41 protein-coding genes (1 of these 41 running past the window's edge) are annotated in these 57,671 nt (G+C 72.3%); 25 read left to right on the top strand and 16 right to left on the bottom strand.

Annotated elements, in window-relative coordinates:
* The 8 genes from IE255_RS00205 to IE255_RS00170 all read left to right on the top strand — a co-directional run.
* A protein-coding gene (locus IE255_RS00205; protein WP_190048034.1) for an ABC transporter substrate-binding protein crosses the window boundary here: on the top strand, nucleotides 1-803 show its 3' portion. 610 nt of this gene lie to the left of the window's left edge; the window shows 803 of its 1,413 coding nt (coding positions 611-1,413); its start codon lies beyond the left edge, outside the window; the stop codon is at nucleotides 801-803.
* A 4-nt stretch (nucleotides 804-807) separates the two neighbouring features.
* A complete protein-coding gene (locus IE255_RS00200; RefSeq protein WP_372487559.1) occupies nucleotides 808-2,154 on the top strand; it encodes a carbohydrate ABC transporter permease in 1,347 nt (448 codons plus the stop codon).
* Nucleotides 2,151-3,065: a carbohydrate ABC transporter permease gene (locus IE255_RS00195; RefSeq protein ID WP_190048033.1), complete on the top strand. Its 915-nt coding sequence runs from the start codon at nucleotides 2,151-2,153 to the stop codon at nucleotides 3,063-3,065. The genes IE255_RS00200 and IE255_RS00195 overlap by 4 nt, the downstream gene beginning before the upstream one ends.
* Nucleotides 3,066-3,207: 142 nt before the next feature.
* Entirely contained in the window at nucleotides 3,208-5,469 is a 2,262-nt protein-coding gene (locus tag IE255_RS00190) for a bifunctional glycosyltransferase/CDP-glycerol:glycerophosphate glycerophosphotransferase (RefSeq protein ID WP_190048032.1), read from the top strand.
* Between the two features lie 157 nt (nucleotides 5,470-5,626).
* Entirely contained in the window at nucleotides 5,627-7,828 is a 2,202-nt protein-coding gene (locus IE255_RS00185) for a CDP-glycerol glycerophosphotransferase family protein (protein WP_190048031.1), read from the top strand.
* 8 nt (nucleotides 7,829-7,836) lie between these two features.
* On the top strand, nucleotides 7,837-10,077 hold the full coding sequence (locus tag IE255_RS00180; protein ID WP_190048030.1) for a bifunctional glycosyltransferase/CDP-glycerol:glycerophosphate glycerophosphotransferase: 2,241 nt from the start codon (nucleotides 7,837-7,839) through the stop codon (nucleotides 10,075-10,077).
* A complete protein-coding gene (locus tag IE255_RS00175) occupies nucleotides 10,074-11,879 on the top strand; it encodes an arabinofuranosyltransferase AftB family protein (RefSeq protein WP_190048029.1) in 1,806 nt (601 codons plus the stop codon). Before IE255_RS00180 ends, IE255_RS00175 begins: the two co-directional genes overlap by 4 nt.
* A 114-nt stretch (nucleotides 11,880-11,993) precedes the next feature.
* Nucleotides 11,994-13,553, top strand: a complete 1,560-nt coding sequence (locus IE255_RS00170; RefSeq protein WP_190048028.1) for a hypothetical protein — start codon at nucleotides 11,994-11,996, stop codon at nucleotides 13,551-13,553.
* A gap of 13 nt (nucleotides 13,554-13,566) precedes the next feature.
* On the opposite strand, the gene IE255_RS00165 is transcribed toward IE255_RS00170, so the two are convergent.
* A complete protein-coding gene (locus tag IE255_RS00165) occupies nucleotides 13,567-13,980 on the bottom strand; it encodes an organic hydroperoxide resistance protein (protein ID WP_190048027.1) in 414 nt (137 codons plus the stop codon).
* A gap of 122 nt (nucleotides 13,981-14,102) precedes the next feature.
* Here IE255_RS00165 and IE255_RS00160 point away from each other — a divergent pair, with 122 nt between their 5' ends.
* Nucleotides 14,103-14,591: a MarR family winged helix-turn-helix transcriptional regulator gene (locus IE255_RS00160; protein ID WP_229906225.1), complete on the top strand. Its 489-nt coding sequence runs from the start codon at nucleotides 14,103-14,105 to the stop codon at nucleotides 14,589-14,591.
* Here the strand turns inward: IE255_RS00160 and IE255_RS00155 are convergent.
* A complete protein-coding gene (locus IE255_RS00155; RefSeq protein ID WP_372487558.1) occupies nucleotides 14,521-16,110 on the bottom strand; it encodes a glycosyltransferase family 39 protein in 1,590 nt (529 codons plus the stop codon). The two genes, IE255_RS00160 and IE255_RS00155, sit on opposite strands and share 71 nt — an antisense overlap.
* Nucleotides 16,111-16,201: 91 nt before the next feature.
* On the opposite strand from IE255_RS00155, the gene IE255_RS00150 reads away from it, so the two are divergent.
* Nucleotides 16,202-17,818 carry a glycosyltransferase family A protein gene (locus tag IE255_RS00150; protein WP_229906224.1) on the top strand — a complete coding sequence of 539 codons (1,617 nt, stop codon included), beginning with the start codon at nucleotides 16,202-16,204 and terminating at the stop codon, nucleotides 17,816-17,818.
* A gap of 74 nt (nucleotides 17,819-17,892) precedes the next feature.
* The gene (gene galE, locus IE255_RS00145) at nucleotides 17,893-18,873 is read left to right on the top strand and encodes a UDP-glucose 4-epimerase GalE (protein WP_190048025.1); all 981 of its coding nucleotides are present in this window, start codon (nucleotides 17,893-17,895) and stop codon (nucleotides 18,871-18,873) included.
* 240 nt (nucleotides 18,874-19,113) lie between these two features.
* Here the strand turns inward: galE and IE255_RS00140 are convergent, their stop codons facing one another.
* Nucleotides 19,114-19,740, bottom strand: coding sequence for a TetR/AcrR family transcriptional regulator (locus tag IE255_RS00140; protein WP_190048024.1), 627 nt, complete (start codon nucleotides 19,738-19,740; stop codon nucleotides 19,114-19,116).
* Nucleotides 19,741-19,922: 182 nt separating this feature from the next.
* Here IE255_RS00140 and IE255_RS00135 point away from each other — a divergent pair, with 182 nt between their 5' ends.
* The 6 genes from IE255_RS00135 (at nucleotide 19,923) to IE255_RS00110 (ending at nucleotide 27,604) form a co-directional block, all read left to right on the top strand.
* Nucleotides 19,923-20,849, top strand: coding sequence for an ABC transporter permease (locus IE255_RS00135; protein WP_190048023.1), 927 nt, complete (start codon nucleotides 19,923-19,925; stop codon nucleotides 20,847-20,849).
* Nucleotides 20,842-21,672, top strand: coding sequence for an ABC transporter ATP-binding protein (locus IE255_RS00130; protein WP_190048022.1), 831 nt, complete (start codon nucleotides 20,842-20,844; stop codon nucleotides 21,670-21,672). The genes IE255_RS00135 and IE255_RS00130 overlap by 8 nt, the downstream gene beginning before the upstream one ends.
* A gap of 80 nt (nucleotides 21,673-21,752) precedes the next feature.
* Entirely contained in the window at nucleotides 21,753-23,948 is a 2,196-nt protein-coding gene (locus IE255_RS00125; protein ID WP_190048021.1) for a CDP-glycerol glycerophosphotransferase family protein, read from the top strand.
* The gene (locus IE255_RS00120) at nucleotides 23,945-25,591 is read left to right on the top strand and encodes a glycosyltransferase family 2 protein (protein WP_190048020.1); all 1,647 of its coding nucleotides are present in this window, start codon (nucleotides 23,945-23,947) and stop codon (nucleotides 25,589-25,591) included. Before IE255_RS00125 ends, IE255_RS00120 begins: the two co-directional genes overlap by 4 nt.
* Before the next feature lie 102 nt (nucleotides 25,592-25,693).
* Nucleotides 25,694-26,923 carry a GNAT family N-acetyltransferase gene (locus IE255_RS00115; RefSeq protein WP_190048019.1) on the top strand — a complete coding sequence of 410 codons (1,230 nt, stop codon included), beginning with the start codon at nucleotides 25,694-25,696 and terminating at the stop codon, nucleotides 26,921-26,923.
* Nucleotides 26,924-27,079: 156 nt separating this feature from the next.
* Nucleotides 27,080-27,604: a hypothetical protein gene (locus tag IE255_RS00110; protein WP_190049288.1), complete on the top strand. Its 525-nt coding sequence runs from the start codon at nucleotides 27,080-27,082 to the stop codon at nucleotides 27,602-27,604.
* Here the strand turns inward: IE255_RS00110 and IE255_RS00105 are convergent.
* The 5 genes from IE255_RS00105 to IE255_RS00085 all read right to left on the bottom strand — a co-directional run bounded on the left by IE255_RS00105 (nucleotide 27,586) and on the right by IE255_RS00085 (nucleotide 36,385).
* Nucleotides 27,586-29,052 carry a putative glycosyltransferase family protein gene (locus IE255_RS00105; protein WP_190048018.1) on the bottom strand — a complete coding sequence of 489 codons (1,467 nt, stop codon included), beginning with the start codon at nucleotides 29,050-29,052 and terminating at the stop codon, nucleotides 27,586-27,588. The genes IE255_RS00110 and IE255_RS00105 overlap by 19 nt on opposite strands.
* A complete protein-coding gene (locus IE255_RS00100) occupies nucleotides 29,036-29,494 on the bottom strand; it encodes a GtrA family protein (RefSeq protein ID WP_229906222.1) in 459 nt (152 codons plus the stop codon). Before IE255_RS00100 ends, IE255_RS00105 begins: the two co-directional genes overlap by 17 nt.
* A gap of 113 nt (nucleotides 29,495-29,607) precedes the next feature.
* Complete coding sequence (locus IE255_RS00095; protein ID WP_190048017.1) at nucleotides 29,608-34,569, bottom strand: NAD-glutamate dehydrogenase; 4,962 nt, start codon at nucleotides 34,567-34,569, stop codon at nucleotides 29,608-29,610.
* A 560-nt stretch (nucleotides 34,570-35,129) separates the two neighbouring features.
* On the bottom strand, nucleotides 35,130-35,795 hold the full coding sequence (locus IE255_RS00090) for an HAD family hydrolase (protein WP_190048016.1): 666 nt from the start codon (nucleotides 35,793-35,795) through the stop codon (nucleotides 35,130-35,132).
* A 74-nt stretch (nucleotides 35,796-35,869) separates the two neighbouring features.
* Nucleotides 35,870-36,385, bottom strand: coding sequence for a DUF6912 family protein (locus IE255_RS00085; RefSeq protein WP_190048015.1), 516 nt, complete (start codon nucleotides 36,383-36,385; stop codon nucleotides 35,870-35,872).
* A 923-nt stretch (nucleotides 36,386-37,308) separates the two neighbouring features.
* Between IE255_RS00085 and IE255_RS40275 the strand changes: the two genes are divergently transcribed.
* Entirely contained in the window at nucleotides 37,309-37,578 is a 270-nt protein-coding gene (locus IE255_RS40275) for an Rv3235 family protein (RefSeq protein ID WP_031113042.1), read from the top strand.
* Nucleotides 37,579-37,689: 111 nt separating this feature from the next.
* Here IE255_RS40275 and secA read toward each other — a convergent pair whose 3' ends face one another.
* Nucleotides 37,690-40,536 carry a preprotein translocase subunit SecA gene (gene secA / locus IE255_RS00075; RefSeq protein WP_190048013.1) on the bottom strand — a complete coding sequence of 949 codons (2,847 nt, stop codon included), beginning with the start codon at nucleotides 40,534-40,536 and terminating at the stop codon, nucleotides 37,690-37,692.
* Nucleotides 40,537-40,816: 280 nt separating this feature from the next.
* Between secA and IE255_RS00070 the strand changes: the two genes are divergently transcribed.
* Nucleotides 40,817-41,383, top strand: coding sequence for a GNAT family N-acetyltransferase (locus tag IE255_RS00070; RefSeq protein ID WP_190048012.1), 567 nt, complete (start codon nucleotides 40,817-40,819; stop codon nucleotides 41,381-41,383).
* A 97-nt stretch (nucleotides 41,384-41,480) separates the two neighbouring features.
* Nucleotides 41,481-42,653, top strand: a complete 1,173-nt coding sequence (locus IE255_RS00065) for a winged helix-turn-helix domain-containing protein (protein ID WP_190048011.1) — start codon at nucleotides 41,481-41,483, stop codon at nucleotides 42,651-42,653.
* Between the two features lie 3 nt (nucleotides 42,654-42,656).
* Here IE255_RS00065 and IE255_RS00060 read toward each other — a convergent pair whose 3' ends face one another.
* The 7 genes from IE255_RS00060 to mtnA all read right to left on the bottom strand — a co-directional run bounded on the left by IE255_RS00060 (nucleotide 42,657) and on the right by mtnA (nucleotide 51,756).
* A complete protein-coding gene (locus IE255_RS00060) occupies nucleotides 42,657-43,403 on the bottom strand; it encodes a response regulator (RefSeq protein ID WP_031113037.1) in 747 nt (248 codons plus the stop codon).
* A gap of 205 nt (nucleotides 43,404-43,608) precedes the next feature.
* The gene (hpf, locus tag IE255_RS00055; protein WP_229906221.1) at nucleotides 43,609-44,304 is read right to left on the bottom strand and encodes a ribosome hibernation-promoting factor, HPF/YfiA family; all 696 of its coding nucleotides are present in this window, start codon (nucleotides 44,302-44,304) and stop codon (nucleotides 43,609-43,611) included.
* 312 nt (nucleotides 44,305-44,616) lie between these two features.
* Nucleotides 44,617-45,507 (bottom strand): ComF family protein, encoded by an 891-nt coding sequence (locus tag IE255_RS00050; RefSeq protein WP_190048009.1) that lies wholly within the window; start codon nucleotides 45,505-45,507, stop codon nucleotides 44,617-44,619.
* Between the two features lie 194 nt (nucleotides 45,508-45,701).
* Entirely contained in the window at nucleotides 45,702-47,534 is a 1,833-nt protein-coding gene (locus IE255_RS00045) for an LpqB family beta-propeller domain-containing protein (RefSeq protein ID WP_190048008.1), read from the bottom strand.
* Nucleotides 47,524-49,728 (bottom strand): MtrAB system histidine kinase MtrB, encoded by a 2,205-nt coding sequence (gene mtrB / locus IE255_RS00040; protein ID WP_229906220.1) that lies wholly within the window; start codon nucleotides 49,726-49,728, stop codon nucleotides 47,524-47,526. Before mtrB ends, IE255_RS00045 begins: the two co-directional genes overlap by 11 nt.
* A gap of 1 nt (nucleotide 49,729) precedes the next feature.
* Nucleotides 49,730-50,419, bottom strand: a complete 690-nt coding sequence (mtrA, locus tag IE255_RS00035) for a two-component system response regulator MtrA (RefSeq protein ID WP_003990656.1) — start codon at nucleotides 50,417-50,419, stop codon at nucleotides 49,730-49,732.
* Between the two features lie 188 nt (nucleotides 50,420-50,607).
* Nucleotides 50,608-51,756: an S-methyl-5-thioribose-1-phosphate isomerase gene (gene mtnA / locus IE255_RS00030; RefSeq protein ID WP_190048007.1), complete on the bottom strand. Its 1,149-nt coding sequence runs from the start codon at nucleotides 51,754-51,756 to the stop codon at nucleotides 50,608-50,610.
* A gap of 140 nt (nucleotides 51,757-51,896) precedes the next feature.
* Here mtnA and IE255_RS00025 point away from each other — a divergent pair, with 140 nt between their 5' ends.
* The 5 genes from IE255_RS00025 to IE255_RS00005 are packed head-to-tail and all read left to right on the top strand — an operon-like array spanning nucleotide 51,897 to nucleotide 57,537.
* Complete coding sequence (locus IE255_RS00025) at nucleotides 51,897-53,273, top strand: DUF7847 domain-containing protein (RefSeq protein ID WP_190048006.1); 1,377 nt, start codon at nucleotides 51,897-51,899, stop codon at nucleotides 53,271-53,273.
* A 4-nt stretch (nucleotides 53,274-53,277) separates the two neighbouring features.
* A complete protein-coding gene (locus tag IE255_RS00020) occupies nucleotides 53,278-54,045 on the top strand; it encodes a DUF4129 domain-containing protein (protein ID WP_190048005.1) in 768 nt (255 codons plus the stop codon).
* Nucleotides 54,042-55,238 (top strand): DUF4350 domain-containing protein, encoded by a 1,197-nt coding sequence (locus tag IE255_RS00015; RefSeq protein WP_190048004.1) that lies wholly within the window; start codon nucleotides 54,042-54,044, stop codon nucleotides 55,236-55,238. Before IE255_RS00020 ends, IE255_RS00015 begins: the two co-directional genes overlap by 4 nt.
* A complete protein-coding gene (locus IE255_RS00010) occupies nucleotides 55,235-56,227 on the top strand; it encodes an AAA family ATPase (RefSeq protein ID WP_372487557.1) in 993 nt (330 codons plus the stop codon). Before IE255_RS00015 ends, IE255_RS00010 begins: the two co-directional genes overlap by 4 nt.
* Entirely contained in the window at nucleotides 56,227-57,537 is a 1,311-nt protein-coding gene (locus tag IE255_RS00005) for a DUF58 domain-containing protein (protein ID WP_190048002.1), read from the top strand. The genes IE255_RS00010 and IE255_RS00005 overlap by 1 nt, the downstream gene beginning before the upstream one ends.
* Nucleotides 57,538-57,671: the final 134 nt, after the last annotated feature.

Here is a 57,671-nt window from a genome sequence, read left to right as displayed (position 1 = left end):
AGCCCGAGACCTGGCCGGATCTGCTGAAGACGGCACAGACGGTCTACGACTCCGGCGTCACCCCGTTCTCCGTCGGCGGCGCCGAGGGCTGGACGCTGACCGACTGGTTCGAGAACGTGTACCTCTCCCAGGCCGGGCCGGAGAAGTACGACCAGCTGGCCAGGCACGAGATCAAGTGGACGGACCCGTCCGTGAAGGACGCGCTGACCACGCTCGCGCAGGTCTGGGGCAAGGCGGACTACGTCGCTGGCGGGGCGAACGGGGCGTTGCAGACCGACTTCCCGGCCTCCGTCACGCAGGTCTTCACCGGCGGGGACCAGCCCAAGGCGGCCATGGTCGCCGCGGGCGACTTCGCGCAGGTCAACATCCCCGAGAACATGAAGGTCGGAACGGACGCGAAGGTGTTCCCGTTCCCCGCGGTCGGTGACAACGGCCCGGTGGTCTCGGGCGGTGACGCGGCCGTGATCCTGGAGGACTCGAAGGGGGCGCAGGCCCTGGCCACCTGGCTCGCCTCGCCCGACGCGGCGACGATCCAGGCCAAGCTGGGCGGCTACCTCTCGCCGAACAAGAACGTGGAGAACTCCGCGTATCCGAACGCGGTGCAGCAGCGGATCGCCAAGGCGCTCATCGACGCCGGTGACGACTTCCGCTTCGACATGTCCGACCAGGCCCCGCAGGCCTTCGGCGGCACGCCCGGCAAGGGCGAGTGGAAGATCCTCCAGGACTTCCTGAAGAACCCGAAGGACATCGCGGGTACGCAGGCGAAGCTGGAGGCCGAAGCGGCCGCGGCCTACGGAGGCTGACGGCATGACGTCGGCCACGGCGGCAGGGGGCGTCACGCCCCCTGCCGCTCCCAAGTCGCGCAAGAGTGTGACCGGCACCCGCAGGATGGTCGCGGCGCTGTTCCTGCTGCCCGCGCTCGTCCTGCTCGGCGCGCTCGTGGTGTACCCGATCGGGTACTCGGTGGTCCGCAGCTTCTACGACCAGTCCGGCGACGGCTTCGCCGGAATAGACAACTACAAGGCCCTCTTCACCGACGAGGGCATCCGCACCGCGCTGAAGAACAACATCTTCTGGGTGGTGTTCGCGCCGACGGTCGCGACGGCCCTCGGCCTGATCTTCGCGGTGCTGACCGAACGGGTGCGCTGGGGTACGGCGTTCAAGCTGGTCGTCTTCATGCCGATGGCGATCTCGATGCTGGCGGCGGGCATCATCTTCCGCCTGGTGTACGACCAGGACCCGGACAAGGGCGTGGCGAACGCGGTGTGGGTGGGCGTGCACGACACCTTCGCCCAGGCCTCGGCGTTCCCGAAGGCCCACCCGGGCCGGGAGTCGCCGCTGGAGGCGGCCGGCGGGGGCGCGTTCATCACCAAGTCGCCCGTCCGCGTCGGCGAGACCGTCTCGCTGCCGATGGTGGGCGTCGCGCCGGACCTGATGCCGGACGGCGCGGAGCCGGCCGCTGCGCCGAAGCCCGAGCCGGACAAGGTCACCGGCACGACCTGGCAGGACTTCACCCGCGGCGAGGGCGTCGGGACGCTCAACAGGGTCGACGCGTCCGAACTGGGCTACGCGGGGATGCGCATCGAGGCCGTGAAGGACGGCAAGGTGGTGGCCTCCACCACGGCCGGCGACGATGGCACCTTCACGCTGCCCGCCTCGGCCGATGGTGCTCAACTACGGCTGCCGGACAGCAACTTCAAGGAGCCCTACAACGGCCTGGACTGGCTCGGCCCGTCCCTGGTCACCCCGGCCATCATCGGCGCGTACATCTGGATGTGGGCGGGCTTCGCGATGGTGCTGATCGCGGCCGGGCTCGCGGGCGTGCCCCGGGAGCTGCTGGAGGCCGCCCGGGTCGACGGCGCGACCGAGTGGCAGGTGTTCAGACGGGTCACGGTGCCGCTGCTGGCGCCGGTCCTCGCGGTCGTCACCGTCACCCTGATGATCAACGTGCTGAAGATCTTCGACCTGGTCTTCATCATCGCCCCCGGCTCCGCCCAGGACGACGCGAACGTGCTCGCCCTGGAGCTGTACCGCAAGGGCTTCTCCGAGGACCAGCCGGGCATCGCCAGCGCCATCTCGGTGTTCCTGCTGCTCCTCGTGATCCCGGTGATGTGGTTCAACGTACGGCGGCTGAGGCGGGAGGTCAGGCGATGACCGCGGACGCGGGCGTTCAGCCCGGCAGGGCGGCGCGGCCCACCGGCTCGGTGAAGGCGAAGCACTCGCTGGCGTCCCGGCTGGTCGAGGGGGTCAGCGGCGGGCTGGTGCGGGTGTTCCTCATCGTGGTCGGCCTGTTCTGGCTGGTGCCGACGATCGGTCTGCTGCTGGCCAGTCTCCGCTCGCCGGAGAACATCGCGGCGAGCGGCTGGTGGAAGGTGTTCACCGAGCCGTCGCAGATCACCTTCGACAGCTACGCCAAGCTGCTGGAGAACGACGACATCACCAGCAGCCTGCTCAACACGGTGTGGATCACCGTCCCGGCGACCCTGCTGGTCGTGATCATCGGCTCGCTGGCGGGCTACGCCTTCGCCTGGATGGAGTTCCCGGGGCGCGACTGGTGGTTCCTGGGCGTGGTCGGCCTGTTGGTCGTCCCCGTGCAGGTCGCGCTGATCCCGATCGCCGAACTCTTCGGCAACATCGGCATCTTCGGCTCGGTGACCGGCGTGGTGCTCTTCCACGTCGGCTTCGGCCTGCCGTTCGCGGTGTTCCTGCTGCGGAACTTCTTCGCGGAGATCCCGAGGGAGCTGCTGGAGGCGGCGCGGCTGGACGGGGCGGGCGAACTGCGCCTGTTCTTCCGTGTCGTGATGCCGCTGGGCGCTCCGGCGATCGCCTCGCTGGGCATCTTCCAGTTCCTGTGGGTGTGGAACGACATGCTGGTCGCGCTGATCTTCTCGGACTCCGGGAGCCAGCCGATCACGGTCGCACTCCAGACGCAGGTACGGCAGTTCGGCAACAACATCGACGTGCTGGCGCCCGGCGCGTTCATCTCGATGGTGGTCCCGCTGGCCGTCTTCTTCGCGTTCCAGCGGCAGTTCGTGTCCGGCGTGATGGCGGGCGCGGTGAAGTAGCCCTCAGGACAAGGGAGTTGGAGGGGCGGGCCGGGAGCGGTCCGTCCCTTCGGCGTTCCCCCGGATGCCGTAGCCGCCGTAACCAACTCACCCCACCGGCCGTTCCCGGGCCGAACGCCCGCGCCGACCGATGGATGGCCTCTTGCCCAGGTTCAGTGTCATTGTCCCCGCGTACCAGGTTCAGGCGTACCTGCACGAGTGCCTCGAATCGGTGCTCTCCCAGTCCTGTCCCGATCTGGAACTGATCGTCGTCGACGACCGCTCGCCGGACGCGTGCGGCGCGATCATCGACGAGTTCGCCGCCCGCGACGCGCGCGTCCACCCCGTCCACCTGCCGCAGAACGTCGGCCTGGGCCGCGCCCGCAACGCCGGCGTGGCCCACGCGAGCGGCGACTACCTGCTGTTCCTCGACGGCGACGACACCCTCACGCCGGACGCGCTGCGCTCGATCGCCGACCGGCTGAAGGAGACGGGCGATCCGGACGTCCTGGTCTTCGACTACGCGCGCACCTACTGGACCGGCGAGGCGGTCCGCAACCAGGCGGCCCTGCAGCTCACCGAGCAGGGCCCGGCCCCGTTCCGCCTGGAGGACCGCCCGGGGCTGCTGCGGCTGCTGATGGTCGCCTGGAACAAGGCGTACCGGCGGGAGTTCATCGAGGAGAAGGGCTTCGCCTTCCCGCCCGGCTGGTACGAGGACACGCCCTGGACGTACCCGGTGCTGATGACCGCGGAGTCCATCGCGACCCTGGACCGGGTCTGCGTGCACTACCGGCAGCGGCGGCAGGGCAGCATCCTGCGCACCACCAGCGAGCGGCACTTCGACGTCTTCGAGCAGTACGACCGGGTCTTCGCGTTCCTGGACGAGCGCCCCGAACTGGCGCAGTGGCGGCCGGTGTTGTTCCGCCGCATGGTGCACCACCTGGCGATCGTGTACTCCCGGCGGGACCGGCTGCCCCGGGGCTCGCGCGCGGACTTCCTGCGCCGGGCCCGCGCCCACTACCGCCGCTACCGCACCCCCGGCGCCCCCGGTCCCCTGCGCGCCCGGGTGCACCACACCCTGATCCGCTTCGGCCTGCACCGCACCTACCGCGCCCTCCAGCTGGCGTCGGCCCTGCACCGCGGCGTCGCCAGGACCACCGGGAGGCTCGGGCGGGGCCTGCGGGCCGCCGCGCTCAGGGCCCACTACCGCGTGCAGCGCTGTCTCCCGCTGCGCGCCGACCGCGCCGTGTTCACCGCCTACGACGGCCGCGGCCACAGCTGCAACCCAGGCGCGCTGGAGAGCGCGTTCCGCGACCTCGCGCCGCACATCCGCACGGCGTGGGTCGCCCGCCCCGAGCACCACCACACGATCCCGCCCGGCCCGCGCCGCCTCGTCCCGGGCACGGCCGCCTACTGGACGGCGCTCGCCCGCTCCCGGTACCTGGTGAGCAACACCGACTTCGACGACCGCCTGCTCAAGCGCCGGGGCCAGATCCTGATCCAGACCGGGCACGGCACCCCGCTGGGGCACCTCGGGCTCGACCTCCAGGAGCGCCCGGCGGCCGCCCGCGGCCGGGACTTCGCCCGGCTCCTCAAGGGCGTCGACCAGTGGGACTACGTGCTGTCCGCCAACCGCCACACCACCCTGACCCACGAGCGCGTCCACCCCGGCCGCTACACCACGCTGGAGTACGGCTACCCCCGCAACGACGTGTTCCGCACGGCGACCGCGGCGGACGTGACCCGGCTGCGCGCCTCGCTCGGCATCCCCGAGGGCGCGGTGGCGATCCTGTACGCGCCGACCCGGCGCGACTACCGCCGCTCCCCGCGGCACCCTCTCGACCTCCAGCGGATCGTGCGCCGCCTGGGCCCGCGCTTCGTCGTCCTGGCCCGCGCCCACCACGCCTACGACACGCCGCTGACCACCACCTGCGGCCGGGTCGTCGACGTCAGCGACCACCCCAGCGTGGAGTCGCTCTGCCTGGCCTCGGACGTCCTGGTCACGGACTACTCGTCGCTGATGTTCGACTACGCCAACCTGGACCGGCCGATCGTGATCCACGCCGACGACTGGGAGGCGTACGAGGCGGCCCGCGGCACCTACTTCGACCTGCGCTCCTTCCCGCCGGGCGCGGTCGCGCGAGGCGAGGACGAGCTGATCGACATCTTCGCCACCGGGCACTGGCGCGGCTCCCGGTCGGCGCAGTTGCGGGCGGCGTTCCGCGAGCGGTTCTGCACCTACGACGACGGCCGGGCCGCCGAGCGGGTCGTGCGCCGGGTGGTCCTCGGGGAGTCGGACCTGCCGCCGGTCGTCCCGCTGGACGAGCGCCGCCCGGTGCCGTCGGCGGCGGCCTCGCTGGCGCGCGAGCCGCTCGTCACGGTGCCGCAGCCGGCCGGTCCCGCGGCCGTCACCGACCGCCTCTGACCACGGTTCTCACTCCGGGGAGTTCCCATGCCCTCCAGCCCGTCGCGGCCGACACCCAGCCGGCCGCCGTCCTGGCGTCCGTCCGGGCGTCCGGGCCGCCCGCGTGCGGCCTGAGGCGGCCCGCAGTCCTCCGAAGACCCTCGACAGAAAGAGCAGAATGCCCCGCTTCAGCATCGTCGTCCCGTCCCATGGGGTCGCGGGCCGGCTGTCCCAGGCGCTGGACTCGGTCCTCGCCCAGTCGTTCGGCGACTTCGAGCTGATCCCGGTGTGCGACGCACCCGACGCACCGGCGGCGGACGTCGTCGCCGGGTACGCCGAGCGGGACTGCCGGGTGACGCCGGTGCACTCCCCGCCGTCGGCCGGTCTGGCCGGGGCGCGCAACACCGGGCTGCGGTCGGCGGTCGGCGGCCACGTGCTGTTCCTCGACGGCGACGACGTCCTGGTCCCGGGAGCGCTGGCAGCCCTGGACGCCCGGCTGCGCGCGACCGGCGACGTGGACGTCCTGTACTTCGAGCACGAACGCACCCCGTGGTGGGAGGGCGAGCCGACCAACCCGGCGGCCCCCCTGCTGGCCAGGACGCCGGACGGGGCCTTCTCCCCCGGCCGCGCCCCGGAGCTGACGGGCGTGGCGCTCCCGGCGTGGAGCGCGCTGTACCGCCGGGCCTTCCTCACCGAGCGGGACATCGCCTTCCCCGGGGACCACTTCACCGACGTCGGGTTCGGCGGACTTGTCGCCCTGCGGGCGGAGCGGGTGGCGGCCCTGCGCGCGGTCGTCGTCCTGCATCTGCTGCGCCGGCAGGGCAACCGCCTCCACCTGCCCGGGGAGCACCACGCCGAGCTGCTCGACCAGACGGAGCTGGTGCTGACCCGGGCCGTGGAGCACGGGCTGCCGCCGGAGCGGCTGAAGCCGCTGTTCGAGCAGCTCTTCGCCGTCGTACTGAAGACGGCCGCCCACCCAAGGCGGCTCCCGGCCGGGCGGCGTGCCTTCTTCCGCCGGGCGAGCGCGCTCTACCGGCGGCACCGCCCCGCCGGTCACCAGGCGCCCGGCGGCAGCCTCGGCGTCCAGCACCGGCTGCTGGCGTCCGGGTCGTACGCGGCGTTCCGCGCCCTGCGCGCCGCCAACCGGGGGGCGCTGCGGGCCGCCGCGCTGCTCCCCCGCCCCCGGGGGCTGGGCGCCCGTCTGCGCTACGCGGCGGGCCTGCGCCTGCCCCTCGACAGGAACCTCGTCGTGTACTGCGCGTACTGGGGCCGCGGCTACGTCTGCAACCCGGCCGCGATCCACGCCAAGGCCCGCGAACTCGCCCCGCATCTGCGCGCGGTGTTCCTGGTGGAGCCGGAGGCGGTGGCCGACATGCCGCCGGACGTGGAGTACGCGGTGATCGGCAGCCGGAAGTACTGGCGGGTGCTGGCCCGCGCCAAGTACCTCGTGAACAACGCCAACTTCGCGGACGCCGTCGTCAAGCGCCCCGGCAGCGTGCACCTCCAGACGCAGCACGGCACCCCGCTGAAGACGATGGGCGCCGACCAGGCGACCTACCCGGTGGTGGCCGCGGCGACCGGCAGCTTCGCCAAGCTGCTGGCCCGCGTGGACCGCTGGGACTACAACCTCACCTCCAACCGGCACTCGACCCAGATGTGGGAGCGGGCCTTCCCCAGCTCGCACGAGACGCTGGAGTACGGCTATCCGCGCAACGACGTCTACTGCACGGCGTCCGCCGAGGACGTCGCCCGCGTCCGCAAGGAACTGGGCGTCCCGGACGGCAAGAAGGCCCTGCTGTACGCCCCCACGCACCGCGACTACGCCACCGGCTTCGAGTCGGGCCTGGACCTGGCCGAGTTCTGCGAGGCGATCGGCGACGACTACGTCGTGCTGCTGCGCGCCCACTACTTCTACGACCAGGGCTCTTCGCGCGGCGGCGGCCGGATCATCGACGTCACCGGGCACCGCTCGTCGGAGGACGTGTGCCTGGCGGCGGACGCGCTGATCACCGACTACTCGTCGATCATGTTCGACTACGCCAACCTGGACCGGCCGATCGTCGTGTACGCCGACGACTGGGAGGTCTACCGGGAGACCCGGGGCGTCTACTTCGACCTGATGGAGTCCCCGCCCGGCCGGGTCTGCCGTACGCCCGAGGAACTGGCGTCCGTCTTCCGCGACGGCGGTTACGCCGACGAGTCCGCGACGGTCCTGCGGGCCGCGTTCCGGGAGCGCTTCTGCCAGTTCGACGACGGGCGGGCCGCCGAGCGCGTCGTGCGCCGGGTGCTGCTGGGGGAGCCGCCCGAGTCGATCCCGCCCGTGCTCCCGCTCGCGGAGCGCGTCCCGGCCCCCGCGGCCGCCACCCTCGTGAGGAGCTGACCGAAGAAGTGCCCCGCTTCAGCATCATCGTCCCCGTCTACAACGTGCAGGGTTTCCTGCGCGAGTGCCTCGACTCGGTGCTCGGGCAGTCGTACGGCGACTTCGAGGTGATCGCCGTGGACGACCGCTCGCCGGACGGCAGCGGCGCGATCCTCGACGAGTACGCCGCCCGCGACGCCCGGGTGCGGGTGCTGCACCTGTCCGAGAACGTCGGTCTGGGCCGGGCCCGCAACGCCGGTCTGGAGCGGGCGGCCGGCGACTACGTCCTGTTCCTCGACAGCGACGACCACTACACGCCGGGCCTGCTGGCGGCCGTCGCCGCGCGCCTGGAGACGACCGCTGACCCCGACATCCTGGTCTTCGACCATGTGCGCACCTACTGGTGGGGCCGGGGCGGGCGCAGCGAGGCGGCGGACCTGCTGGCCGCGGCGGGCCTGGAGACGTTCTCCGTCCGGGAGAGCCCGCAGTACCTGAACCTGTTCCTGGTCGCCTGGAACAAGGCGTACCGGAGGTCGTTCTTCCAGGAGCACGGCCTGCGCTACGCGCCAGGCCTGTACGAGGACGCGCCGGTCACCTACCGGTCGATGGTGCTGGCCGAGCGGATCGCCTGCCTGGACCGGATCGGCGTGGAGTACCGGCAGCGCCGCCAGGGCGCGATCACGAAGACGCCGGGGCGCCGGCACTTCGAGATCTTCCCGCAGTACGAGGGCCTGTTCGCGTTCCTGGAGCAGCGCCCCGACCTCGACTGGGCGCGGCCGCTGCTGCTGGAGCGGGCCCTGGACCACATGCTGTTCGTGCTGGCGCGCGAGGACCGGGTGCGGCCGGCCGACCGGGGCGACTTCTACCGCGAGATCCGCTCCTTCCACCGCCGTCACCTCCCCGAGGGCGGCTTCCCGGAGCCGGACGGCTGGCGCGGGGTCGAGATGCGGCTGCTGGCGTCGGCGCCCTACGCGTCGTACGCGGTGGCCCGGGGCCTGCGGGAGGTGCGCGCGGCGGCCCTGGGCGGGCGACGGCGGGTGGCGCGGAAGGCGTCGGAGACCGCCCTGCGCGGCTGGTACGGGGCCCAGTCGAAGCGCCCGCTCGATCCGCACCTCGCCGTCTACTCGGCGACCCACCACCGGGGCGTGACCGGCGACCCGGCCGCGATCTACGAGAAGGCGCGCGAGATCGCCCCGCACATCCGGGGCGTGTGGGTCGTCGAGGAGGACGCGGTGGACGCGCTGCCGCCCGGCATCGACCATGTGACGCCGGGCTCGCGCCGCTACCACGAGGTCATGGCCCGGGCCACGTACTGGGTGAACAACGTCAACTGGCCCGGCACCCTGGCCAAGCGGCCCGGCAGCGTCCACATCCACACCCACCAGGGCACCCCGCTCAAGTACATGGGCGCCGACCTGCTGACCAAGCCGGGCGCCCGGCACGGCTTCGACGTGCCGCAGATGCTGCGCCGCGCCGACCGCTGGGACTACAGCCTGGTCGCGGGGCGGCACGCGGAGCGGGCCTGGGAGCGGGCGTACCCGTGCCACTTCACCTCGCTGCGGACCGGCAGTCCGCGCAACGACGTGCTGGTCGGGGCGGGTCCGGAGCGGGGCCGGGCGGTGCGCGAGCGGCTCGGTATCCCGGCCGGTCACACGGTCGTGCTGTACGCGCCGACCCGCCGTGACTACCGGCGGGGCGGTCATGTCGACCGGTTCGACCTGGCCCGGTTCGCCGAGGACCTCGGCCCGGGCCACACCCTCGTCGTCCGGCTGCACCCGTCGCTGGCCGGGGGCGTGGCGCGCGGTCTCGGCCTGTCCGACCTGCACCGGCGGGGCGTGGTGGTGGACGCGACCGACGAGCCGCACGTCGAGGACGTGCTGCTCGCCTCCGACGCGCTGGTCACCGACTACTCCGCCCTGATGTTCGACTACGTGCTGCTGGACCGGCCGGTCGTGGTGCACGCCGACGACTGGGGCGCGTTCGCGGCCAGCCGGGGCGCCTACTTCGACATCACGTCCGACGCGCCCGGCCATGTGTCGCGCTCGTACCGGGAGCTGGCCTGGCTGTTCGCGTCCGGCACCTGGCGGGACGAGGAGGCGGCGCGGCTGCGGTCCGGTTTCCGGGAGCGGTACTGCGAGTTCGAGGACGGGCGGGCCGCCGAGCGGGTGGTCCGCCTGCTGATGCTGGGCGAGCGGGGCGGTGCGCTGCTGCCCGCGGCCCGCCGGACCGACGGCGTCCGTGCCCGGTCCGGGGCGCTGGTCGAGCGATGAGAACCCCTGCCGGCCCCGAGGCCGTCCCCTCCCTGCCGGGCCAGCGGACCGCCCAGGCCCGGCCGCCGGCCGTCGCCGAGCGGCTGGAGCCGGTGCGCTGGTGGCACGCGGCGCTGGTCGCCGTGCCCACCGCGGCCCTGTTCGTGCTGGGCTACCGGCGCCGCTGGATCTGCGACGACGGGCTGATCTACCTGCGCCCCGTCCGGCAGATCCTGGCGGGCAACGGGCCGGTGTTCAACGTCGGGGAGCGGGCGGAGAGTTCGACCGGGACCCTGTGGCAGTGGCTGCTCGCGCTCGCCACCTGGATCACCGGCGAGGACCCGGCGTTCCTCGCGGTGGGGCTGGGACTGCTGCTGAGCACGGCCGGGTTCGCGTTCGCCCTGTGCGCGACCTGCCGGCTGCACCGGAGTGCCGGGCTGCTGCTGCCCGCGGGCGTGTTCGTGCTGCTGGCCGTGCCGCCGTTCTGGTCGTACATGACATCGGGCCTGGAGAGCGGGCTCGGCGCCTTCTGGACGGGCCTGTCGTGGTGGCTGCTGACACGCGTCCGGCGTGGTCAGGGGGCCCGGGAGACGTACCTCGCGGCGTTCGTGTTCGGGCTGGGGCCGCTGGTCCGGCCCGATCTGGCGGTGGTCACCGCGTGCTTCCTGGCGGCGCAGTGGTGGGTGCTGCGCCCGCCTCGGCGGGGCGTCGCGGCGCTGCTGGCCTCGGCGGGCGCGGTGCCGCTGGCGTACGAGGTGTTCCGGGCCGGGTACTACGGGATCCTGGTGCCGCTGCCCGCCATCGCCAAGGAGGCGAGCGCCAGCGACTGGAGCCGGGGCGCCGGGTATGTGCAGGAGACGCTCGGGCCCTACTGGCTGTGGCCGGTCGTCCCGGTGCTGGGCGCGCTGGCTGCCCTGCTGGTCCGCCGTACCCGTCGGCAGCAGCGGGACCGCGCCCCGGGCCGGGCCTCGCTCGCGGTGCTGCTGGCGCCCCTCGCGGCCGGCCTGCTGCTCGCCGGGTACGTCGTCCGGGTCGGCGGCGACTACATGCACGCCCGCATGATCCTGCCCGCGCTCCTGCTGCTGCTCCTGCCGGTGCTGGTCGTGCCCGCGACCCGGTTCACCGGTGCGGCGAGCGCGCTGCTGGTGGTGTGGCTGTGCGCGGCGGTCAGCCCGCTGCGGACGCCGTTCGACGTGCGCAGCACGCCCGGCTCCTTCAACGTGCGCAGCTCCGACGTGGAGGGCCTCGGCGACCACAACCCGGTGCGCACCGCCACCTGGGTGGACAACTGGCCCGCCCTGCCGGAGGGGCGCGGCATGCTGGCGAAGGCCGGGCGGACGCCCCGTCCGACGCTGCTCTACTTCGACGCCGAGCGGCGGCTGCACGCCACGCCGATGCGGGCGGACTCCCCGTACCACGTGGTCATCGTGGGACGCCATCTCGGCGTCACGGGCGCCGCCGCCCCGCTCGACGCCTACGTCAACGACGCCTGGGGTCTGGCCAGTCCCATCGGCGCGCATCTCGCGCTGGAGCGGTGGAGCTGGCCCGGGCACGAGAAGTTCCTGCGCAACCACTGGGTCTTCGCGGAGTGGGCGGCCAGGCAGCCGCCGCAGCGCGATCTGCTGCGGGCCGGGGCGTCGCGGGAGGCGGTCGAGGCGGCCCGGGCCGCGCTGGGCTGCGGCGCGCTCGCCGAGCTGAGGGAGTCGGTGCGCGCGCCGCTCACCGCCGAGCGGTTCTGGCGGAACCTCACCGGGGCCTTCGAGCGGACGCGGTTCCGGTTCGCGCGCTGGCCGGCCGCGGCGGAGAAGGCGCTGTGCGACTGACGGGTGGCAGGTGGGTGCAGCCGCCTCACCCGATGAAGTGACCCGGGGTCAGGGTGGTCGTAGGGGCGGGAACATTCGGCGCATGCCCCGCACTCTTGCCCTTCCCTCAGTCCTGTGAGCGCCTCGGTCCTCGTCCGGCGGACCGTGCGCGGCGCGACGGCGCTGCGCGGCGGCCGGGTGGGACGGCCCACGCCGTACCAGTTCTACGGCGCCCTGTTCTGGCTCGTGATGACGCTGGCGTTCTGGCGGATCCCGCTGTGCTGCGACGCCGGGCAGCACGCGGCGGTGATCGAGCGCCTCAAGGCCGACCTGCTGAACCCGGCCCACACCATGGCCGACCTGCCGGGCGAGGGCAGCCCCTACTACGGCCCGTACGCCGTCGCGCAGGGCGTGCTGGCGCGGTTGACGGGGCTGTCCGGCTGGGAGGTCGTGAAGCTCGCCGGGCCGGTGCATCTGCTTGTGCTGCTGACGGGGCTCGGCCGTTTCGTCCGGACCCTGACCCCGCGCCCGTGGGCGCCGGTGCTGGCCCTGCTGTTCATGACGCTGCTGTGGGGCACCGCGCGGATCCTGTGGAGCGGCTACCTCGGGCTGATGTCGATGACGACGAACCTGGGCTATCCGTCCGCGCTCGCGATCGGCCTGACGTTCTGGGCGTGGGCCTGGACGGGCACGCGCGCGCGGGACGACGCCCCCGCCGTGCGGTTCGTCGGCCCGAGCGGGCTCGGCGGCTGGTGGGGGTACGCCGGGATCGGCGCCCTGTACGGGCTGATCCTGCTCACCCACCCCGTCACGGCCGCCTCGGCGCTCACGGGGGCGGTGGCGATCGTGGCGTCCCGGCAGCGCGGCTGGCGCCGGCCGGTCGTGGCGCGCTGGGCGCTCACCGGGGCGGCCTGCGCCGCGGTCGCCCTGAGCTGGCCGTACTACGACGTCCTGACGCTGGTGGGCGACACCGGCATGGACGCGATGCACCGGCGGCTGTACGAGGGGATGCTCGCCAACTCCTGGCTGGCGCTGCTCGGCCTGCCCGCGCTGTGGGTGCGGGCCCGCGGGTCGGCGCGTGACCCGCTGGTGCTGATGTTCCTGCTGGAGTGCCTGCTGGTGGCGTACGGCTGGGCCAGCGGGCACTACACCTACGCCCGGGCCCTGTGGGCGGTGCTGGTGCCGCTCCAGTTCGCGCCGGCGGTGGAGCTGGCGGCGCCCCGGCCCTGGGGGCGGGCGCGGCGGATGCTGGGCGGGGCGGTGGCGGTCGGGGTGTGCGTCGGGTTCGTCACCGTGCACGCCGGGGCGGTCGTGCCGCGCTCGGTCGACCCGGTGGGGCTCACGCAGCCGACGCGCTGGCCGTCGTACGACTGGGCGGCGCGGCACATCGGGCCGGGCGAGGTGGTGATCACTGACGGGTACTTCGCCAGCCACTCCATCGCCGGGTACGGCCCGAACCTCGCCGCGCCCATCTGGCCCGACCCGGCCCTGGACGAGGCGGCGCGCAAACGCCGGGCGGCCGATGTGCGCGCCTACCTCGCCCACGACTCGACCCGCGCCGAGCGCGCCGCCGTCGTCCGCCGCTACCACGTGCGCTGGCTGCTGCTGACGCGCTGGCACCCGGTGCCCGAGGAGGCCGTGGTGGTGGCGTGGAGCAGACGGACGGGGGAGGTGCTGGCGCGGGTCGGGGGGTGACGCGCGGCGGTGCCTACTCGATGACGAGGTCGACCTCGATGTTGCCGCGGGTGGCGTTGGAGTACGGGCAGACCTGGTGGGCCTGCTCGACCAGCTTGCGGCCGGTCGCCTCGTCCACGCTGTCGGGCAGCTCCACCCGGAGGGTGACGGCGAGCCCGAAGCCCTCGCCCTGCTTGCCTATGGAGACCTCGGCGGTGACGGCGGCGTCGCTGACGTCGACCTTCGCCGTGCGGCCGACGAGGCCGAGGGCGCTGCCGAAGCAGGCCGCGTAACCGGCGGCGAAGAGCTGCTCGGGGTTGGTGCCCTGGCCGTTGCCGCCCAGTGCCTGCGGCATGCCCAGCGCGAGGTCCAGCACGCCGTCCGAGCTGACGGCCCGGCCCTCACGGCCGTGGGTGGCGGTGGCGACAGCGGTGTAGAGCGCGTCCATGGAAAACCTTCCCTCTCACGTCAACGTTCGGCGGCCCGCTTCCGGGCCGCCCGACGTCCAGAATTAGAGCACACAATTAAGTTGTGTGCAATTGAATGGCGGGCACGAGCTACCCTGGATCCATGAACACGCCGGACGACGACTGGCTCCGCCTGGACCAGCAGATCTGCTTCTCCCTGCACGCGGCCTCCCGCGCCTTCAACGGCGTCTACCGCGTGATCCTCAAGGACCTGGGGCTCACCTACCCGCAGTACCTGGTGATGCTGGTGCTCTGGGAACACGGCGAGCTGCCCGTGAAGAAGCTCGGGGAGCACCTGCGGCTCGACTCCGGCACGCTGTCGCCGCTGCTCAAGCGGCTGGAGGCGGCGGGTCTGGTGTCCCGGGAGCGCAGTGCGCGCGACGAGCGGTCGGTGGAGGTGCGGCTGACCGAGGAGGGCAGCGCGCTGCGGCGGCGGGCGCTCGAGGTGCCGCGCCGGATCGCCGCCTCGACCGGCTTCGGTGCCGACGAGATCCGCGCCCTGCGCGCCCGCCTCGACGAGCTCACCACCGCACTGGACGCGGCCGCGCTCGCGGAGTCGCCGGGCGGCTCGCCGGCAGACGCGCGGTCGTAGCGGTGCCGGGCGGCAGGTCCGCGGACCGCTCCCGGACATAGAGGCGGAGAATCACACCGTCCCGGACGTGTTCCTCCGCCACACTGAACTCCGCCGCCAGGACGGCGAGCTTGGTGCGCTCGACCGGGTCGGACGGCGACCAGCCCGGGTCCAGCGCGTACGCCTCGGCGACGACCCAGACGCGGTCCACCGAGGCGAGCCGGTGCCGCAGCTCCCCGGGGGTCGCCTCCCGGCCCCACAGCGTCCCGGACCGGGGCGCCGACTCCCGCAGCGCGATGTCCCGGACCCGCCGGAACCCCTTCGGGTAGGCCAGCGCGGCGAGCCTGCCGACCGACGGCACGAACAGCACCGGGTCGCCGGGGCGCATCTGGCGGACGGCGAGCGCGGAGACGACGGCGAGGTTGTCGGGGCGCTGGGCGGCCGAACGGTCCTGGCGGTGCACCGGGAGGTGGTGCAGGAAGGTGGCGGTGAGGGCGAGGGCGCCGGCGACACCCAGCAGGGCGTGCACCTGCCGTCCGCGGATCCGCACCCGCCGCCCGTCGAACCGCACCCGCCCCAGCGCCCCGGCCACCCGCCTGGCCCCGGCGGCCACCAGCAGGGACCCGCCCGCCAGCGCGTAGAGCACATACCGGTCGTGGTACAGCGGCCGGACCTGCGAGACCGCCATCAGGATCCCCGGCGGCAGGAGCAGCAGCGGGAGGGCGACCGCCGCGAGCCGCCGCTCCCGGAGTCCCACGGCCATCAGCAGCAGCGACGCCCAGAACACCACTCCCGTCGGGCCCGGGGAGAAGTTCCGCGCCAGCCTCTCCACCCGGTCCCACCCGGGCGGCACCAGCCACGCCACCTGCCCGGCCTGCCCCTGGGACACCCACACCAGCGGCAGCAGGAGCACCACGACAGCCGCCGCCGCACACCCCCAGGGGGCCCACACCCGCCTCGGCACCCGCGCCAAGGCCAGGGTCACCGCGTGCGCGCAGAGCACCAGCACCGCCAGCTCGTGCAGCAGACAGGTCAGGGCGACGACCGTGCCGTACGGCCACCAGGCCCGCGGGGTCTTCGCCTCCACGGCCCTCAGGAGCAGCAGTGTCGCCCCGGCCACGCCCGCCGCGACCAGCGCGTAGGACCGTCCCTCCTGGGCGTAGTGGCCGGTCATCGGCGTGATGGCGTAGAGGAGACCGGCCCACAGGCCGACCCGCGGCCCGGCCAGGCGTACGCCCAGGGCGGCGACCAGGCCGGCGGTCGCCGTCGCCGCGCACACCGAGGGCAGGCGCAGGACGACCTCGCCCGGGTGGACGGCGAGGACGGCGTGCATGAACAGGTAGTACAGGCCGTGCACCGCGTCCACGTCGTGCAGCAGCCGCCAGATCTGCGGGACCGTGCGCTGCGCGACCTGGAAGGTCACGCTCTCGTCGCCCCACATGCCGCCGCGGTCCAGGCCCCACAGGCCGATCCCGAACATCGCCGCCATGGGAACCGCCACGGGCACCGGGCCGGTGCTCCCCGAATGTCGGATCGTCACGGACCGATTCTGTGGCGCTATGGAGGCGTTAGGGTCGTTTGATGGTGTGTTACCACTTTCATGTCATTCGCCCGGCTTACGATCCGCCGTGATGAATGCCGTGATGAATGCCGTGATGCGGGACTCCCAGGTCGCCGTCGTGGTCATCGGCTACGACGACGCCGCCCATGTGGCGGACGCCGTGCGCTCGGCGCTCGCCCAGGGCCCGGCCGTGCGCGAGGTCGTGGCCGTCGACGACTGCTCGACGGACGGCAGCGCCGGCCTGCTCCACCGGCTCGCCGCGTCCGAGCCCCGCCTGAGGGTGATCCGCCGCCGGGCCAACAGCGGCGGCTGCGGCACCCCGCGCAACACCGGGCTGGACGCGGTGACGTCGCCGTACGTGATGTTCCTGGACAGCGACGACGTCCTGCCGCCCGGCGCGGTCGACGCGCTGCTCGCAGCGGCTGCCGGGGCGCGCGCGGAGGTCGCGAGCGGCCTGTGCGTACGGCGTGAACTGCCCTCGGGGCGCGAAGTGCCCTGGCAGGCGCGCCTGTACGCGCTGCACGCCGTGGTGCCGCACCCCGCGCAGCGGCCGCGCCTGGTCCACGACACGCTCTGCGTCAACAAGCTCTACCGCACCGGCTTCCTGCGCGAGCACGGCATCCGCTTCCCCGAGGGCCGCTTCCCGTACGAGGACGTCGTCTTCACCGCCCGCGTGCTGGCCGGGGACCCGCGTGTCGCCCTGGTCCCGGACCGGGTGTACGTCTGGCATGTGCGCCGGTCCGCCGAGCGGCTGTCGATCTCGCTGGACCGGGCCGGCGTCGCCAACTGGCGGGCCCGTACGGAGGCGTGCCAACAGGCGTACGAGATCCTGCTGGGCGCCGGGCAGAAGGAACTCGCGCGGGCCGCGCGCGCCAAGTTCCTCGACCACGACCTGCGGATGTACGTGCGCGAACTGGGGTTGCGCGACACCGGCTACCGGCGGGCGTGGTGGGAGCTCACGCGGGCGTATCTCGCCGAGTACGACGCGGACGACTGGGCGCGCGACCCGGCCGCTCCGGGCCGGCTGGTCGGGCGGGTCGTGCTGGCCTCCCCGGAGCCGCGCGACCTGCCCCGGCTGCGGGAGCTGGCGGCCCGTCCGGCCCGGCTCCGCCCGCCGTACGCCCGCGCCGCCGACGGCACGCCCGTCTGGTCGGACGACCTTCCGCAGATCTCCCTGGAGCCCCTGCTGACCCGGCCGGTGCGCGAGCTGCCCCTCGCCGTCGACGCGGCGCTGCGGCCACGCGCGCGGGGCACCCGGCTGCGGCTGCGCCTGCACGAGCTGTACGGGCGGGTGGCTCAGGCGCGGCCGGAGGCGGTGGAGGTGGAGTGGCGGCACCGGGACGACGGGGGTGTGGCCGTATGCCGTAGGACCGCGCTCGTGCCGGACGCGGGCACCTGGTCGGCGGAGACGGCCGTCGACCTCCCCGCCCTGGCCGCGCCCGGCGCGGGCACCTGGGACCTGCGCCTTCGGCTGCTCTTCCGCGACGGCGTGAGCCGCGAGGTCACGGCGCACGCGCTCACGGGCGCCGGTCTGCTGCGCCGCAGCGCCGTCCCGAGCGCCCGGCACGGCGTGGTACTCGTACAGCCGTACACCACCCACTCCGGCGCGCTGGCGCTGCGGGTGGCTCCCGGCGTACGCGGTGTGCTGTCGGTCGCACGCGGACGACTGCGCCGCCTGCTTCACTGAGAGCACGACGACGACCACGACGCACCACCACAGGCACCACCACCACGGGCCAACTGACGAGGGGACGGCCGCACATGACCTGGTTGATCACCGGCGGCGCCGGCTACATCGGAGCGCACGTCGTACGGGCGATGACCGCGGCGGGGGAGCAGGCGGTGGTGTACGACGACCTGTCCACCGGCATCGCCGAGCGCGTGCCCGACGGGGTGCCCCTGGTGGTGGGCTCGACCCTGGACGCCGAGCGGCTCGCGCGCACCCTCGCGGACCACGCGGTCACCGGCGTCGTCCACCTCGCGGCGAAGAAGCAGGTGGGCGAGTCGGTCGAGCAGCCGCTGCGCTACTACCGGGAGAACGTCGAGGGCCTGCGCATCCTCCTGGACGCCGTGACGGCGGCCGAGGTGCCGTCCTTCGTCTTCTCCTCCTCGGCGGCGGTGTACGGCATGCCGGACGTGGACCTGGTCACGGAGGAGACGCCCTGCGTGCCGATGTCGCCGTACGGCGAGACGAAGCTCGCCGGTGAGTGGCTGGTCCGCGCGACGGGCCGGGCGACCGGCCTGTCGACGGCGTCCCTGCGCTACTTCAACGTGGCGGGCGCGGCGAGCCCGGAGCTGGCGGACGTCGGCGTGTTCAACCTCGTCCCGATGGTCTTCGAGAAGCTCACGGAGAACGCGCCGCCGCGGATCTTCGGCGACGACTACCCGACCCCGGACGGCACCTGCGTACGCGACTACATCCACGTCGTCGACCTGGCCGAGGCCCATGTCGCGGCGGCCCGGGCCCTGCGCTCCTCCCCCGGCCGCGACCTCACGGTCAACATCGGCCGGGGCGAGGGCGTCTCCGTCCGCGAGATGATCGACCGCATCAACGCGGTCACCGGCCACGACCGGACGCCCACGGTCACCCCGCGCCGCCCGGGCGACCCGGCCCGCGTCGTCGCCTCCGCCGACCGCGCCGCCACCGAACTGGGCTGGAAGGCCCGGCACGACGTCCAGGACATGATCACCTCGGCGTGGCAGGGGTGGGTGCGGCTGCATCCGGAGGCGAGGCGGGGCTGACACCGGTGAACCCGCGACCCAAGGGGGCGCGGGGAACCGCGCGACCAGCCACCGGCGGCCCGCACCGGGGCACCGGCGCCGTACCGGGAACTCCCTGCCGCACCCTGAGCGGCCGGAGCGGTGACGGCCGGTATCGGCTCAGCGCTGCGCCGCCGGCCGGCTGAAACAGGGCCGCGCCCAGTCGGCCGGGCGGCGTGGTCAGGGGCCCGGCCCGGCCGCCCCTCGACACGCCGCCCGGCGCTACAGCGCCTTCAACGCCTCCGACGTGGCCCGGGCCAGCGCCCCCAGGTACCCCTTGGGCAGCTTCGGGCTGCGGATCACCACCGAGCGCCAGTAGAGCGGGCCGGAGATCAGGTCGAGGGCCAGGTCGTGGTCGAGGCCCCGGCGGAGTTCGCCGCGGCGTTCCGCCGCCGTGACGATGCCGGTGGCGACCCCGTCCTGGCCCTCGCGCAGGGCTTTCTGGAGGGCCTCGGCGATGTCGGGGTTGCGGGCCGCCTCGGCCTGGAGGTCGGGGATGACCTGCGAGGCGACGGGGTGGCGCAGGGCGCGGGAGGTCACCTCGTAGAGCAGCCGCAGGTCGCCCTCCAGGGAGCCGGTGTCCGGCGCGGGCAGGCCCTGCACGGCGAGGGCCGAGACGATGTCCAGGACCAGGTGCAGTTTCGAGCGCCAGCGGCGGTAGACCGCCGTCTTCCCGACGCCCGCCCGGCGCGCGATCCCCTCGATGGACATCCGCGCGTAGCCGACGGCCGCGAGCTCCTCGAAGACGGCCGCCCGGATGGCTTCCGTCACGTCCTCCCGCAGTACGGCCGCCCCCGCGGGGGCCCGGCGGCGCCGGGGCGGCTGGGGCTCGTCGGGCTTCGTCGTCATGCCGACAGCATAGGGCGTCACGACGAAACGGTTGCGTTCCGACGTGCACCCGGCGTACGCTCCCGTTGCGACGATACGGTCCCGTCCCGACGTAAGAAGTCGTGAAGAGTCCGGTAAGAGCCCCTCCGCTCCGGCCTCCGCGACCCCGTAGGTCCCACACCCCCCGAACGAAAGCAGCGGATGTGAGCCAGGTCCTCGACACACCGCCCCAGACCCCGGCCGCGCCCCCGGCCTCGGCCGATCACGACCTCGCGGCCCTCGCCGCCCGGCACGGCCTCTCGGTCAGCGGCGCCCGCCCCTCCCTGCCCGAGTACGTCCGCCAGCTGTGGGCCCGCCGCCACTTCATCACCGCGTTCGCCACCGCCAAGCTCACCGCCCAGTACAGCCAGGCGAAGCTGGGCCAGGTCTGGCAGGTGATGACCCCACTGCTGAACGCGGCGGTCTACTACTTCATCTTCGGCGTGCTGCTCGGCACCAAGCACGGCGTGCCGGACTACATCCCGTTCCTGGTCACGGGCGTCTTCATCTGGACGTTCACGCAGAGCTCGATCATGGCGGGCACCCGCGCCATCTCCGGCAACCTCGGCCTGGTCCGCGCCCTGCACTTCCCGCGCGCCGCGCTGCCGCTGTCGTTCTGCCTCCAGCAGCTCCAGCAGCTGCTGTTCTCGATGGGCGCCCTGGTCGTCATCCTGCTCTGCTTCGGGGTGCCGGTCGGCGTGTCCTGGCTGCTGGCGCTGCCGGCGCTGTTCCTCCAGTTCACGTTCAACGCGGGCGTCTCCATGGTCATGGCCCGGATGGGTGCCAAGACCCCCGACATCGCCCAGCTGATGCCGTTCGTGCTGCGCACCTGGATGTATGTCTCGGGTGTCATGTGGAGCATCGACAAGCTGGCGCAGAAGGACAGCCTGCCCCACGTGGTGACGGTCGCCCTGGCGGCCAACCCGGCCGCCGTCTACATCGACCTGATGCGCTTCGCCCTGATCGACAGCTTCCACGCGAGCCAGCTCCCGGCCCATGTGTGGGCGCTCGCCGCCGGCTGGGCGCTGGTCGCCGGGGTCGGCGGCTTCATCTACTTCTGGAAGGCTGAGGAGACGTACGGCCGTGGCTGAGCACCCGAGCGAGAAGATCCCCACCGTCGTCGCCGACGGCGTCGACATCGTCTACCGCGTCAACGGCACCGGCGCCGGACGCGGCTCCGCGACCGCCGCCCTCAACCGCATCGTGCGCCGCAGGCAGACCGAGAAGGCGGCGGGCGTGCGCCGGGTGCACGCCGTGAAGAACGTGTCCTTCGTCGCCTACCGGGGCGAGGCGATCGGCCTGATCGGCACCAACGGCTCCGGCAAGTCGACCCTGCTCAAGGCCGTCGCCGGGCTGCTCCCCGTGGAGAACGGCCGCATCTACACCGACGGCCAGCCCTCCCTGCTCGGCGTCAACGCGGCCCTGATGAACGACCTGACCGGCGAGCGCAACGTGCACCTCGGCGGCCTGGCCATGGGCATGTCCCGCGAGCAGATCAGGGACCGCTACCAGGACATCGTCGACTTCTCGGGCATCAACGAGAAGGGCGACTTCATCACGCTGCCGATGCGCACGTACTCCTCCGGCATGGCGGCCCGGCTCCGCTTCTCCATCGCCGCCGCCAAGGACCACGACGTCCTGCTCATCGACGAGGCCCTGGCCACCGGCGACCGCTCCTTCCAGAAGCGCTCCGAGGACCGCATCCGCGAGCTGCGCAAGCACGCGGGCACGGTCTTCCTGGTCAGCCACAACAACAAGTCGATCCGCGACACCTGCGACCGCGTGCTGTGGCTGGAGCGCGGGGAGCTGCTCATGGACGGGCCCACGGAGGAGGTCCTGAAGGAGTACGAGGCGTTCACCGGGGACAAGTCCGCCAAGCCCAAGCCGAAGCCCAAGGCGCCCGTTCCCTCGTGAGGCCCATCCCGGTCGGCCGTTTCGTCGCATTGATGACACCATGACCGCATACGGTGCAGCCGCGAGAAGGAGTCCCCGTGATGGCCGAGCTCAGCGTCATCGTCCACGGGCCGAACGTGCAGGACCATCTGACGGAACTCCTCGACTCCCTCGCCGCGCACCCCCTGCCGGACGCCGAGGTCATCGTGGCCGCGGTCGGCGACTGGGCCCGGGAGACCGCCGAGCGGCACACCCCGGACGTCCAGGTGCTGCCGCTGCCCGACGGGACACCCGACGCCGCAGCCCGGGCGGCGGGCGCCGCACGGGCGTCCGGGCGCTGGCTGCACTTCGTCCACGCCAAGGACGGCCTGCCCGCCGGCGCCCCGCGCACGGTCGCCGAGCGGGTGGCGGAGCTGCCCGGCGAGGTGGACGTCCTGCTCCTCGACCACGTCCGCAGCACCTGGCACACCTCCGGCATGCCCTCCCGGGACGGCTCGCTGCTCGCCCGGGCGGGCCGGGCCGACGTCGCCCTCGACGACTGCGCGCCCCTGCTGCGGCTGACCCCGCTGCTCGGCACCCGGGTGCTGCGCGCGGAGTTCTGGCGGGCGCACGAGCAGCGGCTCACCACCGACGACGAGCCGTACGCCGCCCTGGCCGCCCTGCTGCTCGCCGACCGCGTCGCCTGCCTGCCGCACGTCGCCTACGAGGACCGCCGGCTGCGCCCCGCGAGCCTGCCCCCGGTCACGCCCGAGCAGCGCTACGGCCTCGTCGAGCGCTACGAGTCCCTCCTCGACCTCACCCGCGACCGTCGCGCCGCCCACACCGTGCTCTACGACGTCATGGTCCGCGACTGCCTGCGCACCTTCGCCCGGGGCGGCATGGAGGAGGAGGTCGCGCGGGAGTTCTTCCGCCGGGCGTCCCTGGCCGCCCTGCGCCGCCGCCCCGAGGGCTACCGCCGCCCGGCCGGCCTCGAAGGCGTCCGCCGCTCCCTGCTCGAAGAGGGCGCCTACGCCAAGTACCGGGCCTTCCAGGCCGTCAACCGCACCCGCCGCACCGCCAGGTCGGCCCTGCGGACCCGCAGGCGCCAGGTCGGCGCCAAGCTCCGCGACCACCAGTACCGCAGGGCGCTCGGCCGCCCGGTCAACCCCCACCTGGTGGTGTTCTCGGCGTACTGGAACCGCGGCGTCTCCTGCAACCCCGCCGCGATCGCCGCCAAGCTGGCCGAACTCGCCCCGCAGATCCACCCCGTGTGGGTGGTGACCGAGGAGAACGCGGCCCTGCTGCCGCCCGGCACCGACCACGTCGTGCCCGGCACCCGCCGCTACTGGGAGATGCTGGCGACCGCCAAGTACCTGGTCAACAACGTCAACTTCCCCAACGCGGTGGTCAAGCGCCCGGACGCGATCCACGTCCAGACCCACCACGGCACACCGCTGAAGCGCATGGGCCTCGACCAGATGGCCTACCCGGCGGCCGCGCAGGGCCTGGACTTCCAGGCGTTGCTGGAGCGCATCGACAAGTGGGACTTCAGCGTCTCGTCCAACAGCCACACCACCCGCATGTGGGAGCGCGCGTACCCCTCGCACTACGTCTCCCTGGACCACGGCTATCCGCGCAACGACGTCTACTACACGGCCGGCGCCGCCGACATCCGCGCCGTCCGCGACCGCCTCGGCATCGCCCCGGGCCACCGGGCCGTCCTCTACGCGCCCACCCACCGCGACTACGAGGCCGGCTGGACACCGCGCCTGGACCTCGCCGCCCTCGCCGACCGCCTCGGCGAGGAAACGGTCCTCCTCGTCCGCGGCCACTACTTCTACGGCGGCGCCGCCTCCCCGCTCACCAACCTGCGCCGCACGGGCCGGATCATCGACGTCTCCTCCTACGACCCGGTCGAGGAACTGTGCCTGGCGGCGGACGCCCTGGTCACGGACTACTCCTCGATCATGTTCGACTACGCCAACCTCGACCGGCCGATCGTCATCCACGCCGACGACTGGGAGACGTACCGCACCACCCGGGGCGTCTACTTCGACCTGATGGCCGAGGCCCCGGGCCCCGTCGCCTGCACCCAGCAGGAGCTGACGGAGATCCTCACCACCGATGCCTGGCGCGACGAGGGCGCGGCGAAGACCCGGGCCGTCTTCCGGCGCCGCTTCTGCGAGTACGACGACGGACGCGCCGCCGAACGCGTCGTCCGCCGGGTCTTCCTCGGCCAGGACGAGAAGGACCTGCCGCCGGTGCTGCCGATCGAGGAGCGCACCCCGGCCCCGACCCCGCAGGAGGCGACCGCATGAGCACCCCCGACGTCACCGTGACGGTCATCGTCTACAACGACGCCGAACGGCTCACGCGCGCGGTCGAATCGGTGCGCCGGCAGACCCACGCCGACATCGAGATCATCATCAGCGACGACCACTCCACGGACGCGACCCCCGCGGTGGCCCAGCGGCTGGCGGCCCAGGACCCCCGCGTCCGCCACCTCCGCCTGGAGCGGAACAGCGGCGGGTGCAGCGCCCCCCGCAACCGCGCCCTGGAGATCGCCCGGGCGCCGTACCTGATGTTCCTCGACAGCGACGACGAACTCCCCGGCGACGCCGTCGAACTGCTGCTCGCCGCGCACCGCGAGCGCGAGATCGACTTCGCGATGGGCGCGGTGCAGCGGATCCGGGTGGACAGCGGCCGCCGCTCCACCTGGATGCCGCACCTCGTCGCCGAGCGCCGCACCCTCGACGGCATCGAGGCCGACCCGCGCCTGCTCTTCGAGCACCTGGCGACGAGCAAGATGTACGCCCGCGCCTTCCTCGACCGGCACGGCCTGCGCTTCCCCGAGGGCATCCACTACGAGGACCAGCTGTTCTCGGCGCAGGCGTACTGCCTGGCCAAGCGCTTCACGATCATTCCGGAACCGGTTTACCGCTGGTACGTGGCCCCGTACGCCGCCTCCGACGCGGCCTCGATATCCAACCAGCGGCACAAGCTCGCCAACGTCCGGGACCGGATCCACGTCCAGCACCTCATCGACGGCTTCCTGGCCGAGAGCGGGCACGAGTCGCTGCGCGAGGACAAGGACCACAAGTTCCTCAAGCACGACTTCCGGATGTACGCCGGTGACCTGCCCTACCGGGACGACGCCTGGCTGGCGTCCTTCGCGGACCTCGTCACCCCCTACCTCGACACGCTCGCCCCGGGCGCGTTCGCCCGCCTCCCGCGCGCCGAGCGCGTGGTCGTCCAGCTGATCCGGGACCGCCGCCTGGCGGACGCCCGCCTGGCGTCCAGGGGCCTGGGCCACGGCGTCGCCCCCAGGCGGGTGACGACGGACGACGACGGCCGCACCTACTGGGGCGACCGGATCCCCTCGTCCGCCTGGTCCCGCCGCGAACTGGACATCTCGGACCTGGAGTTGGAGACCCGCCCCTTCCCCAGCGCCCAGTTCCGCCACGAGATCACGGAGATCGTCCGAGGCCCGGGCGCCTCGGTCGACCTCACGATCCGCACGTACGACCCGGCGCTGCGCCTCCCCGTCGGCCCCCAGCGCGCGGCGCTCCTCATCGCCCCCGGCGGCCGCCGCCTCCGCGTCGACTTCCGCCTCTCCCCCGTCCGCCCCGGCATCTTCGAGGGCCACGCCCATCTGGATCTGGCGGCGGCCCCCCTCCCCCTCCAGGGCTTCGCCGGGATCCGCCACCCGCTGCTCCGCCTCGAACACCAGGGCCTGTCCCACACGGGCCTGCTGCTGGCTCCCCTGGCCTTCCCGACCCTGACGGCCCGCGTCCCCCACCACCGCCTCACCCTGGAACCGGAGGGCCACGGCCCGGGCCGGTTGCAGGTCCGCTGGGAGCCGGTGGGCACGACGGCGAGGGTGCTGCGCCCGGTGATACGCCGGGTGGCCCGCCCGAGGGTGAAGAGGGCGGCACGGTTGGTGGCGAGTGCGTTGAAGTAGCGCCTGGTGCTTAATTCGCTTGCCCGGACCACCGGGTCACCGCTGCACTGTGGCCGGACACCATGAGTCGTGGTGCCGGCATCCCGAGGAGGCAGCGGCAGCATGGAGATTCGTTCCGCCACCGATGAGGACCTCGACGTCTTCGTCGACACGGTCCATGCCGCGTTCGGGCGTTTCCCGGAAACCCCGGTCGAGGGCGGCGGGCTCTGGTGGTCGGCGCTCGAAACGGACCGCTGCCTGCTCGCCCTGACGGCGGACGGGCGCCCCGTCGGCACCGCGGCCACGCACTCCTTCGAGCTGACCCTGCCCGGTGAGACCCTCGCCCCGGCCGCCGGGGTGACCGCCGTCGGCGTCCTGCCGTCGCACCGGCGCCAGGGCGTGCTCAGCGCGATGATGCGGCATCAGCTCGCCGAGGGCCGGGCGCGCGGGGAGTTCCTCTCCGTACTGCTGGCCTCCGAGGCCACGATCTACGGCAGGTTCGGCTACGGACCGGCGACCTACACGGCGCGGCTGACGGTGCCGCGCCACCGGGCCGCCCTCGCCGTTCCCCGGGCGCGCGGCGCGGCCGACGCACCGGCGACCGGCTCGGACACCGGCTCGGTGGAGGTGCTGCGGCGTGCCGACTGCGGCGAGATTCTCGAAGAGGTCTACGACCGGTACCGTCGCGCCCAGCCCGGCGCGCTGTCCCGGCCGCACCGCTGGTGGGCCCTGCGCGCGGGGCAGCCCCCGATCTCGCCGGCGCCGCGCTACGTCGCCGTCCACCGGGACGCCGACGGCGTCCCGGACGGGTACGCCAGCTACTCGATCGAGTCCGGCACCCTGACGGTCGACGAGACCATCGCCGCCGACGACGCCGTCTTCACGGCCCTGGCCCGGTTCGTACTCGGACACGACCTGGTCACCGAGGTCGTGTTCCAGCACGTCCCGCCCCAGCACCCGCTGCGCTGGCAGTTCGCGGACTTCCGCGCCGGCGAGGTGAGCGGCGACATGGACTGGCTCTGGGTGCGGCTGCTGGACGTCCCGCGTGCGCTGACCGCGCGCGGATGGTTCATGGACGGCGAGCTCGTCCTCGACGTCGAGGACCCGTTCCTCGGCGAGCACGGCCGCTACCTGCTGACCGTCCGGGACGGCAAAGCCGACTGCGTCCCGACGGACCGGGAGCCCGACCTGTCCCTGGACGTGGGCGACCTGGGCTCGGTCTACCTCGGCGGCACCGCCCCGAGCACGCTCGTGCGTGCCGGACACATCCGGGCCCACCGCCCGGGCGCGGCCATCCTCGCCGACGCCCTCTTCCGAGCCGACCGCTCCCCGCACTGCCTGCACTGGTTCTGACCGCGCCCGGCGGTCCCAGCACCGGCTGCGGGCCGCCCCGGCTCCTCCCCACGGATGAGAACCCCGCCCGCCTCTCCGTCCCCCGGCCCTCGTGCCCCGCCCTTCGGGCGGACGCCCCGCGGCACTCAGCTCGGCAGCATCACCCGTATGACCTCAATGCCCTCACCGGCGACCACCCCGGCCGCAACACCCCCACCCCGCTGGGCGGTATGGGCAGCCCACGCCACCACCCTCGTCGTACTCCCCAGCGGCCTGTGGCGCATCGCCCTGGCCCTGGGCCACCCCGCCGGCTACACCACCGAAGGCTTTGCGGACTTCCAGTCGCTCGACGCCAAACTCTGGCTGCTCACCCTCAGCGTCGTCAGCGAACTCCTCGCCCTCCTGACGCTCGGCCTCGTACGCCCCTGGGGCGAGACCCTCCCCCGCTGGATCCCCTACGTCGGCGGACGCGTGATCCCCACCAGGCCCGTCGTCGTCACGGCCGGCCTCGGCGCCCTGGCCCTCACCGCGCTCTGGGCGAACATCCCCTGGTGGTGGACCTACCCCCACGAGAACATGACGGACACCGGCAACCTGATCGTCGGCATCCTCTACCAGCCCCTGGTCCTGTGGGGCCCGCTCCTCGCCGCGGTCACGCTGTCGTACCACCGCCGCCGTACACGTCAGCGCACCACCGCATAGAGCACCTGCCCCCCGGGCCCCCGAGCCACCTCCCGCAGCCCGGCACCCCGCGCGGCCGCCCCCGCCACGACCCACCGCACCCCGTACTCCCGCAGAATCTCCGCCCGCTCCCTCCCCGGCGTCCCCTCCGCGAAATACCGCCGCACGGCCCCCTCCCGCCGCCCCTCGTCCCGCAGGAAGAAGTCGGGATACCCCGGCGCCACGGTGTACGCCCCATACGCCGGGATCTGCCGAGCCGGCCGCCCCGGCCGCGCCATCACCACGTCCCCGTACTTCACCCACGGCGTCATCCAGTGGTACCCCGCCCACGGCTGCCGGTACTTCTCCGCGACGGCCTCCGGCAACTCGCCCCGCTCCACCACGTACCCGACCGTCCCGGCCTGCGTCCACGCCCCCACGGCCAGCGCCGCGCCCAGCACACACGCCCACCCCGCCCGCACCCCGCGCCGCCCGGCCTCGACCGCCTCCAGCGCCGCCGCGACCTGCGCCGGGATCAACACGGCCGGCAGTGCCCGCCCCCACGCGTAGTGCCCGCTCAGCCCGCCCGCCGCCACCACGACCACCCCGAGCACGAAGAACACCACCAGCGGATCCCACCGGTCCCGCCACCACCGCACCCCCAGGGCCGCCACCCCGAGCAGCACCAGCCAGTACCGCCCGAGCAGGTCCTCGTACAGCGGCCGGTGCACCGACTCCAGCCCGTCCCCCGCCCCCAACAGCGCGAAGAAGTCGTAGTACGGCCACAGCAGCAGCACCCAGAGCCCCACCGCCAGCGCACCCCCGAGCCGCAGCCACCGGTCGCGCCCCGGCCGCGCGGCGACCACCGTCGCGACCGCCCCCAGCGAGGCCACCACCCCCGAGAACTGATGGCACAGCAGAATCACCGCCCACAGCGCCCCCAGCCCCAGCCACGTCCCCCACCCCGCGTCCCCGCGCACCGCAGGGCCCAGCCACGCCCAGAGGTGGAACGCCAGCCCCAGCGCGAACACGCTCGGGTATGCCACCGTCAGCGCGAGCGAGTTGAGCCCGTAGAAGCCGCTCCAGTTGAACAGCGCCGTCCCCCACAGGAACAGCAGGCTCAGTACGGCGAGCGCGGGCGCGGCGCGCCGGCCGCTGAGCGTCCGGACGTACCGCCACACCCCCGTCACCAGCAGCGCGAGCCCGGCCAGCGCCCCCAGCCGCAGCACCACGAAGACCGACAGCCCGCTCACCCGCGCGACACACCCCAGCACCAGCATCCAGGGCGAGTAGTACGGACTCGGCGTGTCCACGTCGACGAGCGGATTGCCCGGGTCGACGAGGTCGTGCCGCAGGCGCTGGACGGTCGCGGCGTGCATCCCGAGGTCCCCGGCCCACGGCAGCCGGACAATCACGAGAAGCAGCAGCAGGACGACCACCGCGGCAGCGGCCTGCGCAGCGACGGCGGCCGGTCTAGGCGCGGCGCGCATCGTGCTGGAACACCCAGGTGCGGTAGACGAGGAACCGGAAGGCCGACGCCAGCACGATGGACAGGGCCTTGACCGCGTTCGACTCGACGGGCCCGTCCAGGCCGAGCCCGTGATATCCGGCGTAGAACAGCCCGCTTTCCATGGCGACGCCGATGCCGCTGAAGACGAAGAACAGCGCGATCTGGCGTCTCGTCCGCGACGCCCTGTCGCGGTAGGTGAAATACCGGAAACCGAGGTAATTGCTGCCCATGGCGACCAGGCTGGCCAGCACGGTCGCCACCATGGCGGCCCGGTGCAGCCCGTGCAGGAGCACGTTGAACACCAGGAAGTTCACCACGACGCCGCTGCCGCCGACCACCGCGAAGTTCACCACTTCGAGGACGACGCGCCTGACCGGAGGGGCGGGAGCGGCCACTCGCTCCTCGGAGAGGTTCACAGTCACGCCCCAAGCCTTAGCCGGAAACGGTAAGTCCTCCACTCGAATCGCCCTAAGGCACGCCAAGAAGGAACGCCCCGGGCCGAAACCGGCCCGGGGCGTCTGTGCTGTCGTACGCCTTACGAATGCGTCCGCAGCAGCGTCCTCATCGTGCGCATCGCCACCGACAGGTTCGCGAGGTCGAACGAGTCGGAGCTCTGGATGTCCTCCAGTGTGGTGCGGGCCCGGCCGAGGATCGCCGCGTTCTTCTGCTCCCAGGCCTTGTAGCGCTGCTCGGGCGTCGAGGTGCCGTTGCCCACCGCCAGGACGTCGGCGGTCAGCGCCGCGTGCGCCGCGTACAGGTCCTCGCGGATCGCCGCGCGGGCCATGGACTGCCAGCGGTCGGCGCGGGGCAGCTCGATGATGCGGTCCATCAGCTGGGTGATGCGCAGCCGGTCGGCCAGGTCGTAGTAGACCTCGGCGACGTCCAGCGGCTCCCGGCCCATGCGGTCGGCGACCGAGACGATGTCGAGCGTCGGGAAGGCGGAGGAGAAGCCCGCCACCTGCGTGGCGAGTTCGTCCGGGACGCCGGCGCCCGTCAGCTCGTCGCAGATCTTCTGGTACCACTCCAGGTCGGCGCCGCGCAGCAGCTTCGGCAGCTGCCCCCAGACCTGCTCGACCCGGTCGGCGAAGAAGTCGACCGTCTCGGCGAGCTCCAGCGGCTGCGGCCGGTTGTTGAGCAGCCAGCGCGTGCCGCGCTCCACGAGGCGGCGCGAGTGCAGCCGGATGCGGGTCTGGACGTCGGCCTCGACCTTGTTGTCGAGCGCCTCGACCCCGTCCCACACCGGGGACTGGCGGAAGATCGCCCGGGCCGCGGTCTGCGCCCGCACGATCTCCTCCAGCGACGCGCCGGTCTCCTCGCGCAGCCGGTGCAGATACGTCGTACCGCCCGTGTTGACCGTGTCGTTGACCAGGACCGTCGTGGTGATCTCGCGGCGCAGCGGGTGCCCGTCGAGACGGTCCGGGAACTGCTCGCGCAGCTGGGTCGGGAAGTACGCGTGCAGCAGGCCCTTGAGATACGGGTCGTCCGGCAGCGAGGTGTGCAGCAGCTCCTCGGCGACCGTGATCTTCGTGTACGCCAGCAGGACGGCCGTCTCCGGACCGGTCAGGCCCTGCCCGTTGCTGAGCCGCTCGCGGATCTGCCGGTCGGTGGGCAGGAACTCCAGCGCCCGGTCGAGGTGGCCCTCCCTGACCAGGTGCTTCATGAAGCGCTGCTGGGCGTGGAGCATGTCCTTGGACTGGGCGAGGGCGTTGGCGATCGCCGTGTTCTGCGCGTAGTTGTTGCGCAGCACCAGGTGGCCGACCTCGTCGGTCATCTCGGCGAGCAGCTTGTTGCGCTGCTTGACGGTCATGTCGCCGTCGGTGACCAGGCCGTTGAGCAGGATCTTGATGTTCACCTCGTGGTCGGAGGTGTCCACGCCCGCGCTGTTGTCGATGGCGTCGGTGTTGATCCGGCCGCCGTGCAGCGCGAACTCGATCCGGCCGAGCTGGGTCAGGCCCAGGTTGCCGCCCTCGCCGACGACCTTGACGCGCAGGTCCTTGCCGTCGACGCGGATGGCGTCGTTGGCCTTGTCGCCGACGTCGCCGTTGGACTCGGCCGAGGACTTGACGTACGTGCCGATGCCGCCGTTCCACAGCAGGTCCACCGGCGCCTGGAGGATGGCCTTCATCAGGTCGGCCGGGGTCAGCTTGGTGACCTTGGCCTCGATGCCGAGGGCCTCACGGATGTGCGCGTTGACCGGGATCGCCTTGGCCGTACGCGGGAAGACGCCGCCGCCCGGCGACAGCAGCTCCTTGTCGTAGTCCTCCCAGCTGGAACGCGGCAGCTCGAACAGGCGGCGGCGCTCGGCGTAGGAGGTGGCCGCGTCCGGGTTCGGGTCGATGAAGATGTGCCGGTGGTCGAAGGCGGCGACCAGGCGGATGTGCTCGGAGAGCAGCATGCCGTTGCCGAACACGTCACCGGACATGTCGCCGATGCCGACGACCGTGAAGTCCTCGCTCTGGGTGTCCACGCCCAGCTCCCGGAAGTGCCGCTTGACGGACTCCCAGGCACCGCGGGCGGTGATGCCCATGCCCTTGTGGTCGTAGCCGGCGGAGCCGCCGGAGGCGAAGGCGTCACCGAGCCAGAAGTTGTACTTCTCGGCGACCCCGTTGGCGATGTCGGAGAAGGTCGCGGTGCCCTTGTCGGCGGCGACCACGAGGTAGGTGTCGTCCTCGTCGTGCCGGACGACGTCGGCGGGCGGCACGACCTCGCCCGCGACCATGTTGTCGGTGATGTCGAGCAGCGCCGAGATGAACGTCTTGTACGACGCCACGCCCTCGGCCAGCCACGCGTCCCGGTCCACGGACGGGTCCGGCAGCTGCTTGGCGACGAACCCGCCCTTGGCGCCGACCGGCACGATGACGGTGTTCTTCACCATCTGCGCCTTGACCAGGCCGAGGATCTCCGTCCGGAAGTCCTCACGCCGGTCGGACCAGCGCAGACCGCCGCGCGCGACCTTGCCGAACCGCAGGTGCACGCCCTCCACGCGCGGCGAGTACACCCAGATCTCGAACGCCGGGCGCGGCGCCGGCAGGTCGGGGATGGCCTGCGGGTCGAACTTCATGGAGACGTACTCGTGCGGCCTGCCGCCCGCGGCCTCCTGGAAGAAGTTGGTCCGCAGCGTCGCCTTGATGACGGTGAGGAAGGACCGCAGGATCCGGTCCTCGTCCAGGCTGGCCACCTGGTCGAGGGCCGCGTCGACCTCCTCCAGCAGCGCGTCCACGATCTCGTGCCCCGCGCGCTGGCGGTCCGGCGACATCCGCGCCTCGAACAGGGAGACGAGCAGCCGGGTGGTGTGGACGTTGTTGCGGAGGGTGTCCTCCATGTAGTCCTGGCTGAACGTCGACGCCGCCTGGCGCAGGTACTTCGCGTACGCCCGCAGCACCATGGCCTGCCGCCAGGTCAGCCCGGCGCTCAGCACGAGGGCGTTGAAGCCGTCGTTCTCCGCCTTGCCGGTCCAGGTGGCGGCGAAGGCGTCCTGGAACCGCTCGCGGGCGTCGTCGCCGAAGTAGTCCACGCCGCCGCTCTTCGCGCGGGGCATGCGCAGGCCGAAGTCGTAGATCCAGGCCACGCCGCGGTCGGCGCAGCGCAGCTCGTACGGACGCTCGTCGACGACCTCGACGCCGAGCCGGTTGAGGACCGGCAGCACCGCCGACAGGGAGATCGCGTCACCCGTGCGGTAGATCTTGAAGCGGCGCTCCTCGGGGGCGGCGCCCACCGGCTCGTAGAGGCTGAGCGCGAAGTCCTGGCCCTCCTCGGCGTTCAGCTGTTCGAGGTGGATGAGGTCGGCGACCGCGGCGCGCGGGTTGTGGTCGGCCTTGTAGCCCTCGGGGAAGGCGTGCGCGTACCGGCGCATCAGCTCGGCCGCGCGCTCCTCGCCCAGCTCGGCGTTGAGCGCCTCGGCGAAGGCGTCCTCCCAGGAGCGGGCGGCCTCCACCAGCCGGGCCTCGATGCGCTCCTTGTCCGCGTCGGACAGCTCCGGCAGCTCGGTGCCCTGCGGGACCCGGACCACGAAGTGCAGCCGGGAGAGGATCGACTCGGTGTTCCACGCCGTGAAGTCGACGCTGATGCCGCCGAGCTCCTCCTTCAGGATCTCGATGATCCGCAGGCGGACGGCCGTGGTGTAGCGGTCGCGCGGCAGGTAGACGAGGGCCGAGTAGTAGCGCCCGTACTCGTCCTGGCGCAGGTAGAGCCTCAGCCGCCTGCGTTCCTGGAGGTAGAGGACGGAGGTGACGATGGCCCGCAGCTCGTCGACCGGGGTCTGGAACAGCTCGTCGCGCGGGTACGTCTCCAGGATCTGGAGCAGGTCGCGCCCGTCGTGGCTGTTGGGCGAGAACCCGGCCTGTTCGAGGACCTCCTCGACCTTGCGCCGGATGACCGGGACGCGGCGCACGGACTCGGTGTAGGCGGCAGAGGAGAACAGCCCGAGGAACCGCCGCTCGCCGACGACATTGCCCTCGGCGTCGAACTTCTTGACCCCGATGTAGTCCAGGTACGACGGCCGGTGCACGGTCGACCGGCTGTTCGCCTTGGTCAGGACGAGCAGCTTGTGCTCGCGGGCCTTGGCCCGGGCGTCGGCGGGCAGCCGCTCGAAGGACGGGCTGACCGGGTGGCTCTCCTCGGCGGCGTGGTGCGGGTCGGCGCGCAGGATGCCGAGGCCGGTGCCGGGGACGGCGGCCAGCGAGTCGTCGTCGCGCAGCTGGTACTCGCGGTAGCCGAGGAAGGTGAAGTGGTCGTCGGCGAGCCAGCGCAGCAGCTCGCGGGCCTCCTCGACCTGCGGTCCGGGCAGGTCGCCGGGGATGGGCTCGTCCGGCAGCCCCTCCGCCAGCCGGATGGCCGCGTCCCGCATCTTGCCCCAGTCCTCGACGGCCTCGCGGGCGTCGGACAGCACGCGCAGCAGGTCGGCGGTGATCTGCTTCAGATCGGCCCGGTCGGTCTCGCGGTCGATCTCGACATGGATCCAGGACTCGACGTGCGCGTCGTGCGGAAGGCCGCCGGCGCCGGTCGCGGGCGTGGGCAGCACCTCGATGAGCTTGCCGGTGACGTCGCGCCGCACGACGAACTGGGGGTGGATGACGACGTGGATGCCACGCCCCTGCCGCGTCAGCTCATTGGTGACGGAGTCGACGAGGAAGGGCATGTCGTCGGTGACGACCTCGACGACCGAGTGGCTGCAGGTCCACCCGTTCTCCTCCACCGTGGGGGTGTGGACCCGCACGTTGGCCGTGCCCTGGGGGCGGTTCTCGGCCAGCCGGTAGTGGGATACGGCGGCTCCGAAGACATCGACCGGGTCGCGGTCGCTGAGGTCCTCCGGGGCCGTGTGCAGGTAGTACCGCTGGAGGAACGTGAGCAGGGACTCGCGGTCCGGAGCTTGCGGGGCGTCTGGGGTCTCCTCGCCCGTCGACCCGGTCGGTAGGTGCCCCCCGACCGGGCTGTTCTCAGCTACCCGGGCGGCCCTCTCGAGCAACTCGGCCTTGGCTTCGTCCAGCTTGGTCTGCATTGTCCTCTGGCTCCTGTCGCGCGCCGTTGCGTGACGTAGAAGGAAGTACGGCCTCTGCGCTTACGACGTCACGTCGTGACACGGGGTATCCGGTCTGTTCCGACGCTATGCCGCAAGGTGAGATGAGCGGGGATGTCTGAGCCATTCTTGAGCTGCTCCACCGGTGTGACGCTGCTCTCTGCGACGCCTGGGTCCGGGTGGTGCTCGGCGTCCCGGGCGTCCTCGATGCCCCATCCCGCCCGCGAAGACCAGCGACCGCCGCCCGGTCACGGATGTCGTCCGTGCTCTCCGGGCGCAGGGCAGGGACGACGGCGTCCCCGCGAACTATCGCGCTGATCACGCCACCAAGGCTATCGCTCCTTACAGGGGGCCCGTCATGAGCCGTATGTGTACAAAACCAGCCCTGGAAGTTTGACGTTCTGCACAGTGCCCGCACCAAGCTGCGGGCAGTCGTGCCGCTGGGGCGGCACGGGTGGGCGCAGCGGCACCCCGCTACGCCGGGCTGCGCACCCACCCGGCCTCAGCAACAACGCCGAGTGTCCCGAAACGGACAGTTCCGGTCAGGCCGCCAGCCGCTCCGCCTCATCGACCGCTTCCTCCAGCGTGTCCACGACCGGCACCCCCACCGCCTCCAGACTCGCCCGACTGTGCGACCCCCCGGTGTACAGCACCGCCCGCGCCCCCACATGCAGCGCGGCCACCGCATCATCCGCGGCGTCTCCGATCACCACCGTGCGCTCAGGATCCACCCCACGCAGCGACCCCAGATGCCGCACCATGTGCTCGGCCTTGCTGCCCCCCGAGGGCCCGGTCCGCCCGTCCACCCGTATGAAGTGCGGCTCGATTCCGAACCCCCGCACCAACGGCACGAGCTCCTCATGCACGTACATGCTCAGGATCGACTGGCTGCGCCCCGCCGACCGCCACCCGGCCAGCAGCTCCACCGCCCCCACCGTGAGCCCGCACGCCCCCCGGTGCTCGGCGTAGTACCGATGGAAGATGTCGTCCATGACCTCCCACTCGGCCTCGGTGGGCAGCCGTCCCATCAGCCGCTCATAGAACTTCGGCACCGGCACGCAGTACAGCTCCCGGTACTGCTCCAGCGTCAGCGGCTCCAGCCCCAGCTCGCCGAACGCCGCGTTCGTCGCCCCGATGATCGCGTCGATGTCATGGAACAGCGTGCCGTTCCAGTCCCAGACAATGTGCGCGCCCGTCTGCTTCCCCATGCCCAAGAACGTACCCGCCCCCACTGACAATCAAGAGAACGGCACCTCAACGCGCCCCCGGCCAGGAGCGCCGCTCAGTCCCCGCGCCCCACCAGATTCGGGATCTCCTGCGTGGCGAACCACAGCAGCTCGTGGTCCTCCGCGCCGTCCACGACGAACTGCGCGTCGTCGTCCCCGCCGTCCGCCGCCGGCAGCGCGTCGGCGGCCGCCGTCACATCGGCCTCCGCGTCCGCCGCGTCGACATGCACGGACGCCGCCTTGGCGAGCGGCACCGCACCCGCGACCCGCACCTCCCCCAGCGCCGCCGGATCGAGCCCACGGTCGGGGTCGGCACTCGCGGCCCGGTCGGCCACGTCGACGGCGACCACGACCCGGCGCCGCGACGCCTCCGGGTCGGCCGCCAGCAGCCGCAGCGAGGCCAGCGCGGCCCGGCTCAGCGCCGCGTACTCCAGTTCCTCGATGTCCTCGGAGAGGTACCACTCGCGCAGCCCGGGCGTCACGGCGTACGCGACGAACGGCCCGGCTGCCAGCTCACCCGTCCTGTACGCCTCGGCGAGACCGGGGAGGGTCAGGGGCACGTAGACACGCATGGCTGGCCGCTTTCGTGGTCGGTTTCAAGGTCAAAGAGCTCCGGACGGCCTTCAGGATACGTGCGGGGCGTCCCCTTTCGAGTCCCGGCCGGTGACGCGGAACGCGTCCACTTCAGGCCCGGAATTCACCCTGCCCACCCCCGTCCTGACGGGCTCCACCGCCCCCATATCACCCGGATAGGTGAAGATTCCGGCGCCTCGAATCCGAGACTCGCTTCCTTGCCCCCGCCCCCGTCGGCCCCGTACAAGATCAGCAACCCAAAGTTACTCCCCGGTATCAAGCCGGGCCCACGAAACGGGGACCCCCCATGAACAAGGTCATGACCAGGGCACACCACCGCCCGACCACCCGCCGCGACCAGCGCACGCCCGGCACCCCAACTCCACGGCGCACAGGCAACACCCCAGCCACCGGAAGTGCGGCACCGCACCCGACCACTCCGCCCACCCCAGGCACCGCCCCACAAGCCTCAGCAGGCCTCGCCTCGTCGCGAACCAGGGCAACCGCTACCGCGACCACACCGCCCACTAGCGGCACCATCACCCCACCAACCGCAGCAGACACCGCACCCCGCACCTCCGGCAGCACCGCCCCACCCCGCACCCCCGGCGGCGGTCCCAGCCGCACATCGGCGGCAGCCGGCGGTCGTCCCCCGGCGACCGCCGGGACCAAGCGCCCGCGCACCCGCCCCACCGACACCCGCCCACCGACCCTCACGCGCACCCGCACAGCGCCCCGCAGGCCGACGGCAAGCAGCACCCCCGCGCCCACAGCAGCCGCCACCCCGGCCTCCACGGACCCCACCCCCTGCCTCCCGGCCCAGGGCCCCCGCCGAGCCACCGCGATCCCCCAGCCTCTCCCCACCGACCTCTTCGCCGACCTCCTCCTCGCCGTCCTGAGCGGCCACCGCCCCGTCCACTCGATGCTCCGCCACACCCGCGGCCGCGCCTACGACGAACTGGCCTGGCTCGCCGAGCGCGGCCCCCTGCGCACCCGCGGCGCCCGCCCCGTCGTCCGGGACATCGGCTACTTCGAACCCCGCCCGGGCGCCATCGAGGCCTTCGCCCGCATCGGCGCCGGCGACCAGCTGCGCGCCATGGCCTTCCGTCTGGAACTCGGCCAGGACCTCCGCTGGCGCTGCACCGCGGTGGAACTGGGCGGCCCCCGCCCACCCCGCGCCGAGGCCGACTGAACCTCCGCCCCGGGCCTCGAAACACCGCCCGAGCCCCACCCGAAACCGAAGGGCCGGACACCCTCAGGTGCCCGGCCCTTCAAGCCGCTACGGTGTCTCAGCCACCGTCACTCACTTCTTACGGCGCCCCCGGCTGCGCGCCTGCTTGCGGCGCTCCGCGCGCGTGAGGCCGTCGGCCTCGGAACGCACCGGCTCCTCGTCGGTCGCGAAGTCGCCCTCGATGGTGCCGCCCTCGCCGTCGACCGTCGGCGCGGAGAAGTGGAGGTTGCGCCGCTGCGGGACGTCGAGCCCCTTGGCACGGATCTCCGGACGCGCACCCGCCTGCGCCGGCACCGCGTCGTGCTTCTCCAGGTCGGCCACCGGCTTGGTGTCCTCGACCGGGACCTCCTCGACCTGCTGCTCGACCTGGACCTCCAGGTTGAACAGGTAGCCGACGGACTCCTCCTTGATGCCGTCCATCATGGCCTGGAACATGTCGAAGCCCTCGCGCTGGTACTCGACCAGCGGGTCCTTCTGCGCCATCGCGCGCAGGCCGATGCCCTCCTGGAGGTAGTCCATCTCGTAGAGGTGCTCGCGCCACTTGCGGTCGAGGACCGACAGCACGACCCGGCGCTCCAGCTCACGCATGATCTCCGAGCCGAGCTGCGCCTCACGCGCGTCGTACTGCTCGTGGATGTCGTCCTTGATGGAGTCGCCGATGAACTCGGCGGTCAGCCCGGCCCGGTCGCCGGCCGCCTCCTCCAGCTCCTCGACCGTGACCTTGCACGGGTAGAGCTGCTTGAAGGCGCCCCACAGCCGGTCGAGGTCCCAGTCCTCCGGGAAGCCCTCGGCGGTCTCGGCCTGGACGTACGCGTCGATCGTGTCGTCCATGAAGTGCTGCACCTGCTCGTGCAGGTCCTCGCCCTCCAGGACGCGGCGCCGCTCGCCGTAGATGACCTCGCGCTGGCGGTTGAGGACCTCGTCGTACTTCAGGACGTTCTTACGGGTCTCGAAGTTCTGCTGCTCGACCTGCGACTGGGCGGACGCGATCGCGCGCGTGACCATCTTGTTCTCGATCGGCACGTCGTCCGGGACGTTCGCCATCGACATCACGCGCTCGACCATCTGGGCCTTGAACAGCCGCATCAGGTCGTCGCCGAGGGAGAGGTAGAAGCGGGACTCGCCGGGGTCGCCCTGACGGCCGGAACGACCGCGCAGCTGGTTGTCGATCCGCCGCGACTCGTGCCGCTCGGTGCCCAGCACGTAGAGCCCGCCGAGCTTCTCGACCTCTTCCTTCTCGGCCTGGACGGCCTTCTCGGCCCGCTGGAGCGCCTCGGGCAGGGCGTGCGCCCACTGCTCGATGTGCTCCTCGGGGTCGAGGCCGCGCTGGCGCAGCTCCGCCTCGGCGAGATCCTCGGGGTTGCCGCCGAGCTTGATGTCCGTACCACGGCCGGCCATGTTCGTGGCCACCGTGACGGCGCCCTTGCGGCCGGCCTGGGCGACGATCTGCGCCTCTCGGTCGTGCTGCTTGGCGTTGAGCACCTCGTGCTGGATGCCGCGCTTGCTGAGCTGCTGCGAGAGGTACTCGGACTTCTCGACGGAGGTGGTGCCGACGAGGATCGGCTGGCCCTTGCGGTGCTTCTCCTCGATGTCGTCGACGACCGCCTCGAACTTGGCGACCTCGGTCCGGTAGATCAGGTCCGACTGGTCCTTGCGGACCATCGGCCGGTTGGTCGGGATCGGCACCACGCCGAGCTTGTAGATCTGGTGGAACTCGGCGGCCTCGGTCATGGCCGTACCGGTCATGCCCGAGAGGCCGGGCATCTCCTTGCCGTTGTGGTCGTGGCGCTTGTAGAGGCGGAAGAAGTTCTGGAGGGTGATCGTGGCGAGCGTCTGGTTCTCGTCCTTGATCGGCACCCCTTCCTTCGCCTCGATCGCCTGGTGCATGCCCTCGTTGTAGCGGCGGCCGGCGAGGATACGCCCGGTGTGCTCGTCGACGATCATGACCTCGTCGTCGATGATGACGTAGTCCTTGTCCTTCTTGAACAGTTCCTTGGCCTTGATGGCGTTGTTCAAGTAACCCACGAGCGGGGTGTTCACCGACTCGTACAGGTTGTCGATGCCCAACCAGTCCTCGACCTTGGCGACACCGGACTCGTGGATGGCGACCGTGCGCTTCTTCTCGTCGACGTCGTAGTCGCCGGTCTCCTCGATGCCCTTGAGCGGCTGGCCCGCCTCGCCGCGCTTGAGGCGCTTGACCAGCTTGGCGAAGTCGCCGTACCACTTGGTGGCCTGGTCGGCCGGGCCGGAGATGATCAGCGGCGTACGGGCCTCGTCGATGAGGATGGAGTCGACCTCGTCGACGATGGCGTAGTTGTGGCCGCGCTGGACGAGCTCGTCCTTGGACCACGCCATGTTGTCGCGCAGGTAGTCGAACCCGAACTCGTTGTTCGTGCCGTACGTGATGTCGCAGGCGTACTGCTCGCGGCGCTGAGCCGGCGTCATGTTGGCGAGGATGCAGCCGACCTCCAGGCCCAGGAAGCGGTGGACCCGGCCCATCATCTCGGAGTCGCGCTCGGCCAGATAGTCGTTGACCGTGATGATGTGGACGCCCTCGCCGGACAGGGCGTTCAGATACGCCGGCAGCGTGCCCACGAGGGTCTTGCCCTCACCGGTCTTCATCTCGGCCACGTAGCCCATGTGCAGGGCCGCGCCGCCCATCATCTGCACGTCGTAGTGGCGCTGGCCGAGGACGCGCTTGGCGGCCTCGCGGACGGTGGCGAACGCCTCGGGCAGCAGGTCGTCCAGGCTCTCACCGTCGGCGTACCGCTGCTTGTACTCATCGGTGAGGGCCCTCAGCTCGGCGTCGGAGAGGTCGACGAAGTCCTCTTCGATGGAGTTGACCTGGTCCGCGATGCGGTGCAGCTTGCGCAGGATCTTGCCTTCGCCTGCACGCATGATCTTCGAGAGGACGGACACGGGGGTTGGTCTCCTTGCCGGTCGGGCCTGGGACGGTCGGTTACCACTTGACTTACTGAGCAACGGCCATCGTATGCGAGGACCCCACCGCGCCGGGAGGGCCTGCCGTGACGGCGACCGTCCGCTGCTTCAATTCTGATTCACGTCTGCTTCAAAGGGGACAACGCCCGGGCCCCTCGGATAGTGCCGCATCCCTCCGCCGATTCGCACGCGGCGTGATCACTCCCTCACTGACGGCAAACCGATGGCAGCTGCCGCGCCCGCCGAGCAGAATCGGCCGATGGATCCCGTCACCCTCACCACGGACCGCCTCCTGCTGCGCACGGTCGGCCCTCAGGACACCGACGCGGTGTACGACGCCTGTCAGGACCCCGACATCCAGCGCTGGACCACGATCCCCTCGCCCTACCTCCGCGAGCATGCCCAGAGCTTCACGGAGCAGATGGCTCCGTACGGCTGGGCGGACGGCTCCATGTTCACCTTCGGCGTCTTCCTCCACTCCGGGGACCTGGCGGGCATGCTCGGCATCACGATGCGCGCCCTGGGCATGGCCGAGATCGGCTTCTGGGCGGCGAAGCAGCACCGTTCCCGCGGCTACGTCACGGAAGCCGCCCTCACCGCCTGCCGCTGGGCCTTCACCCAGGCCGCACTCGACCGCATCGAATGGCGCGCCGAGGTGGGCAACCACGCCTCCCGCGCGGTGGCGGAACGAGCGGGTTTCACGATCGAGGGCACGCTGCGCTCCGCGACGAACAACAAGGGAGTACGCCGAGACACCTGGGTGGGCTCCCTCCTCCCCTCAGACCTGGGCCTCCCGTCGACGGCGCCGTACTTGCCGGCTCCTTAGCTGCGCCCACCCGGCTGCTACACCGACGCCGAGCACCGAGCAGCCAACCCCACCGGTCGCCCCCCACTGTCAGTCCCACCCCCTATCGTGCGGAACCATGACCACCCCGCGCCCCACCGCAGAACTCACCGCAGACGAGGCCCGCAGAATCGCACTCCGCGCCCAAGGCTTCCTCGGCGCCCCCGACCGCCGCTCCGGCGTCCGCGGCATCCTCCGCCACCTGGGCGCGATACAGCTCGACACGATCTCGGTCCTGGCCCGCTCCCACGAACTCGTCCCGTACGCCCGCCTGGGCGCGGTAGGCCGGAAGACAGTGGAGAACGCCTACTGGAAGGACACGCACTCCTTCGAGTACTGGTCCCACGCGGCCTGCATCCTCCCCATCGAGGAGTGGCCCCACTTCGCCTTCCGCCGCCGCGCCTACCGCAACCGCCCGCACTGGAACCACGAACTCCCGGACGGCGCCTACGACCAGGTCATCAAGCAGCTCCGCACCGAAGGCCCCCTGACGGCCACGGAGTTGGGCGGCGCGAAGAAGACGAACGACTGGTGGGACTGGTCCGGCTCCAAGGTCGCCGTCGAACGCGCCCTGATGTACGGCGAGGTGGTGTGCGTGGAGCGCCGCGGCTGGAAGCGCGTCTACGACCTCGCCGAGCGCGCGATCCCGGACGCCCTGCTGCACGACGAGCTGGACGACACCGAGTGCCTGCGCCGCCTGGTCCGCCTGGCGGGCCAGTCCCTCGGCGTCGGCACCCGCGCGGACATCGCCGACTACCACCGTCTCAAGGGCGAGCAGGTCGACGCGGTGATCGCCGACTCGGGTCTGGTGCCGGTCACCGTCGAGGGCTGGGGGAAGCCGGCCTGGGCCGATCCCGCCGCCCTGGAGACATCTCCGCGCGGCCGCCACCGCACGACTCTGCTGTCGCCCTTCGACTCCCTGATCTGGGAGCGGGCGCGCACGGAGCGGATCTTCGGCTTCACGCACCGCCTGGAGGCCTACGTGCCCAGGCAGAAGCGGGTGTACGGCTACTTCGCGATGCCGGTCCTGGCCGGTGGCCGACTCGTCGGCCGCGTGGACCCGGCCCGCGAGGGCCGCACGCTGGTGGCCAAGCAGGTCACGCTCGACGGCCCGAAGGCGGTCCCGTCCGTCGCCCAAGCGCTGGCCGAGGCGGCGTCCTGGGTGGACTGCACGGACGTGCGGGTGGAGCGCGTCGACGCCCCGGAACTGCGCGAGCCTCTCGTGAGTGAGCTGGCCCACGCGACGGCCTGACCGTCAGCGGATCTCGAGGATCTTCTCCCGCATCGCGTACACCACGGCCTCCATCCTGGAGTGCAGCTGCAGCTTCTCCAGGATGTTGCGCACGTGGTTCTTCACGGTGTTCTCGGAGATGAACAACTCCTTGGCGATATCGCGGTTGTTCATTCCCGTGGCCACGAGCTTGAGGACTTCCAGCTCGCGGTCCGTCAGACGCGGCGCGGGCACCAGCCGCCGTTCGTCCGTGCGCTGGATCATCGACTTGAACTCGGTGAGCAGCTTCGACGCCATGGACGGGCTGATCTGCGACTGCCCGTCGGCGACGGCGCGAATGGCGGTGGCCACCTCGTCCGTGGAGATCTCCTTGAGGAGATAACCGGTCGCGCCCGCTTTGATGGCGTCGTAGAGGTCGGCTTCCTCGTCGCTGATCGTCAGCATGATGATCTTGGCGCTGGGTGCCACCTCCTTGATGGAGGTGCACGCCTCGATGCCGCCCCGCTTGGGCATCCGTACGTCCATCAGGACGATGTCGGGCAGCAGGTCGGCGGCCTTCTCGACGGCCTCGGCGCCGTCTCCCGCCTCCCCGACGACCTGGATGTCCTCCTCGGCCGCGAGCACGATCTCCAGGCCACGGCGGAACAGGGCGTGATCGTCCACCACAAGGACTCTGATCGGTTCCTTGCGTGGAGTCTCCGTGTCCGGGCCCATGCCGACGACGCCGTCGTCGGCATCCCCGTCACGCATCGGTCCGAAGCTGTCCGCCATCGTTCCTCCCCCTGAAGGCTGTGGCCTGTGGTCCTGAGCCATCGCCAACCCAGAGCAACGCCCCACCGGTTGGGCCGTGGCCACCATGATTTCATGCCCGGACGGCACCGGGGTGACGGAGCGGGGCGCGCAGTGGTCGCACAGGGGTGCCCCTGGGGGCGCACACGCGCTCCAGGGGCACCTTCTCCGCTGTCACCCGGCACGGTCAGCCGCCGAGCGCACCGCCCGCCTCGGGGGAGTGCGCCTGTGTGACCATCGTGTCCGTCCTGAGGTGGATCACGCCGTAGTCATAGGCGTGCCGTCGGTAGACGACACTCGGTTCCTTGGTCTCGGAGTCGACGAAAAGGTAGAAGTCGTGCCCGACCAGCTCCATCTCGTAGAGAGCCTGGTCGAGGGTCATGGGGGCTGCGACGTGGGTCTTCTCACGGACGACGATGGGGCCGTCACCCTGCACTTCCAGCGAGCCGATCTTCTTCGTGGGCACGGCTTCCGGCTCCTCCTCGGGCGTCGGCACCAGGCCGTTCCCGTTGAGCGTCGCCACGCCCGGGACGTGGTCGGCGACCTCGGCGGCCGGGATCCGGCGCGCGCCACGGCGCGAGAACCGCTTGTCGTGCTGCCTGCGCAGCCGGGCTTCCAGCTTTTCCGCCGCCAGGTCGAGCGCCGCGTACGGATCGCTCGCCGCCGCCTCCGCCCGGATCACCGGACCGCGGGAGCGGAGGGTGATCTCCACTCGGTCACAGCGGTCGGCCTGCCTGGGGTTGGGCTCCTTGGACACCTCGACGTCGAGGCTGATCACCTTGCCATCGAGCTTCTGGATCTTCTCCAGCTTCAGCTTCTCGGCCACGTGCTTCCGGAACCGCTCGGGCACCTCGGTCTTGCGGCCCTTGACGACGATGTCCACGCAGAACTCCGTTCCCGGATCACTCCGCCTCGCTGCGGAGCATCTCCCTTTTTGCACCAGGCTCCGGTGAACCCCGGAACCTCGGACTCGGTGACTTCCACCTCCTCCCCCGGGGGCGAGATCTCCACTCCACCGTCGCGAGTGATGAAGAAAAACCCGCAGCACAGCATTCGGATTGGAGAGGTGTGGCCTGCGGCTTTCCCTCTCAACCGAACATATCTCGCCCGGACGGATGTCGTCACCCTCTACTGCGGCGTACCTCCGTTCAGGTGAATAGGACCTCTCGTTACCTGCAACGACGCAAGATCTCAATCAGTTCCGGTTTATTTCGAACGAGTCCGGTGATGCCGCGACCACTGCCGCGCATGCCACGTCAACGACTCCGTCGGCGCTGCCCGCGCCCGTGATTCCCTGCCGGCCGGGCCGCCGGCCCGTCCTCTCTCGCGTTGATCCGACGTTCTGTTCCTCTCTGCTTTCCCCTGTCTCTCCCTCGTACACGGGCGCAGTCCCTCCAGCGTTCGAAATCGGCCCCGCCGCCCGCACCGCCCGCGCGGCCTCCGCCAGGGACGCCCCCGTGGTCATCACGTCGTCGACGAGGACGACCAGGCCCTCGGAGAGCAGCCGCGCGGCACCGGGCGCCACCGCCAGCGCGCCCGCGAGATTGCCCAGGCGCTGCCGGGAGTTGAGCGCCGACTGGTCGGCCACGGCCCGCCGCTGCCGCAGCACGCCGAGCACCCGGGCCGGAACCCCGCTCCGCCGCAGCCGGCCCGCGGCCGCGAGCGCGATCCGCCGCGCCGGATCATGCCCCCGGGCCCGCACGGCCCGCCGCCCGGACGGCACGGGCACGAGCAGCACAGGAGCCCCGCTGCCCCGCGACCACGCCACCCCGGCCCCCGCCGCGGCCGGGGCCCCCTGAAGGCCCGCCCGCACCGCTCCCGCCAGGGCCACCCCGAGCGGACCGGCGAGCGCCAGGGCACCGCGTTCCTTGTGGGCCAGCAGCGTCGCCCGGACCTCGTCCGCGTACCGAGCCGCCGCGTGCACCACCGGCAGCCCGGGCGGCTCCGGCACCGGCCGCACGCGCCGTACCGCGGCTCCGCTCAGCACCGCATGGCACTGCGCGCAGAGCACCGCACGAGGCCTCCCACAGCCCCCGCATTCGCCCGGCAGCACCAGGTCGGTGAGGTCCTGCCACCACCCCCGCATGCCCACCACTGTGCCGACACGGCCCCGCCCCGGCCACCCCTGTGGACAACCACCTGTGGACAAGTCACGGCCAGGCGAGCTGCCCGCCCCTCACACGAGTGACGGCCGCGCGGGCTGGTCAGGGACCTCATGCGGGCGGCGATGCGGTCCCCTCCCCTGCGGGCGCCGCTCCGGGACACCGGGGCGTCCGCGCCTCACCCCGGATAGACCGGCGCCGTCCCCTCCGTCACCTTCTGCCACTGTGCTCCCGAGGGCAGCCGGACGATCCCGTCCACCGAGTACGCCACCAGCGGCAGCTGGTCGTCCTCGGCGGCGGTGACCTCCTTGACGCCGGTCAGGGCCGCGGGCGCCGGTACGTCCGGGGTGGAGCCGTCGACCTGGACGTACCGCATCTGCTCGACGCCCCCGTGTTCGCGCCCGACCACCACGAGCCGACTGTCCCCGGCCCACGACATGGCCGTGACCTCTTCCAACTCCGGAGTCGCGGAGCGCAGTTCGACCACCCTGACGGCCGGCTGCTCGCCCGGCTTCTCGTCCCGCTCGATCAGCCCGATGAGCAGCGTCTTCTTGCCGGCCTTCTCCACGACGAGCGCGATCCGCACCCCGTCGGCGGCCACCCGCACGGACTGGATCCGCCCGTCCAGGTGCGGCGTGCGCACCTGGAGCGGCTCGCCCTTGCCGTCCTCGAGGAGGAGCAGCCGGGGGTTGTCCGGGTCGCGGTCGGCCACCCACAGGCCGTCGTCCGCGTCCCAGCTGGGGGTCGTCAGCCGGTCCGACTCGGTCCGGCCGTGGCTGCGCAGCACGGGCTCGCCCAGCGAACCGCCCGAGACCAGCGACCCCACGTACAGCGACTTGCCGTCCAGTCCGACGCCGGCCGCGGTGTGCTCGTCACGCGAGACCGCCACCGACCGCAGCGCCGTGTCGCCCTCGCCGAGCGCCCCGGGCGCCGGGTCCGGCTTGTCCTCGTTGCTGCCCGCGGGGAGCCGCACGAGGCGGTCCTTGCCGTCGACGAAGTACAGGAAGTCCGGGTGGCGTGCCGAGCTGCGGAAGGCCGCCGCGTCGGCCGCGCTCTGCGCGAGGGAGCACAGCTCCGTCCCGCCGGCCCGCAGCCCGACCTCGTCCACCGCGGGACTGAGGTTGCGCAGCGTGAACAGCATCTGGGCCGCCATCTCCTCGCACCGGTTGGTGCCGATGCCCGCGGCCTTGTCGTTGAGGGGGACCGTCAGCTTGTTCCGGTCGTCGGGCGTCAGCGCGCCGGCGTCCTTCGCCAGCGCCGTACCGGTGGGGAAGCTCGACCTGACCACGGGCCCGAGCCACCGCGTGGGGCCGCTGAGCAGGGAGCGCACCATCTGCGTCATGGGCTCCACACGCCGGCGGACGTAGACGGGGTCGGCGACCGCCGTGGGCCGCGGATCCGTCCCGGCCGCAACCGTGTTCGAAGCGAAGTAGTACTTGTTGACGGACATGTAGTTGCGCTGGAAGTCCGACTCGCCCATGACGACGCCCTGCGGCAGCACGTCGATCCGCCACTGCCGGCTCTTGTCGTCCTGCGTCAGGTGCACGGTCCGGCCGTACTCCCCGGTGGCCGGCGCGTACGCCTGCTGCGCGTCCACGGTGGCCACCTTGGTGCCGGTCAGCCGGTACGTGATCTCGCCGGTGTCCTCCCGGCCGCCCGTCCCCTCGGCCTTGGCGCCGGGCCCGTCCGTGAGCACCGTGGTGGACAGCTCCGGCTGCCAGGTCTTCGCGGCCTCGCCGGTCAGGTACTGGCGTGCCGTCTTGTAGTTCGGATCGTCGCTGGTGAGCGCTTCCAGGAAGCCCTGCACGATCTCCGAGGGCGGCGCGTCCTCACCCGGCGGCACGGCGTACACCCGCACCTGGGCGTCCTGGCGCGGTGTGGACTCCACGCTCCGCAGATCCCCGCTGTCCGGCATCGAGGCGCACCCCGCCAGCAGCAGGACGCCACCAGCGGCGTACGCCATCACGCGCGCGGGCGTACGCCTGCCGCGCCCCTCGCGGTCAGCGCCCACGAGATGCCTCCCCTTGCCTGTGCGCGTCTCCCCGCTCGGCTTCCCCGCCCGAGGCCGCGGCTCCGTCGTCCCTGCCCGTTTCCCGCGACCCGCTCACGGCCGGTCCTCGGGCCGTCCCGGCCGGGCCGCGCGCCACGCCGTTGTCGGCCGCCCCCGCCGGGCCACTCACCTCACCGTCGCGCGTCGGCTGGTCCGCTGCCGTCGCATCGTCCTGCCGTCGCGTCCCCGAGGCGGGCCGTGGCACCACGCGCGCGCCGTTGCCCGGCAGCGCCGTCGGATCTGCCGTGGGGGCCGCGGTGGCCGCCCGGGGCGGTATCGGATCGTGCTTCGCCCCCTGGGGTGCCGGACCGCTCGCCTGCTGCGCCGGCACGGTCGCCCGCTTCTCGCCGTCCCCGCCGCCGCACGGCAGACCGGCGTCGTCCAGCCCCCGGTTCCGCCGTGAGTCCTTGGGTTCCAGCGGTATCGGGGAGCCCCGCAGCGGCTCGTCCGCGGTCCTGGGCAGCGTCAGCCGGAACTGCGAACCACCACCCGGCTCGCCCCACGCCTGGAGCCAGCCGCCGTGCAGCCGCGCGTCCTCCAGGGCGATCGACAGACCCAGACCCGTACCGCCCGTGGTACGCGCGCGTGCCGGGTCGGCCCGCCAGAAGCGGCTGAACACCCGGGTCGCCTCACCCGGCTTCAGCCCGACCCCGTAGTCCCGCACCGCGACCGCGACCGCACCGCCCGCCGCGGCGAGCTTGACGACCACGTCCCTGCCCTCGCCGTGCTCGACGGCGTTGACGACGAGGTTGCGCAGCACCCGCTCCACGCGCCGGGCGTCGGCCTCGGCGACGACGGGCTGCTGGTCGCCGAGGACGCGGATCCGCGTGCCCTTGCGCTCCGCGAGCGGCTCGGCCCCGCTGACCACCCGCCGTACGACCTCCCTGAGGTCTATGGGCTCGGCCTCCAGCGCCGCGGCACCCGCGTCGAACCGGCTGATCTCCAGCAGGTCCGCGAGCAGCGACTCGAACCGGTCGAGCTGGTCGGCGAGCAGCTCCGCCGACCGCGCGGTCACCGGGTCGAAGTCCTCACGCGCCTCGTGGATGACGTCCGCGGCCATCCGTACGGTCGTCAGCGGCGTCCGCAGCTCGTGCGACACGTCCGACACGAACCGGCGCTGCATCCGCGACAGGTCCTCCAGCTGGCTGATCTTCAGCTGGAGGTTCTGCGCCATCTTGTTGAATGCCTCGCCGAGCCGCGCGATGTCGTCCTCGCCGGTGACCTTCATCCGCTCCTGGAGCCGCCCGGCCGACAGCCGCTCCGCGATCCCCGCCGCCATCCGCACCGGCGTGACGACCTGCCGTACGACCAGCCAGGCGATGGCCCCGAGCAGGACCACGACGAACAGCCCCGCCGTCGCCAGGGTGCCCTTGACCAGGCTCAGCGACTTCTCCTCCTGCGTGAGCGGGAAGAGGTAGTACAGCTGGTACGGATCCCCGTTCGGGTCGTTGACCTGCTTGCCGATGACCAGTCCCGGCTGGGAGTCCTTGGTCTCGTTGTTGTAGGTGATGCGCGTGTAGCTCTGCGCGGCCGTCGTACTGCTGCCGATCCGCTCGCGCAGGTCGGCGGGCACGCTCCTGCTCCAGTCCACCTCACCGGAAGCGCGCGGTCCGCGTCCGCCGGTGCCGTCCGCGTCGGAGGGCGGGAGCGTGACCACGTCGAAGGCACCCTGACCACCACTGGACAGCGAGGAGACCAGGTCGCTCATCCACTGGATGACGTTCTGCGCGGGACGGCCGTCCACCGTGGTCACGTCGTCGCCGGTGCCGCTCGGTGCCTCTTCGGCCCGCTGCTTGGCCACCGCGAAGCCGCCCGTGGCCTGGCTCTGGGACGCCTTCACCTTGGCGTCCAGCAGGCCGTTGCGCACCTGCCCGATGACGACGAAGCCCAGCAGCAGGACCACGCCCAGCGACATCAGCAGCGTGGTGACGACGACCTTGAGCTGGATGTTGCGCCGCCACAGCCGCATGACCGGCAGCAGCGGCCGACGCACCCACCGCATGAACAGACGGATGACCGGACTGCCCTGGACACCGCCCTGGAGCAGCAGCCCGCTCTCCAGGAACCGCCCCCAGCGGGAGCCCTTCCGCCCGACAGGCCGCCCCGGGCGGCCCCCGGACCGGCCGGGCGCCGAAGCGGCACTGTCGCCGGACATGTCAGCTCGGCCCTGCCTTGTACCCGACACCACGGACCGTCACCACGATCTCCGGCTTCTCCGGGTCCTTCTCGACCTTGGAGCGCAGCCGCTGCACGTGTACGTTCACCAGCCGCGTGTCCGCCGCGTGCCGGTAGCCCCACACCTGCTCCAGGAGCACCTCGCGCGTGAACACCTGCCACGGCTTGCGCGCGAGCGCGACCAGCAGGTCGAACTCCAGCGGCGTCAGCGCGATCGACTGCCCGTCCCGCTTCACGGAGTGCCCCGCCACGTCGATGACCAGGTCACCGATGGCGAGCTGCTCCGGAGCGGGCTCCTCCGACCTCCTGAGCCGCGCCCGGATCCGGGCCACCAGCTCCTTCGGCTTGAACGGCTTCACGATGTAGTCGTCCGCGCCCGACTCCAGGCCCACGACGACATCGACCGTGTCGCTCTTCGCCGTGAGCATCACGATCGGCACGCCGGACTCCGCCCTGATCAGACGGCACACCTCGATGCCGTCCCGGCCGGGCAGCATCAGGTCGAGCAGCACCAGATCGGGCTTGGACTCGCGGAAGGCGGCCAGCGCCTTGTCGCCATCGGCAACGAAAGACGGCTCGAAACCCTCACCACGCAGCACAATGCCGAGCATCTCGGCCAGTGCGGTGTCGTCGTCGACGACAAGGACTCGTCCCTTCATAAACGACATCATCCCATTCTCATAACAGTGGCGAAGGCAGTGGTGAGGTAGGTCACCGGCCAGTGACCATAGTCGCAGGGAGCGCTACTGTCTGCCTCGCTTCCGCCGCTGCCGATCTTCGACGGCCTCCCCACTCGGGACGAGGGACGAGCACGCCGGAGCCCGCACCCCCCGGGCACACGCTCCGGCAGCCAATCGGCTCAGCCCGCCGCCACCCGGCGGGACCGGGCACACACCTCGGCGAGCGCCTCGGCCGTGACCGGCGACACGGCACCCTCCTCCGTGACGATCGCCGTCACCAGCTCCGGCGGGGTCACGTCGAACGCCGGGTTGTACGCCTGCGTCCCCAGCGGCGCGATCGGAATCCCGCCCCCCGCCTCCGCACCGGCCACCGGCACCTGCGGCGCCACCACCTCGGTCACCTCGTGCCCGGCACGCTGCTCGACCTCGATGGACGCCCCGTCCGGCGTGTCCGGATCCACCGTCGTCACCGGCGCCACCACGATGAACGGCACATGGTGGTACCGCGCCAGCACCGCCAGCGGATAACTCCCGATCTTGTTCGCCACCGAACCGTCCGCCGTGATGCGGTCCGCCCCGATCAGCACCGCGTCCACCTCACCGGCGGCGAACAGCGAACCCGCCGCGTTGTCGGTGAGCAGCGTGTACGCCATCCCGCTGCGGGCCGCCTCGTACGCCGTCAGCCGCGCGCCCTGGAGCAACGGCCGCGTCTCGTCCACCCACAGCCGCCGCAGCCGGCCCGCCCGGTGCGCCGCCAGCGCCACCGCGAACGCCGTGCCCTCCCCGCCCGACACCAGCGAACCGGTGTTGCAGTGGGTGAGGATCCGGTGCCCGCCGCCGGGCAGCAGCTCGTCCAGCAGCGCCAGCCCGTGCTCGGCCATCCGCGCACTGGCCTCGGCGTCCTCCCGGTGCAGCTGCCGCGCCGCGGCCAGCGCCGCCGCGGCCGCCTGCCGGACGTCACCGCCCTTGGCGAGCGCGGCCTCGTGAGCCGCCTGCGCCCGGCGCACCCCGAGGGCAAGGTTCACCGCGGTCGGCCGGGCGCTCGCCAGCGCGTCCGCGGCCTCGTTCACGTCGAAGCCCCGCACGGCGGCGAGCGCGACGCCGTACGCCCCCGCGACGCCGAGCAGGGGCGCCCCGCGCACGGCGAGCGAGCGGATCGCCTCCACCAGCGCGGGCGCGTCCGTACAGACCAGTTCGACCTCCTCCGCGGGCAGCCTCGTCTGGTCGAGCAGGACCAGAACGGGTCCTTCCGGTGGCTCTTCCCAGCGGATCGCCGGGATCTCGGTCGGCCGCTTGTCATCGCCGCTGTACGCGTACTGATCAGCCATGCGATCAGTCTGCCCCCTATCGAGCGGACAATTGAAGGTACGCAGCCCATACCGCGGCCGGTCACACCAAGACCACCCCATGGCACGATGGCTGCCAACCTGCCGCCGCGACCGCGGACGGGCACCGTGAAGGAGCGACGATGAACGACACTCCGGGCTGGGCCTCGCCCGGATCCGCCCCGTCCGACGGGCAGAAGCCTGACGCGTCCGGCCCTGCCGAGCCCGCCGACCGCCCCGGCCCCGCACAGCCCGCGGACCAGCCGGGACAGCCCGGCCAGCCCCCGCAGGGCGCCGGCCCGCAGTGGTCCAAGGAACAGCCGCCCCCGGCCCAGTGGTCCGCCCCCAGCGGCCAGGCCGGCCCCGGCCAGGCTCCCCCGCCTCCGCCGCCCGGCCCGGGCTGGGGCACCCAGCCGCCCGGCGGCTACGGCCCCGGAGGCCCCGGCGGATACGGCCCGGGCGGCCCCGGAGGCCCGGGCGGCCCTGGTGGATACGGCGGCTGGGGAAGCGGCTGGGGCGGCCCCCCGCCCGCCGCCAAGCCCGGCGTGATCCCGCTCCGCCCCCTCGGCGTGGGCGAGATCCTCGACGGCGCGGTCTCCACCATGCGCACCCACTGGCGCACGGTCCTGGGCATCTCCCTGACCGTCGCGGTCCTCACCGAGATCATCGTCGTGCTGTTCCAGGGCCTCGTCCTGAACGACTCCAGCACCGAAGCCCTCAACGACCCGAGCGCCACCCTCAGCGAACTCAGCCGCGCCATGGGCGACGCCCTGCTCAACTCCACCGTGATCGTCGTGATCTCGCTGGTCGGCACCGTCATCGCGACCGCGCTGCTCACCACCGTCACCAGCCGCGCCGTACTCGGCAGGTCGGTCACCATCGGCGAGGCCTGGCGGGACGCCCGCCCTCAGATCCTCAAACTGTTCGGCCTCATCTGCCTGCTGCTGCTCATCACCGCCTGCATCGTCACCGTGGGCACCCTGCCCGGCATCCTCGTCGGCGTCGCCGTGAACGGCGGGGCAGGCGTCGCCCTGACCATCCTGGGCATCATCGGCGCCGGCATCGTCGCCCTGTGGCTGATGATCCGCTTCTCCCTGGCCTCGCCCGCCCTCATGCTGGAGAAGCAGGGCATCAAGAAGGCCATGAGCCGCTCCGCGAAGCTGGTCAGCGGCACCTGGTGGCGGATCTTCGGCATCCAGCTGCTCGCCACGATCATCGCGAACGTCGTCGCCTCGATCATCGTCGTCCCGTTCACCTTCCTCGCCGGAGCCCTCAGCGGCGAGGGCATCACCGGCTGGCTCAACACCGGTGTGGCCAGCCTCGGCTGGACGTTCCTCATCGTCAGCGGCATCGGCTCGGTGATCGGCTCCATGATCACGTTCCCGATCACGGCGGGCGTCGCCGTGCTGCTCTACATCGACCAGCGCATCCGCCGCGAGGCCCTCGACCTCGAACTGGCCCGCGCCGCCGGCGTCCAGGGCTACGGCCCCGCCGCCCCCGGCGCCACCCCGGGGAGCTGATGCGGTGAGCTCGGCGGGGGAACTTCTCACAACGGCACTGCCACGCACCGCCATACGGACGCTGCTGCGCGCCGGCGACACCTCCGTGCTGTCGTCGGCCCGCTCCGCCGACGAGCCGCCCCTCACCACCCCGCGCGACCCCGCGCGCGAGGCGGCCCGCCGCGAGCTGTCCAAGCGGATGTACCACGAGGACGACCCCAGCCTGTTCCAGCGCGCCCTCGACGCCTTCTGGGACTGGCTCGACAAGCTGTTCAACGCCGCCTCGACCGCCACACCCGGCGGCACACTCGGACTGATCGTCATCATCCTGGCCGTCCTCGCGGTCCTGGGCGCCCTGTGGTGGCGCCTGGGCACCCCGCGCCGCCAACCCACCTCGTCCGCCACCCTGTTCGACGACCGCCCCCGCAGCGCCGCCGACCACCGCGCCGCCGCCGAGGCACACGCCGCCCAGGGCCACTGGAACCAGGCCGTCCAGGAACGCATGCGCGCCCTCGTCCGCGCCCTCGAAGAACGCGCCCTGCTCGACGCCCGCCCCGGCCGCACCGCAGACGAGGCCGCCGCCGAAGCCGGCCGTGCCCTGCCGGCCCACACCGACCGGCTGCGCGCCGCCGCCCGCGACTTCGACGACGTCACATACGGCGGCCGGTCCGCGACCGAGCAGTCGTACCACCGCATCGCCGAACTCGACCGCGACCTGGAACGCACCAAACCCCAGCTCGCCGCGAGCAGCGCCAACACGGCCCCCAACACCCGCCAGGGAGCCGCCGAATGACCACCGAGGCCACGCCCCCGTCCACCTCGGCCTCGCCCACCGCACGCCAGGTCTGGACCCGCGCGCGCGGTATCGCGCTCGCCCTCGTGGTGCTCCTCGCGGGCGCCATCGCCATCGCCGTGATCCGCTCCGACGCCCGGCACGGCGAACTCGACCCACGCTCCGCCGACCCCAACGGCAGCCGCGCCGTCGCCGAACTCCTCACCGACCGAGGCGTGGACACCCGTGTGGTCACCACCCTGGACGAGGCCGCCACCGCGGCCGGCCCGGACACCACCCTCCTGGTCGCCGTCCCCGACCTGCTGACCCGAAGTCAGCAGTCCCGCCTGCACAACGCGTTCGCCGACGCCGGCGGCCGCACCGTCCTGGTCGCCTCCGGCAGCGCGTCCGTCGAACGACTCGCCCCCGGCGTCACAGCCGACCCCGCCACCAGCCTCGACTCGACGCTCTCCCCCGACTGCGACCTGCCCGCCGCCCAGCGCGCCGGCACCGCCGACACGGGCGGCGTCCGCTACACCACCACCCACCTCGACGCCGACAAGTGCTACCCCAGCGAGCGCCTGGCCACCCTGCTGCGCATCCCGGCCCCGACCGGGGACGGCGACACCGTCGTCCTCGGCGCGCCCGACATCCTCCTCAACGACCGCCTCGACGAGCAGGGCAACGCCTCGCTCGCCCTCCAGCTCCTCGGCTCCCGCCCCCATCTGGTCTGGTACCTCCCCTCGCTCTCCGACGCGTCGGCCACCGGCGCCGACGACGAACGCAGCTTCTTCGACCTGCTCCCCTCGGGCTGGCTCTGGGGCACCCTCCAGCTCTTCTTCGCCGCAGCCCTGGCCGCCCTGTGGCGGGCACGCCGGCTCGGCCCCCTCGTGCCCGAAAAACTCCCCGTCGCGATCCGCGCCTCCGAAACCGCCGAAGGCCGCGCCCGCCTCTACCGCAAGGCCGACGCCCGCGACCGCGCGGCCAACGCTCTTCGCTCCACGACCCGCACCCGCCTCGCCCCCCTCGCCGGCGTCCCCGTCACCCAGGCGCACACGCCCGAGGCCCTGCTCCCCGCCCTGTCCGCCCACCTCCACGGCGACGGCCAGGACCTGCACGCCCTCCTCTTCGGACCACCGCCCAGCGACGACGCAGCACTCATCGCACTCGCCGACCGACTCGACGCCCTCGAAAGAGAGGTACGCCGTCCATGATGGACCCGACCACTGACAACGCCGGGCAGACCGGGGATGCGGGCACCGCCCGAGCCGCCCTGGAGGCCCTGCGCGCCGAGATCGCCAAGGCCGTGGTCGGCCAGGACCCCGCCGTCACCGGCCTCGTCGTCGCTCTGCTCTGCCGCGGCCACGTCCTCCTCGAAGGCGTCCCCGGCGTCGCCAAGACCCTCCTGGTCCGCGCCCTCGCCGCCGCCCTCGAACTCGACACCAAGCGCGTCCAGTTCACCCCCGACCTCATGCCGAGCGACGTCACCGGCTCCCTGGTCTACGACACCCGCTCCGCCGAGTTCTCCTTCCAGCCCGGCCCGGTCTTCACCAACCTCCTCCTCGCCGACGAGATCAACCGCACGCCCCCCAAGACCCAGTCGTCCCTCCTGGAAGCCATGGAGGAACGCCAGGTCACCGTCGACGGCACCCCCCGCCCCCTCCCCGACCCGTTCCTGGTCGCGGCGACCCAGAACCCGGTCGAGTACGAGGGCACCTACCCCCTCCCGGAAGCCCAGCTGGACCGCTTCCTCCTCAAACTCACCATCCCCCTCCCCACCCGGAAGGACGAGATCGACGTCCTCACCCGCCACGCCGAGGGCTTCAACCCACGCGACCTGCACGCCGCCGGCGTACGCCCCGTCGCGGGCCCGGCCGACCTGGAAGCAGCCCGCGCCGCGGTCGCCGAGACGACGATCTCCCCGGAGATCACCGCCTACGTCGTCGACATCTGCCGCGCCACCCGCGAGTCGCCGTCCCTCACCCTCGGCGTCTCCCCCCGAGGCGCCACGGCCCTCCTGGCCACCGCCCGCGCGTGGGCCTGGCTGACCGGCCGCGACTACGTCATCCCCGACGACGTGAAGGCCCTCGCGCTCCCCACCCTCCGCCATCGCGTCCAACTCCGCCCGGAGGCCGAGATGGAAGGCGTGACAGCCGACTCGGTCATCAACGCGATCCTCGCCCACGTCCCCGTACCGCGCTGATGGCACTCACCGGACGCGCCGCCCTCCTCGCGGCCCTGGGCTCCCTCCCCATCGGCATCTGGGAGCCCAGCTGGACGGGCATCCTGGCGGTCAACGCACCCCTGGTCGTGGCCTGTGCCTGCGACTTCGCCCTGGCCGCCCCCGTACGACGCCTGGGCCTGACCCGCTCGGGCGACACCTCCGTACGCCTGGGCGACACGGCGGACGTGACCCTCACGATCACCAACCCGTCCCGCCGCCCCCTCCGCGCCCGACTCCGCGACGCCTGGCCCCCGAGCAGCTGGCAGCCCGGCACGGAAACAACGGCGTCCCGCCACCGCCTCACGATCCCCCCGGGCGAACGCCGCCGCGTCACGACCCGCCTACGCCCCACCCGCCGAGGCGACCGCCAGGCCGACCGGATCACCATCCGCTCGTACGGCCCTCTCGGCCTCTTCGCCCGCCAAGGCACGCACAAAGCTCCCTGGACGGTACGCGTCCTGCCCCCCTTCACCAGCCGCAAGCACCTGCCCTCCAAACTGGCCCGCCTGCGCGAACTGGACGGACGCACCAGCGTCCTCACCCGCGGCGAGGGCACAGAATTCGACAGTCTGCGCGAATACGTCCCCGGCGACGACACCCGCTCCATCGACTGGCGCGCCACAGCCCGCCAGACGTCGGTCGCCGTACGCACCTGGCGCCCCGAACGCGACCGCCACATCCTCCTGGTCCTCGACACCGGCCGCACCTCCGCAGGCCGCGTGGGCGACGCCCCGCGCCTCGACGCCTCCATGGACGCGGCCCTGCTCCTGGCGGCCCTCGCGTCCCGCGCCGGCGACCGCGTCGACCTCCTCGCCTACGATCGCAAGGTCCGCGCCCTCGTCCAGGGCCGCACGGCAGGCGACGTCCTTCCGTCCCTGGTCAACGCGATGGCCACGCTCGAACCGGAACTCGTCGAAACGGACGCCCGAGGCCTCACGGCCACCGCGCTCCGTACGTCGCCCCGCCGCTCCCTCATCGTGCTGCTCACCACCCTGGACGCGGCGCCCATCGAAGAGGGCCTGATCCCGGTCCTCGCCCAGCTCACCCAGCGCCACACGGTGCTGCTGGCATCAGTGGCCGACCCGCACATCACCGAAATGGCGAAAGCCCGCGGAAACGTCGACGCCGTCTACGAGGCCGCCGCAGCCGCCCAAGCCCAGTCCGACCGACACCGCACCGCGGAACAACTCCGCCGCCACGGCGTCACGGTCGTGGACGCCACACCGGACGACTTGGCGCCGGCACTGGCGGACGCGTACTTGTCACTGAAGGCAGCAGGCCGCCTATAACAGCGAAGGGCCCCTGGAAAGGGGCCCGAACGCAGAAAACCCCCGCATCAAATGATGCGGGGGTTTCCTCAAGAATTGTTCGGCGGCGTCCTACTCTCCCACAGGGTCCCCCCTGCAGTACCATCGGCGCTGTA

Source organism: Streptomyces lomondensis (assembly GCF_014651035.1).
Classification (GTDB): domain Bacteria; phylum Actinomycetota; class Actinomycetes; order Streptomycetales; family Streptomycetaceae; genus Streptomyces; species Streptomyces lomondensis.
This window is presented reverse-complemented; position numbering and strand designations above follow the sequence as displayed.

Coding starts and splice junctions, on each gene's coding strand:
- IE255_RS00200 (WP_372487559.1), top strand. CDS start 808: ATGACGTCGGCCACGGCGGCAGGGGGCGTCACGCCCCCTGCCGCTCCC.
- IE255_RS00195 (WP_190048033.1), top strand. CDS start 2,151: ATGACCGCGGACGCGGGCGTTCAGCCCGGCAGGGCGGCGCGGCCCACC.
- IE255_RS00185 (WP_190048031.1), top strand. CDS start 5,627: ATGCCCCGCTTCAGCATCGTCGTCCCGTCCCATGGGGTCGCGGGCCGG.
- IE255_RS00175 (WP_190048029.1), top strand. CDS start 10,074: ATGAGAACCCCTGCCGGCCCCGAGGCCGTCCCCTCCCTGCCGGGCCAG.
- IE255_RS00165 (WP_190048027.1), bottom strand. CDS start 13,980: ATGGACGCGCTCTACACCGCTGTCGCCACCGCCACCCACGGCCGTGAG.
- IE255_RS00160 (WP_229906225.1), top strand. CDS start 14,103: ATGAACACGCCGGACGACGACTGGCTCCGCCTGGACCAGCAGATCTGC.
- IE255_RS00150 (WP_229906224.1), top strand. CDS start 16,202: ATGAATGCCGTGATGAATGCCGTGATGCGGGACTCCCAGGTCGCCGTC.
- galE (WP_190048025.1), top strand. CDS start 17,893: ATGACCTGGTTGATCACCGGCGGCGCCGGCTACATCGGAGCGCACGTC.
- IE255_RS00140 (WP_190048024.1), bottom strand. CDS start 19,740: ATGACGACGAAGCCCGACGAGCCCCAGCCGCCCCGGCGCCGCCGGGCC.
- IE255_RS00125 (WP_190048021.1), top strand. CDS start 21,753: ATGGCCGAGCTCAGCGTCATCGTCCACGGGCCGAACGTGCAGGACCAT.
- IE255_RS00120 (WP_190048020.1), top strand. CDS start 23,945: ATGAGCACCCCCGACGTCACCGTGACGGTCATCGTCTACAACGACGCC.
- IE255_RS00115 (WP_190048019.1), top strand. CDS start 25,694: ATGGAGATTCGTTCCGCCACCGATGAGGACCTCGACGTCTTCGTCGAC.
- IE255_RS00110 (WP_190049288.1), top strand. CDS start 27,080: ATGCCCTCACCGGCGACCACCCCGGCCGCAACACCCCCACCCCGCTGG.
- IE255_RS00105 (WP_190048018.1), bottom strand. CDS start 29,052: ATGCGCGCCGCGCCTAGACCGGCCGCCGTCGCTGCGCAGGCCGCTGCC.
- IE255_RS00095 (WP_190048017.1), bottom strand. CDS start 34,569: ATGCAGACCAAGCTGGACGAAGCCAAGGCCGAGTTGCTCGAGAGGGCC.
- IE255_RS00090 (WP_190048016.1), bottom strand. CDS start 35,795: ATGGGGAAGCAGACGGGCGCGCACATTGTCTGGGACTGGAACGGCACG.
- IE255_RS00085 (WP_190048015.1), bottom strand. CDS start 36,385: ATGCGTGTCTACGTGCCCCTGACCCTCCCCGGTCTCGCCGAGGCGTAC.
- IE255_RS40275 (WP_031113042.1), top strand. CDS start 37,309: ATGCTCCGCCACACCCGCGGCCGCGCCTACGACGAACTGGCCTGGCTC.
- IE255_RS00070 (WP_190048012.1), top strand. CDS start 40,817: ATGGATCCCGTCACCCTCACCACGGACCGCCTCCTGCTGCGCACGGTC.
- IE255_RS00065 (WP_190048011.1), top strand. CDS start 41,481: ATGACCACCCCGCGCCCCACCGCAGAACTCACCGCAGACGAGGCCCGC.
- IE255_RS00060 (WP_031113037.1), bottom strand. CDS start 43,403: ATGGCGGACAGCTTCGGACCGATGCGTGACGGGGATGCCGACGACGGC.
- IE255_RS00050 (WP_190048009.1), bottom strand. CDS start 45,507: ATGCGGGGGTGGTGGCAGGACCTCACCGACCTGGTGCTGCCGGGCGAA.
- mtrB (WP_229906220.1), bottom strand. CDS start 49,728: ATGTCCGGCGACAGTGCCGCTTCGGCGCCCGGCCGGTCCGGGGGCCGC.
- mtrA (WP_003990656.1), bottom strand. CDS start 50,419: ATGATGTCGTTTATGAAGGGACGAGTCCTTGTCGTCGACGACGACACC.
- mtnA (WP_190048007.1), bottom strand. CDS start 51,756: ATGGCTGATCAGTACGCGTACAGCGGCGATGACAAGCGGCCGACCGAG.
- IE255_RS00025 (WP_190048006.1), top strand. CDS start 51,897: ATGAACGACACTCCGGGCTGGGCCTCGCCCGGATCCGCCCCGTCCGAC.
- IE255_RS00015 (WP_190048004.1), top strand. CDS start 54,042: ATGACCACCGAGGCCACGCCCCCGTCCACCTCGGCCTCGCCCACCGCA.
- IE255_RS00010 (WP_372487557.1), top strand. CDS start 55,235: ATGATGGACCCGACCACTGACAACGCCGGGCAGACCGGGGATGCGGGC.
- IE255_RS00005 (WP_190048002.1), top strand. CDS start 56,227: ATGGCACTCACCGGACGCGCCGCCCTCCTCGCGGCCCTGGGCTCCCTC.